At 73.4% G+C, this 42196-nt stretch carries 29 protein-coding genes and 1 rRNA gene; 21 read left to right on the top strand and 9 right to left on the bottom strand.

Annotation, left to right across the window (positions count from 1 at the left end):
• Both rrf and ACZ5WK_RS37110 read left to right on the top strand, forming a co-directional pair.
• Window positions 1–87, top strand: a 5S ribosomal RNA gene (gene rrf / locus ACZ5WK_RS37115); the annotation flags it as partial.
• A 95-nt stretch (window positions 88–182) separates the two neighbouring features.
• The gene (locus tag ACZ5WK_RS37110; RefSeq protein ID WP_465554451.1) at window positions 183–1031 is read left to right on the top strand and encodes a phosphatase PAP2 family protein; all 849 of its coding nucleotides are present in this window, start codon (window positions 183–185) and stop codon (window positions 1029–1031) included.
• Between the two features lie 117 nt (window positions 1032–1148).
• Here ACZ5WK_RS37110 and ACZ5WK_RS37105 read toward each other — a convergent pair whose 3' ends face one another.
• Window positions 1149–1712 (bottom strand): acetate uptake transporter, encoded by a 564-nt coding sequence (locus ACZ5WK_RS37105; RefSeq protein WP_465554449.1) that lies wholly within the window; start codon window positions 1710–1712, stop codon window positions 1149–1151.
• A gap of 363 nt (window positions 1713–2075) precedes the next feature.
• Window positions 2076–4637 (bottom strand): SpoIIE family protein phosphatase, encoded by a 2562-nt coding sequence (locus ACZ5WK_RS37100; RefSeq protein WP_465554447.1) that lies wholly within the window; start codon window positions 4635–4637, stop codon window positions 2076–2078.
• 573 nt (window positions 4638–5210) lie between these two features.
• On the opposite strand from ACZ5WK_RS37100, the gene ACZ5WK_RS37095 reads away from it, so the two are divergent.
• The 9 genes from ACZ5WK_RS37095 to ACZ5WK_RS37055 all read left to right on the top strand — a co-directional run bounded on the left by ACZ5WK_RS37095 (window position 5211) and on the right by ACZ5WK_RS37055 (window position 18502).
• Entirely contained in the window at window positions 5211–9725 is a 4515-nt protein-coding gene (locus tag ACZ5WK_RS37095; protein ID WP_465554459.1) for a HAMP domain-containing protein, read from the top strand.
• A gap of 320 nt (window positions 9726–10045) precedes the next feature.
• Entirely contained in the window at window positions 10046–10681 is a 636-nt protein-coding gene (locus tag ACZ5WK_RS37090) for a response regulator (RefSeq protein ID WP_465554445.1), read from the top strand.
• A gap of 124 nt (window positions 10682–10805) precedes the next feature.
• Window positions 10806–13526, top strand: a complete 2721-nt coding sequence (locus ACZ5WK_RS37085; protein WP_465554443.1) for a DNA translocase FtsK — start codon at window positions 10806–10808, stop codon at window positions 13524–13526.
• Window positions 13527–13790: 264 nt separating this feature from the next.
• A complete protein-coding gene (locus ACZ5WK_RS37080) occupies window positions 13791–14654 on the top strand; it encodes a helix-turn-helix domain-containing protein (protein ID WP_465554441.1) in 864 nt (287 codons plus the stop codon).
• 107 nt (window positions 14655–14761) lie between these two features.
• A complete protein-coding gene (rimO, locus tag ACZ5WK_RS37075; protein ID WP_396323820.1) occupies window positions 14762–16246 on the top strand; it encodes a 30S ribosomal protein S12 methylthiotransferase RimO in 1485 nt (494 codons plus the stop codon).
• Window positions 16243–16881, top strand: coding sequence for a CDP-diacylglycerol--glycerol-3-phosphate 3-phosphatidyltransferase (pgsA, locus tag ACZ5WK_RS37070; protein ID WP_465554439.1), 639 nt, complete (start codon window positions 16243–16245; stop codon window positions 16879–16881). The genes rimO and pgsA overlap by 4 nt, the downstream gene beginning before the upstream one ends.
• Before the next feature lie 26 nt (window positions 16882–16907).
• Window positions 16908–17444: a CinA family protein gene (locus tag ACZ5WK_RS37065; RefSeq protein ID WP_465554457.1), complete on the top strand. Its 537-nt coding sequence runs from the start codon at window positions 16908–16910 to the stop codon at window positions 17442–17444.
• A gap of 350 nt (window positions 17445–17794) precedes the next feature.
• Complete coding sequence (locus tag ACZ5WK_RS37060) at window positions 17795–18163, top strand: helix-turn-helix domain-containing protein (RefSeq protein WP_148642736.1); 369 nt, start codon at window positions 17795–17797, stop codon at window positions 18161–18163.
• A gap of 54 nt (window positions 18164–18217) precedes the next feature.
• Window positions 18218–18502, top strand: coding sequence for a hypothetical protein (locus ACZ5WK_RS37055; RefSeq protein WP_465554436.1), 285 nt, complete (start codon window positions 18218–18220; stop codon window positions 18500–18502).
• Window positions 18503–18648: 146 nt separating this feature from the next.
• Here ACZ5WK_RS37055 and ACZ5WK_RS37050 read toward each other — a convergent pair whose 3' ends face one another.
• A complete protein-coding gene (locus ACZ5WK_RS37050; RefSeq protein ID WP_465554434.1) occupies window positions 18649–23433 on the bottom strand; it encodes an ATP-dependent helicase in 4785 nt (1594 codons plus the stop codon).
• A 216-nt stretch (window positions 23434–23649) separates the two neighbouring features.
• Between ACZ5WK_RS37050 and ACZ5WK_RS37045 the strand changes: the two genes are divergently transcribed.
• The 7 genes from ACZ5WK_RS37045 (at window position 23650) to rny (ending at window position 31402) form a co-directional block, all read left to right on the top strand.
• Window positions 23650–25233 (top strand): S8 family serine peptidase, encoded by a 1584-nt coding sequence (locus tag ACZ5WK_RS37045; protein WP_465554432.1) that lies wholly within the window; start codon window positions 23650–23652, stop codon window positions 25231–25233.
• A gap of 43 nt (window positions 25234–25276) precedes the next feature.
• Window positions 25277–25831 carry a GNAT family N-acetyltransferase gene (locus ACZ5WK_RS37040; protein ID WP_465554430.1) on the top strand — a complete coding sequence of 185 codons (555 nt, stop codon included), beginning with the start codon at window positions 25277–25279 and terminating at the stop codon, window positions 25829–25831.
• A 33-nt stretch (window positions 25832–25864) separates the two neighbouring features.
• Window positions 25865–26059, top strand: a complete 195-nt coding sequence (locus tag ACZ5WK_RS37035; RefSeq protein WP_396323813.1) for a DUF3046 domain-containing protein — start codon at window positions 25865–25867, stop codon at window positions 26057–26059.
• 198 nt (window positions 26060–26257) lie between these two features.
• Complete coding sequence (locus ACZ5WK_RS37030; protein WP_465554455.1) at window positions 26258–27523, top strand: AI-2E family transporter; 1266 nt, start codon at window positions 26258–26260, stop codon at window positions 27521–27523.
• 154 nt (window positions 27524–27677) lie between these two features.
• Complete coding sequence (gene recA / locus ACZ5WK_RS37025) at window positions 27678–28793, top strand: recombinase RecA (RefSeq protein WP_405361477.1); 1116 nt, start codon at window positions 27678–27680, stop codon at window positions 28791–28793.
• A gap of 7 nt (window positions 28794–28800) precedes the next feature.
• Window positions 28801–29760: a recombination regulator RecX gene (gene recX / locus ACZ5WK_RS37020; protein ID WP_465554427.1), complete on the top strand. Its 960-nt coding sequence runs from the start codon at window positions 28801–28803 to the stop codon at window positions 29758–29760.
• Window positions 29761–29947: 187 nt separating this feature from the next.
• Window positions 29948–31402, top strand: a complete 1455-nt coding sequence (gene rny, locus ACZ5WK_RS37015; protein ID WP_465554425.1) for a ribonuclease Y — start codon at window positions 29948–29950, stop codon at window positions 31400–31402.
• Here the strand turns inward: rny and ACZ5WK_RS37010 are convergent.
• The 5 genes from ACZ5WK_RS37010 to ACZ5WK_RS36990 all read right to left on the bottom strand — a co-directional run bounded on the left by ACZ5WK_RS37010 (window position 31383) and on the right by ACZ5WK_RS36990 (window position 36747).
• Window positions 31383–33119 (bottom strand): FAD-dependent monooxygenase, encoded by a 1737-nt coding sequence (locus ACZ5WK_RS37010; protein WP_465554423.1) that lies wholly within the window; start codon window positions 33117–33119, stop codon window positions 31383–31385. The two genes, rny and ACZ5WK_RS37010, sit on opposite strands and share 20 nt — an antisense overlap.
• A gap of 146 nt (window positions 33120–33265) precedes the next feature.
• Window positions 33266–34117 (bottom strand): amino acid ABC transporter permease, encoded by an 852-nt coding sequence (locus tag ACZ5WK_RS37005; RefSeq protein WP_465554421.1) that lies wholly within the window; start codon window positions 34115–34117, stop codon window positions 33266–33268.
• 73 nt (window positions 34118–34190) lie between these two features.
• Window positions 34191–34841 (bottom strand): amino acid ABC transporter permease, encoded by a 651-nt coding sequence (locus tag ACZ5WK_RS37000; RefSeq protein ID WP_396323806.1) that lies wholly within the window; start codon window positions 34839–34841, stop codon window positions 34191–34193.
• A gap of 50 nt (window positions 34842–34891) precedes the next feature.
• Window positions 34892–35794: a glutamate ABC transporter substrate-binding protein gene (locus tag ACZ5WK_RS36995; RefSeq protein ID WP_465554419.1), complete on the bottom strand. Its 903-nt coding sequence runs from the start codon at window positions 35792–35794 to the stop codon at window positions 34892–34894.
• Between the two features lie 179 nt (window positions 35795–35973).
• Window positions 35974–36747, bottom strand: coding sequence for an amino acid ABC transporter ATP-binding protein (locus tag ACZ5WK_RS36990; protein WP_465554417.1), 774 nt, complete (start codon window positions 36745–36747; stop codon window positions 35974–35976).
• Window positions 36748–37134: 387 nt separating this feature from the next.
• On the opposite strand from ACZ5WK_RS36990, the gene ACZ5WK_RS36985 reads away from it, so the two are divergent.
• Both ACZ5WK_RS36985 and ACZ5WK_RS36980 read left to right on the top strand, forming a co-directional pair.
• A complete protein-coding gene (locus tag ACZ5WK_RS36985) occupies window positions 37135–37887 on the top strand; it encodes a response regulator transcription factor (RefSeq protein ID WP_465554415.1) in 753 nt (250 codons plus the stop codon).
• A 6-nt stretch (window positions 37888–37893) separates the two neighbouring features.
• Complete coding sequence (locus tag ACZ5WK_RS36980) at window positions 37894–39336, top strand: sensor histidine kinase (RefSeq protein WP_465554414.1); 1443 nt, start codon at window positions 37894–37896, stop codon at window positions 39334–39336.
• A 114-nt stretch (window positions 39337–39450) separates the two neighbouring features.
• On the opposite strand, the gene ACZ5WK_RS36975 is transcribed toward ACZ5WK_RS36980, so the two are convergent.
• A complete protein-coding gene (locus tag ACZ5WK_RS36975; protein WP_396323801.1) occupies window positions 39451–40470 on the bottom strand; it encodes a TAXI family TRAP transporter solute-binding subunit in 1020 nt (339 codons plus the stop codon).
• A gap of 116 nt (window positions 40471–40586) precedes the next feature.
• On the opposite strand from ACZ5WK_RS36975, the gene miaB reads away from it, so the two are divergent.
• The gene (miaB, locus tag ACZ5WK_RS36970; RefSeq protein WP_396323800.1) at window positions 40587–42089 is read left to right on the top strand and encodes a tRNA (N6-isopentenyl adenosine(37)-C2)-methylthiotransferase MiaB; all 1503 of its coding nucleotides are present in this window, start codon (window positions 40587–40589) and stop codon (window positions 42087–42089) included.
• Window positions 42090–42196 lie beyond the last annotated feature (107 nt).

Raw genomic sequence — 42196 nt, 5'->3', positions numbered from 1 at the left:
GGTTACATTCCGAACCCGGAAGCTAAGCCTCACAGCGCCGATGGTACTGCAGGGGGGACCCTGTGGGAGAGTAGGACGCCGCCGAACAATCATTCCAAAAAGACCCCCTTCCGGACGGAAGGGGGTCTTTTTGCGTTAACGTCTCTGCCAGCACACCCCGGCTTGGCGGAAGGCGCGAACCGTTGCAGAACCTGACCCTTACCTGGCAGTCCGCCGGGGGCACCGCGGTCGCTCTTTACGGGGGTTCGTACGCGGCGTCCAGGTGGCGGCGCGGCCCGTTGCCGGCGTTGCTGCGGGAGGCCGGCACGCTGCTGGCGCTGTTCGCGCTCTGGCAGCTGGTCGGGCACCTGTCCCTGATGAGCACCGAGCACGCGCTGGACCGGGCGAGCTGGATCCACCGGACGGAGCTGGCGGTCGGGTTGCCGGACGAGGCGTCCTGGCAGGCGGCGGTGACGCCGTACCCGGTGGTGGTGAAGGCGGCGAACTACTATTACGCCGCGATGCACTTCGCCGTGATGATCGCCGTCCTCGCCTGGGTCTTCGTGCGGCACCGCGAGCGGTACGCGTGGGTGCGGAACACCGTGGTGATCACGACGGCGGTCTGCCTCGCCGTGCAGTTCATCCCGGTGGCGCCGCCCCGGATGCTGCCGCAGAGCGGCTTCGTCGACGTGGCCGCGGAGTACGGGCAGTCGGTCTACGGGGGCGCGGTCGGCGGGGTGGTGGTCGCCGCGCAGCTCTCGGCGATGCCGTCGGTACACGTGGCCTGGTGCGTGCTGGCCGCGGTGGCGGTGATCAGGGCGTCGACGAGTTCGCTCCGCTGGCTGGTGGTGCTGCACCCGGTGCTGACCGTCGCGGTCGTGGTGGTCACGGCCAACCACTTCTGGGCGGACGGTCTGGTCGCCGTCGCGATCCTGCTCTTCGCCTACGCCGCCCAGGCGGCCTTCGCCCGCCGGCGGGTCCGTCGGGCGGTCCGGACCGGGCCGGCAGCGGCCGATGTGCCGGCCGGGGAGCGGGCGGGCACCCGCGGTTAGCCGGACGGACACGCACGTGGGCCGGCCTCCCCGCGGGGGGAGGCCGGCCCACGTGCGTTGCGGCGTCGGTCCTGCCTGCCCGGACCTTGCGTTCCCGGACGTTGCCCTGACCCGCCCCTACTTGACCGGCAGTACGGCCCGGCCCCATGCGCTGTTGGTCAGCGAGGCGGTGGCCCAGTACCAGGCGACGAGCCCGGAGGCCGCGGCGACCCAGCCGGCGAACTTGGCGAGGCCGCCGGAGGTGTTGAAGGTGGCGAAGGCGGAGAGCACCAGCGAGACGGTCAGCAGACCGTAGACGGCGCGGCTGAACAGGCCTGCGTTCCAGCTGGCGGCGGTGAGGGTGAGGGCGAGCAGGGCCCACAGCAGCAGGAACAGACCTGCCGCGTTCTTGCCGGCCCCGCCGGCTGCCGACCAGGTGGCCCAGAAGGCGCCGAGGCCGGTGAAGGCGGTGCCGGTGAAGCCCTCGCCGCTGCGGAGCTGCCAGAGGCCGGCGATGAACAGGGTGATGCCGCCGAGGAGGTGGGCGAGATGTGCCGAGTCCCCGACCCCGGTGCCGCTGAGGATGCCGGTGGAGAGAAGACCGTAGGCGAGGAGAGTCAGGCCGAGGGCGAGGTAACCGAGGTTACCCGCGTCGGCACCGGTGGAACGGGCTTGCTGTGCCCCGGAAGCTTCGTTGCTCACCGGAGGCTCCTTTCACTCTGGGCGCGCGCGCAGGGCGCGGTCGACCGCACGAGGGATGTTCGATGAGGTGGATGCGCGCGACCGCGCCGAGGGCGCACGGCTGGAGCGTGCGACGGCTGCGGTCAGAATGACGGTCCAGCGGCGGAACCGCTGGTCGTGTCCCCTCCGGGGGATTCCCCGGTGAGATCGGTGTACCCGGCCGAACGAGCTTGTACCCTTGTGAATCGCACAATTTGTGGCGCCGTCAGCTGCGGAACGCTCACGGTCGGCCTCCACGCCATCCCCGTACGGGCAGCAGTGCTCATCCCGGACGCATCGGTGGGCAGCTCACGGGCGCCGGCGCCCGGCCCGGCGCGACAGTGCTCAGCCCACGCGCTGGGACGGCACCCGCAGGGTCAGGATCGCCATGTCGTCGGACGGCGGCTCCGGGGCGAACCGTTCGACCGCCCGCTGCACCCGCAGGGCCACCGCGCCCGCCGTCAGCCCGGTGCAGCCGGTGAGCACCTCGGCGAGGCCGTCGTCGCCCAGCATCCGCAGGCCCTCCCGGCGTTCGGTCACGCCGTCGGTGACGCAGAGCAGGACCTCGCCGGGGGCGAGCACCAAGTGCTCGGCGGTGAGGTCGAGTTCGTCCATCACTCCGAGCAGCGGCTGCGGGGTGGCGGCCCGGTCGACCCGGCCGTCGGTGCGCAGGCGCAGCGGCAGCGGGTGGCCGGCGCAGACCAGCGACAGTTCGGTGCTGCCGTCCGGGCGGGGCGTCAGCTCGCCGTACAGGAGGGTGAGGAAGCGGCTGCGCGAACCCTCGTCCAGGATGGCCGCGTTGAGCCGGCTGAGGACCTGCGGGGCGTCCAGGCCCTCGCGGGCGAGCAGGCGCAGCGAGTGCCGGGCGAGACCGGTGACGGAGGCCGCCTCGGGGCCGGTGCCGCAGACGTCGCCGATGGCGAAGCCGTAGGTGCCCTCGCGGATGGTGAAGAGGTCGTAGAAGTCGCCGCCGACCTCGTTTCCCTCGCCGGCGGCCTGGTAGTAGACGTCCACCTCGACGCCGGGGATCTCGGGCAGGTCCGGCGGCAGCAGGCTGCGCTGGAGGGCCTGGCTGGTGGCGGTGCGCTCGGAGTAGAGGCGGGAGTTGTCGAGCGCGAGGGCCGCCCGGCGGGAGAGGTCCTCGGCGAGCTCCAGGATCTCCTGGCGGAACCGGACGCCGGCCGGGACGCCGAGGGCGAGCAGGCCGATGACGCGGTTGCGGGCGGTGAGCGGCAGGACGACGGTCTCGCCGAGCAGGCCGGAGAGTTCGGGGCTGTCGGTCAGCCCGCCGGCCCGGGCGGTGTCGGCCGGGCCGGCCCAGAAGCGGACGCCGTGGGTGGGGCCCGACTCCGGGGCCGGGGTCTTGTCGAGCAGGGCGCGCAGCGGGTCGATGCGGTCCTCGTCCTCGTGCAGGACGAAGGCGAGCGAGGCCGCGGCGCCGTGGTCGCCGTTGGTGTAGACGGCGCACCAGGAGGCGAGGGTGGGGACTGCCATCTGGGCCATCAGGGCGAGCGTCTGCTCGTGCTCCAGGGTGCCGGCCAGCAGGTCGGAGGCCTCGACGAGGAAGGAGAGCGAGCCGCGCCGCAGCCGGTCCAGCTCGGAGAGTCTGGTGCTCTCGACGGCGAGCGCGACGCGGTCGGCGGCGAACTGCAGGCGCAGCGCGTCCTCGTTGTCGTACCGGCCGGGTGCAGCGGCGGCGATGCCGAGCGAACCGATCAGCCGGCCCTCGACCTTGAGCGGGACGGTGAGCAGGGAGCGCAGGCCGCTGCCGGTGAGCAGGGCGAGGCCGGTCGGGCGGGTGGCGAGGTCCTCGTGGACGGAGGGCAGCCGGGCGGAGTCGTAGCGGTTGCCGGTCTCGACGGGGAAGCGGCTGTGCCGGCGGTGGCCGGTGGTGAGGCCAGTGGCGGCGCGGACCTCGAACTCGGACTCGTCCTCGGTGGTGAGCAGGACGTAGGCGGCGTCGGCGTCGAGCAGGTCGCGGGCGCGTTCGACGGTGCGCTGCAGCAGGGTGTCGAGGTCGTCCGCGGAGGTGGGGCCGGCGAGCAGGTCGAGCCGGCCGGCGGCCTGGTCGGCCTTGTCGCCGGGCAGCGCGCGGGCGGGGGAACGGAGTACCGCCCGGTCGGTGTCCAGGACGAGCAGACAGAGGGTGGACGGGGTGCCGTCGGTGTCGCGGATGCGGACCTGCAGGCCGTACACCTCTACGGTGCCGCCCTCGGCGTGGCGCAGGCCGTAGCTGCCCTCCCAGCGGGCCAGCCGCAGTGTCGCGGCCAGGCCGAGGCCGGTGCCGGGGCCCTGCGGCCAGACGGCGAGGTCGGCCCAGGGGCGGCCGAGGACGGCGTCGGCGGGGTGCCGGAAGAGTGCCTCGGCGTCGGGGTTCCAGGCGAGGACGCAGCCGTCGTCGTCGAGTTGGACCACGGCGACGTGCACCGGGCCGGTGCTGCTGGGCAGTTCGCCGCCCGGTGTGGCGGGGACGGCGTAGCGGGTGCCGGCGACGTGGGCGGGCAGGGCGAGGCGGAACCAGACGGTCTTGCGGCCGGCCGAGTACTCGACGCCCCAGCGTTCGGCCAGGGCGGAGCACATCAACAGGCCGCGGCCGCCCTCGCCGTCGGGGTCGGCGTAGCGCTCGGAGGCGGTGACGGGGACGTCGGCGAAGGACGGCAGGCCGCGTTCGGGGTGGTGGTCGGTGACCTCGATCCGGACGGTTCCGTCCTCGCGCAGGCAGCAGACCTCGGCGGCGGTGCCGGCGTGCACGACGGCGTTGGTGACGAGTTCGCTGACCAGCACGACGGCGTCGTCGACGACTTCGGGCAGGCCCCAGCCCAGCAGGGCGTCCCGGACGAAGGAGCGGGCGGCGCCGGCCGACCGGCCGACGGGTTCGAAGGTGGCGGCTGCGCGCGCGGTGACCACGTTGCCACTTCTCCTCTGCTCTGGCCCTGGCTGTCCGGGTGCGGCGCCGACATCCCCGTGCGCGCCGGCGGGGTGAGCGGCGGCGCTGGGTCGGGTCGTGGCCCGGTGCAGCGCTCCACCCTACTTTCCGGTTGGTTCCCCGTGGGGGCGGGGCGTCGAAACAGGCACCTGAGGGTGATTCTGCCCACCTGTTTCCACCGGGTCGGCACCAACCGAGCGCAACCGGCCGTATACCCGCCGCAAGTCCTGCCAGACTGGGGGGTCCGCGGCGGCCGGTCGGAGCAGTACGGTCGTGTGGGTTCCGGTGGGCCACGAGGTCCGCGGGGACGCAGTTGCGCCGGGCCGGTGTCCGGTTCCGGGCCCCGGACGGGGCGCGGCCGGTCACCGGACAGTTCACGATCTGGGAGGGGCCCGTTGAGTTCGGCCACCAAGGACGCAACCGGTACGACGCCGCCCGCCCAGCGTGGTGCGCGGTCCGGGGCCGCGCCGCGGAGCGCGGCCGGCCGGCGAGCGAACCACAACCGGGGAGCCGAGCCGGCCGAGCTGCGCAAGCTGCTGGCCGCGCTGACCGCGATGCGGGACGGAAACTTCCGCCGCCGGCTGACGGTGCCGGGCGACGGGCCGCTGGCCGAGATCGCCGCGGTGTTCAACGAGGTTGCCGAGCGCAACCAGCACCTGACCGGAGAACTGGCACGGGTGCGGCGGGCGGTGGGCCGTGAGGGCCGGCTGAACGAGCGGCTGGAGACCGGCGCCGGCGAGGGCGCCTGGATGGCCGCCGTCGACAACTGCAACGCGCTGATCGACGACCTGGCCCGGCCGATGGCCGAGGTGGGCCGGGTGCTGGCCTCGATCGCCGAGGGCGACCTCGACCAGAAGATGGAGCTGCGCTCGCTCCACAGCAACGGGGTGAGCCACCCCCTGCGCGGCGAGTACCTGAAGATCGGCCGGACGGTCAACGGACTGGTGGACCAGCTCTCCGAGTTCACCGACGAGGTGACCAGGGTCGCGATCGAGGTCGGCACCGAGGGCAAGCTCGGCGGCCAGGCCAAGGTGCGCAGCGTCTCGGGCAGTTGGAAGGACCTGGCGGACTCGGTCAACACCATGGCCGGCCGGCTGACCGCGCAGGTGCGCAACATCGCCCAGGTGACGACGGCGGTGGCCAAGGGCGATCTGTCGCGCAAGGTCACGGTCGAGGTGGCCGGCGAGATGCTGGAGCTGAAGAACACCGTCAACACGATGGTGGACCAGCTCAACGGCTTCGCCGCGCAGGTGACCAGGGTGGCCCGGGACGTGGGCACCGAGGGCCGCCTCGGCGGTCAGGCGCAGGTGCCGGGCGTCGCCGGGGTCTGGCGGGACCTGACCGACTCGGTCAACTTCATGGCCGACAACCTGACCGGCCAGGTGCGCAACATCGCCCAGGTGACGACGGCGGTGGCGCGCGGGGATCTCTCGCAGAAGATCGAGGTGGACGCGCGGGGCGAGATCCTGGAGCTGAAGAACACCATCAACACGATGGTGGACCAGCTCTCCGGGTTCGCCGAGCAGGTGACCCGGGTGGCCCGCCAGGTCGGCACCGAGGGGCGGCTGGGGGGCCAGGCGCAGGTGCCCGGCGCGGCCGGTGTGTGGCGTGATCTGACCGACAACGTCAACTTCATGGCGAACAACCTGACCGATCAGGTGCGCAACATCGCCCAGGTGACGACGGCGGTCGCCAAGGGCGACCTGTCGCAGAAGATCCAGGTGGACGCGCGGGGCGAGATCCTGGAGCTGAAGAACACCATCAACACGATGGTGGACCAGCTGGGGGCCTTCGCCGACGAGGTGACCAGGGTCGCCCGCGACGTCGGCACCGAGGGCATCCTCGGCGGCCAGGCGAGCGTGCCGGGGGTCTCCGGCACCTGGAAGGACCTGACCAACAGCGTCAACCTGATGGCCAACAACCTGACCAGCCAGGTCCGCAACATCGCCGAGGTGACCACGGCGGTCGCGCGCGGCGACGTCTCCAAGAAGATCACCGTCGACGCCCGCGGCGAGATCCTGGAGCTGGTCACCACCGTCAACACCATGGTCGACCAGCTGTCGGCGTTCGCCGACGAGGTGACCCGGGTGGCCCGCGAGGTGGGCACCGAGGGCATCCTGGGCGGCCAGGCCCGGGTGCGCGGGGTGTCGGGCATCTGGAAGGACCTGACCGACAACGTCAACTTCATGGCGTCCAACCTGACCAGCCAGGTCCGCAACATCGCCGAGGTCGCCACCGCGGTGGCCCGCGGCGACCTCTCCAAGAAGATCGACATCGAGGCGCAGGGCGAGGTCGCGGCGCTGGCCGGCACCCTGAACACGATGGTCGACCAGCTCTCCGCCTTCGCCGTGGAGGTGACCAGGGTCGCCCGCGAGGTCGGCACCGACGGCATCCTGGGCGGCCAGGCCGGGGTGCCGGGCGTGGCCGGCATCTGGAAGGACCTGACCGACAACGTCAACCTGATGGCCAACAACCTGACCGGCCAGGTCCGCAACATCGCGCTGGTGATCACGGCGGTGGCCCGCGGCGACCTCTCGCAGAAGATCGACGTGGACGCGCGGGGCGAGATCCTGGAGCTCAAGACCAGCATCAACACCATGGTCGACCAGCTGTCGGCGTTCGCCGACGAGGTGACCCGGGTGGCCCGCGAGGTGGGCACCGACGGGCGGCTCGGCGGTCAGGCCCGCGTCCCCGGCGTGGACGGCACCTGGCAGGACCTCACCGAGTCGGTGAACGAGCTGGCCAACAACCTGACCCGGCAGGTGCGTGCGATCGCGCAGGTCGCCACCGCCGTGACCAGGGGCGACCTGAGCCTGCGGATCGACGTGGACGCCGCCGGCGAGCTCGACGAGCTCAAGGACAACATCAACCAGATGATCGCCAACCTGCGCGAGACCACCCGCACCAACCAGGAACAGGACTGGCTGAAGACCAACCTGGCCCGGATCTCCGGCCTGCTGCAGGGCCGCCGGGACCTGGAGGCGGTCGCGTCGCTGATCATGACCGAGCTGACGCCGGTGGTCTCCGCCCAGCACGGCGCCTTCTTCCTCGCCCAGCCGGCCGGCCGCACCGCCGAGCTGATCACCGAGGACGACGACGAGAACGACACCGTGCTGCGGCTGATCGGCAGCTACGGCTACCAGCGGCGGGCGATGCCGACCATCTTCCGGCCCGGCGAGTCGCTGATCGGCCAGGCGGCGGTGGAGAAGCGGGCGATCATCCTCAAGGAGGCGCCGCCCGGATACCTCAAGATCGCCTCGGGCCTCGGCGAGGCCTCGCCGGCCCACATCGTGGTGCTGCCGGTGCTGTTCGAAGGCCGGCTGCTGGGCGTGATCGAGCTGGCCACGTTCAGCTCCTTCACCACCGTCGCGCTGGACTTCCTCAACCAGATCGCCGACCTGATCGGCGTCACCGTCAACACCATCAGCGTCAACACCAAGACCGAGGGCCTGCTGCTGGAGTCCCAGCGGCTGACCGCCGAACTCTCGATGCGGTCCGCCGAGTTGGAGGCGCGCCAGGAGGAACTGGAGCGGACCAACGAGGAGTTGCAGGAGAAGGCCTCGCAGCTCGCCCAGCAGAACCGTGACATCGAGATCAAGAACAGCGAGATCGAGGAGGCCCGGCAGGTCCTGGAGGAGCGCGCCGAGCAGCTCGCCCTCGCCTCCCGGTACAAGAGCGAGTTCCTCGCCAACATGTCGCACGAGCTGCGCACCCCGCTCAACTCGCTGCTGATCCTGGCCAAGCTGCTCTCGGACAACAACGAGGGCAACCTCTCGCCCAAGCAGGTCGAGTTCGCCGACACCATCCACGGCGCCGGTTCCGACCTGCTCCAGCTGATCAACGACATCCTCGACCTCTCCAAGGTCGAGGCGGGCAAGATGGACGTCCGACCGGCCAGAATCGCCCTCGTCCAGCTGGTCGACTACGTGGAGGCCACCTTCCAGCCGGTCGCGCTGGACAAGAGCCTCGACTTCGCCGTCCGGGTCTCGCCCGCGCTGCCGGTCACCCTGCACACCGACGAGCAGCGGCTCCAGCAGGTGCTGCGCAACCTGATCTCCAACGCGGTCAAGTTCACCGACGCGGGGGCGGTCGACTTCTCGATCAGCCCGGCCGGCACCGACGTCCCGCAGCACGTCCGGGAACGGCTGCTGGAGGCCGGCGCGATCCAGGGCCCGGACGACGAGCTGATCGCCTTCTCCGTCTCCGACACCGGCATCGGCATCCCCGGCAACAAGCTGCGGGAGATCTTCGAGGCGTTCAAGCAGGCCGACGGCACCACCAGCCGCAAGTACGGCGGCACCGGCCTCGGGCTCTCGATCAGCCGGGAGATCGCCCGCCTGCTCGGCGGCGAGATCCACGCCGAGAGCGAGCTGGGCAGGGGCTCCACCTTCACCCTCTACCTGCCGCTGCGCACCGAGGGCGCGGACACCCCGGGCGGTGTGCCGTTGCCGGCCCCGAACACCCCGGCGGTGCGCGCCGCCGTCGGCGTGACGCCGGCCGGCACGCCCGTCCCGGTCGGCGAGAACCCGGCCGACCACTGGGCCCAGGAGGTCCGCGAACTCGCCGAGGAGCGCCGCCGGGGCGCCGTCGAACGCCGCCGTGCCGCCGCCCTGGAGACCTCCGCCGAGGGCCGCCCGCCGGCCGTCGGCCCCGTCGCCCGCCCGGGCGGGCGGGTGGACGCCCGCTTCGACGGCCAGCAGGTGCTGATCGTGGACGACGACGTCCGCAACGTCTTCGCGCTCACCAGCGTCCTGGAGCAGCACGGCCTGACCGTCCTCTACGCGGAGAACGGCCGCGAGGGCATCGAGATGCTGGAGCAGCACGAGAACGTCGCGCTGGTCCTGATGGACATCATGATGCCGGAGATGGACGGCTACGCGACCACCGAGGCGATCCGCCGGATGCCCCAGTTCGCCGGCCTGCCGATCATCGCGCTGACCGCCAAGGCGATGAAGGGCGACCGGGAGAAGTCCCTGGAGGCCGGGGCCACCGACCACATCACCAAGCCGGTCGAGACCGACCACCTGCTGACGGTGATGCACGAGTGGCTGACGGTCCGGAAGGGATAGCCGCCACCGGACCCCGCCGGACCGGGACGACCGGCGGGGGCGCGCAGCGGCCGGCCCGCTCCGGCGTTCACGCCCGCGGGCGGGCCGTTTGCTGGCGGGGAGGGGCGGGAACCGGGTAGGGTCACCGATCGTTGCGAACAGTGACCGGACGGCGACTCGCTGCTGAGCGTGCGCCGGGGCACTGGGTGCACACTGCTGCGGATCACATCCTGACGGAGCGGTGTGCCGGGCGAGGGGGTGCGGCTAGCATGACCGGGGTAATGGTGGGCAGTACGCGGGTGCCTTCCCCAGGCAGGCAGGCAACAGGAGGGCGGGCCGTAATGCAGAAGGCGAAGATCCTCCTGGTCGACGACCGGCCGGAGAACCTTCTGGCGCTGGAGGCGATCCTCTCCGCGCTGGACCAGACGCTGGTGCGCGCGGCCTCCGGCGAGGAGGCGCTCAAGGCGCTGCTCACCGACGACTTCGCGGTGATCCTGCTCGACGTCCAGATGCCCGGCATGGACGGCTTCGAGACGGCCGCGCACATCAAACGGCGCGAGCGCACCCGGGACATCCCGATCATCTTCCTGACCGCGATCAACCACGGGCCGCACCACACCTTCCGCGGCTACGCGGCCGGCGCGGTGGACTACATCTCCAAGCCCTTCGACCCGTGGGTGCTGCGCGCCAAGGTGTCGGTCTTCGTCGACCTCTACATGAAGAACTGCCAGCTCAGGGAGCAGGCCGCACTGCTGCGCCTGCAACTGGAGGCGGGCGGTGAGCAGCAGGCCATCGGCGGTGCGCTGCTGGGCGAGCTGTCGGCGCGGCTGGCGTCGGTGGAGGAGCAGGCCGAGGCACTGGCCAAGCAGCTGGACGGCGCCGAGGACGGCGGGGTCGCCGCCACCGCGGCGCACCTGGAACGGAAGCTGGCGGGCCTGCGCAGGGCGCTGGACGCGCTGCGCCCCGGCGTGGAGTAGCCGGCCGCCCGTCTGCCCCGTCCGGGTGAAACCGGATCAGCGTGACGGTGTGTCTGCGACACGTCCGGGCACCTCGTACCGAGCGCGTGGGCACAGTCGGCGTGCCCCGGTAGGCTGCTGAGCCATGGCCACACGTACGCCCGGAAGCGCGGCACGCAGTTCGAGTCCGGGACCGTCCAAGAAGGCCGCGGCGAAGGCTCCGGCCAAGCCGCCCGCGAAGAAGACGGCCGCCAAGAAGGCCGCCCCGGCGAGGAAGGCCCCGGCCAAGCCCGCTCCGGCGCCGCCGCCCCCGCCGAGGCCGATACTCTTCCGCGCCGTCCTGGCCGTCTGGCTCGGCCTCGCGCACGCGGTCGGAGCGGTCTTCCGCGGCTTCGGCGACGGCGCCAAGAACCTGGATCCGGCCCACCGCAAGGACGGCGTCGGCCTGCTGCTGCTCGCGCTGGCGCTGGTCACCGCGGCCGGCACCTGGTTCAGCCCGCAGGGCTGGCTCGGCGAGGCGGCCACCAACGTGGTCTCCGGGCTGTTCGGCCGCCTCGACGTGCTGGTGCCGTTCCTGCTGGCGGCGGTCGGGATCCGGCTGATGCGCCACCCGGAGCTGCCGGAGGCCAACGGGCGGATCATGATCGGCCTCAGCGCGCTGGTGGTCGGTGTCCTCGGCCTGGTCCACATCGGCTGCGGCGCGCCCATGATGGGCAGCGGCGCGACCCGGATAAGGGCGGCCGGCGGCATCGTCGGCTGGGCCGTGTCGACCCCGATGATGGCCGCCGCCGGACCGCCGCTCGCGGTGCCGCTCCTGCTGCTGCTGGCCTTCTTCGGCCTGCTGGTGACCACCGCCACCCCGGTCAACCGGATCCCCGAGCGGCTGCGCGCGGCCGGGGTGCGGCTCGGCGTGGTCGAGCCCGGCCCGGAGGACCGGTTCACCGAAGGGCGCACGCCGGAGCGCGAGCACTCCACCGAGCCGCCGGAGGACGCCGACCCGTCGGCGCTGCCCTTCACCGTGGACACCGACGGCGACACCCCGCAGGACGAGGTGGCCGCCCGCCGGCGCCGCCGCCGGCGCAAGCAGCAGGACGACCCGGAGGCGGCCTCCGGGACGCCGGACGGGGACCCGTTCGCCAAGGATCCGTTCGTCAAGGACCTGGAGGACCCGTACGCCACCCGGGACCTCGCCGCGGGCGCCGCCGCCGACCTGGACGGCGCCCTGGTCTACGGCGTGCCCGCCTCCTCCGCGGTGGCGGACATGATGCACCAGGTGCAGGACCGCACCGCCCCGCCGGAGGAGCCCGCCGTCCCCGCCGCCCGCAGCGCCGCTGCCGGCCCGGGAGCACCCGAGGAGCACGCCCCGGCGCCGGTGCGGATGGAGCAGCTCCAGCTCTCCGAGGGCATCACCTACGCGCTGCCCCCGCTCGACCTGCTGGAGCGCGGCGGCCCGGCCAAGGCACGCAGTGCCCTCAACGACGAGGTGGTGGCGCAGCTCACCAGCACCTTCGGCGAGTTCAAGGTGGACGCCCGGGTCACCGGATTCACCCGCGGCCCGACGGTCACCCGGTACGAGGTCGAGCTGGGCCCTGCCGTGAAGGTGGAGCGGATCACCGCGCTCGGCAAGAACATCGCGTACGCGGTGGCCAGCCCGGACGTCCGGATCATCAGCCCGATCCCGGGCAAGTCCGCGGTCGGCATCGAGATCCCCAACCGGGACCGCGAGATGGTCAACCTCGGCGACCTGCTGCGTTCGCGCACGGCCGCGGAGGACACCCACCCGATGGTCGTCGGCATGGGCAAGGACGTCGAGGGCCACACCGTGATGGCCAACCTCGCCAAGATGCCGCACATCCTGGTGGCCGGCGCGACCGGCGCGGGCAAGTCGTCCTGCATCAACTGCCTGATCACCTCCGTACTGGCCCGGGCCACCCCGGACGAGGTCCGGATGGTCCTGGTCGACCCGAAGCGGGTCGAGCTGACCGCGTACGAGGGCATCCCGCACCTGATCACGCCGATCATCACCAACCCCAAGAAGGCCGCCGAGGCCCTCCAGTGGGTGGTGCGCGAGATGGACCTGCGCTACGACGACCTCGCCGCGTACGGGTTCCGGCACGTGGACGACTTCAACGCGGCGGTGAAGGCCGGCAGGGTCACCCCGCCGCTCGGCAGCGAGCGCGAGCTGAAGCCGTACCCGTACCTGCTGGTGATCGTCGACGAGCTGGCCGACCTGATGATGGTCGCCCCGCGCGACGTCGAGGACTCGGTGGTCCGGATCACCCAGCTCGCCCGGGCCGCCGGCATCCACCTGGTACTGGCGACCCAGAGGCCCTCGGTGGACGTGGTCACCGGTCTGATCAAGGCCAACGTGCCCTCCCGGCTGGCGTTCGCGACCTCGGCGATGGCCGACTCGCGGGTCATCCTGGACCAGCCGGGCGCCGAGAAGCTGATCGGCAAGGGTGACGCGCTCTTCCTGCCGATGGGTGCGAGCAAGGCGATCCGGATGCAGGGCGCGTTCGTCACCGAGGCGGAGATCGCCGCGATCGTCCAGCACTGCAAGGACCAGCTGACGGCCGTCTACCGGGACGACGTCACGGTCGGCGGCGGGCCGAAGAAGGAGATCGACGAGGAGATCGGCGACGACCTGGACCTGCTGATCCAGGCCGCGGAGCTGGTCGTCTCCACCCAGTTCGGCTCGACCTCGATGCTCCAGCGCAAGCTCCGGGTCGGCTTCGCCAAGGCCGGCCGGCTGATGGACCTGATGGAGTCGCGCGGGATCGTCGGCCCGAGCGAGGGCTCCAAGGCCCGCGACGTGCTGGTGAAACCGGACGAGCTGGACGGTGTGATCGTCGGCATCCGCGGCTGACCGGTCGGTGCCTCCGGCGGGTGTTCACCCGTTCGGAGGAGGGTAGGCGCGAGGTGCGGAACCGAACGTACGCACACGGCGTCACAGGGCGGAAAGGGACGGCCTCGGTGAACGGCGGCCCCCGCCCTGACAACCGGTCAGTGGCCGGTAGGGACCTGGTTCGGGCGGGTGTGCGCATTCGGGCCTGTTCCGCTTGAGAAACGATCCGCCCCCGCCCCTAGACTGTTCCCCAGCAGGTGGCCATCCGCTCGAAAGGCGTGCCCCGTGACCATCGGCAAGTCCCCCGACCGCGAGAACGCCCCGTCGTCCGCCCAGCCTTCCGGCGGCGCGGAGCAGGCGGCCGATGCCGTGAGCATCGGCCGGGTGCTGTCCGCTGCCCGGATCGACGCCGGACTCACGGTGGACCAGGTCAGTACCGCCACCCGCGTGCGGGTGCCGATCGTGCATGCCATCGAGGAGGACGACTTCGCCCGCTGTGGCGGCGACTTCTACGCCCGTGGCCACATCCGCTCGATCGCCCGGGCGGTCGGCGTGGACGGCGAGGCGCTGGTGGCGCGGTACGACGCCGCGCACGGCGGCGCCCCGGCCACCAAGCGTCCGACCCAGCTGATCGACAGCGGGCCGATCAAGGTCCCCGGCCGCGGCCGGCCGAACTGGACGGCCGCGATGGTCGCCGCGATCTTCGCGGTGGTCGTCCTGATCGGTTTCAACCTGGTCAGCGGCAAGACCGGTGGCTCGACCACCGGCTCGGCCAGCGCGCCGCTGCCCAGCGGCTCCGGCACCGGCTCGGTCGCCCCGGCGCCCTCGCCGAGCGTGCAGCCGCCCGCCCCGGCGCCCAGCGTCGCGGCGATCGCGGCCGCCCCGGCCGACAAGGTGACCGTGAAGCTGGTCGCCGAGAAGGACACCAGCTGGGTCTCGGCGCTGGACGGCAGCGGCAAGTCGCTGTTCCAGAACAACATCGAGGAGGGTCAGGACCAGACCTTCACCGACCCCAAGCAGATCAAGCTGGTGATCGGCAACGCCGGTGCCGTGCACGTGTACGTCAACGGCAAGGACCTCGGCCCGGCGGGCAAGAACGGCCAGGTGGTGCACGTCACGTACACCCCCGGAGACCCGCAGGCGGGCTGACCACGAGCGGGCTCCGGCCCGGCGAAGGTCCGGTGAAGATCCGGTAATCCGGGGCGCGCGGCCTCCGGGGCGAACGGCCCCGGCGGCCGCGCGTTAATCTTGGCCCTATGCCTGAACGCCGTACTGTCGCCCTTGTCACGCTCGGATGCGCCCGCAACGAGGTGGACTCCGAGGAACTCGCCGGGCGACTGGAGGCCGACGGCTGGTTGCTGGTCGACGACGCCGCCGACGCCGACGTCGCCGTCGTCAACACCTGCGGCTTCGTCGAGGCCGCCAAGAAGGACTCGGTCGACGCCCTCCTGGAGGCCAACGACCTCAAGGGGCACGGCCGCACCCAGGCCGTCGTCGCGGTCGGCTGCATGGCCGAGCGGTACGGCAAGGAGCTGGCGGACGCCCTGCCCGAGGCGGACGGCGTGCTCGGCTTCGACGACTACTCCGACATCTCCGACCGCCTCCAGACCATCCTGTCCGGGGGCCACCACGCCCCGCACATCCCGCGCGACCGCCGTAAGCTGCTGCCGCTGAGCCCGGTCGAGCGCCAGGCCGCCGCCGCCGAGGTCGCCCTGCCGGGCCACGGCGCCGCCGAGACCGTGCCGGAGGACCTCCCCGAGGGCCTCGCCCCCGCCTCCGGGCCGCGCACCCTGCGCAAGCGGCTGGACGACAGCCCGGTGGCCTCGGTGAAGCTCGCCTCCGGCTGCGACCGGCGATGTTCCTTCTGCGCCATCCCGGCCTTCCGCGGCTCGTTCATCTCGCGCCGCCCCTCCGACGTGCTCCAGGAGGCCCAGTGGCTGGCCTCGCAGGGCGTCCGCGAGGTGGTGCTGGTCAGCGAGAACAACACCTCGTACGGCAAGGACCTCGGCGACATCCGCCTGCTGGAGACGCTGCTCGGTGAGATCTCCGCGATCGAGGGCGTCGAGCGGGTCCGGGTCTCCTACCTCCAGCCGGCCGAGATGCGGCCCGGGCTGATCGACGCGATGACCGGCACCACCGACGTGGTGCCCTACTTCGACCTCTCGTTCCAGCACTCGGCGCCCGCGGTGCTACGCCGGATGCGCCGCTTCGGCTCCACCGACCAGTTCCTCGAGCTGCTCGGGACCATCCGTGGCAAGGCCCCGCAGGCCGGCGCCCGCTCCAACTTCATCGTCGGCTTCCCCGGCGAGACCGAGGAGGACTTCGCCGAGCTGGAGCGCTTCATCACCCACGCCGGCCTGGACGCGATCGGCGTCTTCGGCTACTCCGACGAGGACGGCACCGAGGCCGCGACCTACGACGGCAAGCTGCCCGAGGACGTGGTGGCGGACCGGCTGGCCCGGCTCAGCCGGCTCGCCGAGGAGATGACCGCCCAGCGGGCCGAGCAGCGGATCGGCACCGAGGTCGAGGTGCTCATCGAGTCGGTGGAGGGCGACCTCGTCGAGGGCCGCGCCGCCCACCAGGCTCCCGAGACGGACGGCCTCACCACGCTCACGGGCGTGGAGAACCCCGAGATCGGCCAGTTCCACCGGGCCCGGGTCGTCGCCAGCGAGGGCGTCGACCTGGTCGCCGAGGCGCTGGAGCAGGTGCGGGTCGGCCAGGCCCCGGGAGCCGGGGAATGACCAAGGGGCCCGGCGCCCCGGCCGCGGCCCACCCGGGCAGACCGGCGGCCGCGGTGCCGCCGGCGCCGGGGATCTGGAACATCGCCAACATGCTCACGATGCTCCGGCTGCTGCTGGTGCCGGTCTTCGTGGCGCTGCTCTTCGCCGACGGCGGGCACGACCCCAAGTGGCGCGCGGTGGCCTGGGCCTCGTTCGCGGTCGCGATGATCACCGACCTGTTCGACGGCGAGCTGGCCCGGCGCAAGGGCCTGGTCACCGACTTCGGCAAGATCGCCGACCCGATCGCCGACAAGGCGATCATGGGCGCGGCGCTGATCGGGCTCTCCGTACTGGGCGACCTGCCCTGGTGGGTCACGGTGATCATCCTGGCCCGCGAGCTCGGCATCACCGTGATGCGGTTCTGGGTGATCCGGTACGGGGTCATCCCGGCCAGCCGGGGCGGCAAGCTGAAGACGCTCACCCAGGGCATCGCGGTCGGCATGTACGTCCTGGTGCTGACCGGCTGGCTCGCCACCGGGCGGGCCGTGCTGATGGGGCTGGCGGTGCTGCTGACCGTCGGCACCGCGCTGGACTACATCGGGCAGGCGCTGCGGCTGCGCCGCGAGGGGATCGCGGCGGAGCGCGCGGGCCGGTGACGGGGGAGCACGGGGTGGACGGCCGGATGGAGCGCGGGGCGGACAACGCGGCGGACGCCGGGGCGGCTGCCCCGGCGGACTACGTGCTGGCGGTGAAGGCGCACGCCGCGCTGCGCGGGGAGGGCAGCACGGTGGCGGTGGCGGAGTCGCTCACCGGCGGGCTGCTGGCGGCGGCGCTGGTGGACGTCCCCGGGGCGTCCGCGACCTTCCGAGGGTCGGTCACCGCGTACGCGACCGAGCTGAAGGCGTCGGTGCTGGGCGTCGACGAGGGCCTGCTGGCCGTTCACGGGCCGGTCCACCCGGTGGTGGCACGGCAGATGGCCGAGGGCGTGCGCCGGCTGCTGGGCGCCACCTACGGGGTGGCCACGACCGGGGTGGCGGGACCGGACCCGCAGGACGGGCAGCCGGTGGGCACGGTACACCTCGCGGTCGCCGGTCCGGGGGGAAGTCTGGTCAGTTCGCCCCGGCTGTCGGGGGAGCGTGCCACAATCCGTCACGGGGCGGTGACCGCCGCCCTGGAGCTGCTCGTCGGGCGGCTTCCGTCCGGTGCGCCCACGCACTGACCCGTCGCTGACCCACCGTGGAGGCGTCACAGAGGCTTCGCCCGACAAGATCTCCACCGAACCGAGATCTCCCGAACTGGCGTACGGGTATGGCGTAGCTGGAGGATCGTGTTACATCCAAGGGCCTGGTTGGGCAGAAACCAGGTGGCGAACGAGTGGCTTGGCGGTGCCCGGGCGCCGCACGGGGGGTACGAAGAGGTGCCCGCCGACCCGGGTGCGACACCAAAACAGGGGAGGGGACAGCCTTGCAGCCCAGAGTGAACACGACCATGGTCCCCGCACGCGAAGCGGGCAAGGCGGTACGGTGGGGGCGTGACATCTCGATCCGCAGTCCGAGGAGGGAGGCACCGATGATCCTGCTCCGTCGCCTACTGGGCGATGTACTGCGTCGGCAGCGCCAGCGCCAGGGCCGCACACTCCGCGAGGTGTCGGCGGCCGCCAGGGTTTCGCTCGGTTACCTCTCCGAGGTCGAGCGGGGTCAGAAGGAGGCCTCTTCGGAGCTGCTCTCCGCGATCTGTGACGCACTCGACGTCCGTATGTCCGAGGTCATGCGCGAGGTCAGTGACGAACTCTCGCTCGCCGAACTTGCGGCGATGGCCACCCTCTCCGAAGGTGAACTGCTGAGGCCGGTGCTCGAACCGGTACCGCTGCCCGCCCCCGGCACCGACCGGGCGAACCTCTCGCCCAAGGCTGCCGCGATGGACGTGGTCGCCGCCTGACCTGGCCTCGACGCCCGGGCGCCTGGTGCCCGGGGCGAGCGAAGGAGGGCGGTCGTGCAAAGAGCTGTGACGGCGTACGCCGAAGCCCGAATACGGCTGGGGCGGCTGATGCCCCGGCCTTTGCGTGCAGGCCTGGTGGTGCTCGCGGGCGGGCTCGGCTGGTGGGTTCTGGTGGTCCAGGGACAACTGGCCGACGGTGCCGCACTGGGGCTCCTCGCGGCCGGCGGCTGGGGGCTCGGGCTGATCCCGGTCCATGCCGACCGGTGGTCCACCGGGCCGTTGCCACGCCGGACGGGTGTGCCGGCGGCCCGGGTGGAGGCGGAGCCTCCGATCGGGTGATGTGACCGGATGGCGTCCGGGGTGATCCCTTCCGTGATCTCCCGGGCGCCAGGAGTACTGCGGTGCGAAGGCCGCGAGGTGGGTTCCCGCCTCGCGGCCTTCGTCGTGCCCGGCCGTCTCCCGGGGCCGTCTCCCAGGGCAGCCGGTCAGGGCCGCAGCCGCAGTCCGCGCGGGGTGGCGTGGAAGCCCGCCTCCTCCAGGGCGGCGCCGAGCGCCGAACCGAGGGCGGGCTCGCCGTTGGCCCGTTCGACCGTGACGCTGCCGAGCGCGCCCCCGCGGACGGCCGAGGCGAGGGCCGAGGCGGCCAGTGCGCGGGTGCCCTCGTCCTCCGGCCAGGCCAGCAGGGACTTGCCGCCCCGCTCGATGTAGAGGGCCAGCTCGCCGTCGACCAGGACCACCAGGGCGCCCGCCTTGCGGCCCGGCCGGTGTGCCTTGGCGGCCCGGCTCTCCGTGGCCCCCTCCGGCCCTGCTGCCCGGTCCGCCCCGCCGGTGTCACCGGCCGGGGCGCCGGGTGGCTCGGGCCACGGCAGTGCGGCGCCGTAGGCGTTGGCCGGGTCGGCGGCGGCCAGCACCAGCACCTGCGGCGGCTCGGCCGCGGGGCCCGCACCCCACTCGGTGGCCCGGGCCCGCTCCAGCCGGCCGTTGACCGACCGCAGCCGGTCCGCGGCGCCCTCCATGGCGAACTGGGCACCGCCCAGCCCCTCCACGAAGTACCCGCGGCGGGCCCGGCCGCGCTCCTCCATCGCGGCCAGGACCCGGTACACCCCGGCGAACCCGCCCGGGACCCGCTCGGCGACCACCGTGCCGCGGGTGAGCAGGCCGTGCCGGTCCAGCAGGCTCTGCGCCCGGGCGGTGGCGCGGACCGTCGGGTCGGTGTCGAAGGGCGGCAGCAGCGACCAGCGCCCGGCCACCGTCGGCGGGCCGCTGCGCAGGGCCCCGCCGATCCGGCCGAACGGGCGGCCGGCGCCGCCGTAGCGGCCGCGGGGGGTGGCCCGGGGCGCGCGGTGGGCGGTCGCGCCGGCCGTCCGGCCCGAGCCGAGCAGGGCCCGGAGCGGGGCCAGGGTGTCGTTGCTGACGTACCCGGCCCAGACCAAGTCCCAGAGGGCCTCGACGAGCTCGGGCTCGGGGGTGTCCGGGAGGTGCGCGACGAGCTGGCGGAAGAAGAGCCCGTAGCCGCCCGCCAGCGCCTCCATCAGCGCGGTGTGCACGGGGGTGACGGCCGGCGGGACCGGCTCGGGGCGCAGCAGATGGGCCGTCTCGGCGAGGTGCAGGCTGATCCAGCCGTCCTTGCCGGGCAGGGCGCCGGCACCGGACCAGCCGATCTCGCCGGCCGCCATCAGCTCGTCCAGCAGGTTGGGGGAGTAGTCGGAGAGCCGGGCCGGGAGGATCAGCTTCTCCAGCGCCGACGCGGGCAGGGCGGTGCCCTGGAGCTGCTCGACCACCCGGAGCAGGCCGTCGGGGCCGCGCAGCCGGTGGCCGGCCAGGTGCTGCCACTGGGGGAGGAAGGCGGCCAGGGCGCGCGGCGGGACGGCCTCGACCTCCTGGCGCAGGGCGGCGAGCGAGCGGCGTCGCAGCCGGCGGAGCACCTCGGCGTCGCACCACTCGACGGTGGCGGTGTGGCCCTCGACCGGCCGGAACTCGCCCTGGACGAGCCGGCCCGCGGCGGTGAGCCGGTGCAGGGTGCCGGTGACCACGGCGGTGCCGAGGCCGAATCGGGCGGCGGCCTCGGCGGCGGTGAAGGGGCCGTGGGTGCGGGCGTGCCGGGCGAGGAGGTCGCCCAGGGGGTCCTTGACCGGCTCGGTGAAGGCCTCGGGGACGCCGACCGGCAGCGGGGTGCCGAGGGCGTCGCGCAGGCGCCCGGCGTCCTCGATGGCGGCCCAGCGCTGCTCGCCGGCGATCCGTACGGCGATCACCCGGCGGGCGGCCTCCAGCTCCAGGGCCCAGAGCGGTTCGGCGCCGCGGGCGCCGAGCTCGGCCTCGGTGAGCGGGCCGAGCAGGCGCAGCGCGTCGGCGACGCCCTCGGCGTCCTTGATCCGGCGCTCGGGGGTGAGGCGCTGGAGCTCGGCCTCCAGCTCGGCGAGGACCTGCGGGTCGAGCAGCTCGCGCAGCTCGGCCTGGCCGAGGAGTTCGGAGAGCAGCCGGGAGTCGAGCGAGAGGGCGGCGGCGCGGCGCTCGGCGAGCGGGGAGTCGCCCTCGTAGAGGAACTGGGCGACGTAGCCGAAGAGCAGCGAGCGGGCGAAGGGGGACGGCTCGGGGGTGGTGACCTCGACCAGGCGGACGGCGCGGGATTCGAGATCCCCCATCAGCTCGACCAGGCCGGGCACGTCGAAGACGTCCTGGAGGCACTCCCGGACGGCCTCCAGCACGATCGGGAAGGAGCCGTACTCGGAGGCGACTTCGAGGAGTTGGGCGGCGCGCTGGCGCTGCTGCCAGAGCGGGGTGCGCCGGCCGGGGCTGCGGCGGGGGAGCAGCAGGGCGCGGCCGGCGCACTCGCGGAAGCGGGAGGCGAACAGGGCGGAGCCGCCGACCTGGTCGGTGACGAGCTGTTCGATCTCGCCCGGGTCGAACAGGGCGGCGTCGGCGCCGACCGGGGCGTCGTCGGTGACGGGCTTGTCGGAGGGGCCGCCGAAGTCGAAGTCGGTGGCCAGCAGGTCGGCGTCGGGCAGGCGGAGCACGATGCCGTCGTCGGCGTGCATGACCTGCGGGTCGAGGCCGTGCTTCTCGCGCAGCCGGGCGGCGAGCGCGAGCGCCCAGGGGGCGTGCACCTGGGCGCCGAACGGCGAGTGGATGACGATCCGCCAGTCGCCCAGCTCGTCCCGGAAGCGCTCGACCACGATGGTGCGGTCGTCCGGGAGGTGGCCGCAGGCGGCGCGCTGCTCGGCGAGGTAGTCGAGCAGGTTGCCGGCCGCCCAGTCGTCCAGGCCGGCCTGCTTGAGCCGGGCGGTGGCGGCCGCGGGCTCCATGCCGCCCAGCTCGCGGGTGAACGCGCCGAGGGCGCGGCCGAGTTCGAGCGGGCGGCCGAGGGTGTCGCCCTTCCAGAACGGGAGCCGGCCGGGGATGCCGGGGGCGGGGGTGACCAGCACCTGGTCGTGGGTGATCTCCTCGATCCGCCAGGAGGTGGTGCCGAGGGTGAAGACGTCCCCCACCCGGGACTCGTAGACCATCTCCTCGTCCAGCTCCCCGACCCGGCCGCCGCCCTTCCTGCCGGTCTTCGCATCGGACGCGGCGCTGCCCGCGATGAAGACGCCGAACAGGCCGCGGTCGGGGATGGTGCCGCCGGAGGTCACGGCGAGCCGCTGGGCGCCGGGGCGGCCGGTGACGGTGCCGGCCACCCGGTCCCAGACCAGGCGGGGGCGCAGCTCGGCGAAGGCGTCCGAGGGGTAGCGGCCGGCCAGCATGTCGAGCACGGCGTCGAAGGCGGACTGCGGCAGGGTGGCGAACGGCGCGGCCCGGCGGACCAGGGCGATCAGGTCGTCCACCGGCCAGGTGTCCAGCGCCGTCATCGCGACCAGCTGCTGGGCCAGCACGTCCAGCGGGTTGCGCGGGATGCGCAGCGCCTCGATCCGGCCGGCCCTCATCCGTTCGGTGACCACGGCGGACTGGACGAGGTCACCCCGGTACTTGGGGAAGAAGACGCCGGTGGAGACGGCGCCGACCTGGTGGCCGGCCCGGCCGACCCGCTGGAGTCCGGAGGCGACCGAGGGCGGGGACTCGACCTGGACGACCAGCTCGACGGCGCCCATGTCGATGCCCAGCTCCAGGCTGGAGGTGGCGACCACGGCGGGCAGCCGGCCTGCCTTCAGCTCCTCCTCGACCAGGGCGCGCTGCTCCTTGGAGACCGAGCCGTGGTGGGCGCGGGCGATGACCGGCGGGGCGCCCTTGGCGACGCCGGACTCGGCCATCACCTGGGCCGGGGAGTGTGCTTCGGGCAGCCGCTCACCGGTGGCGCGCTCGACGGCGATCTCGTTGAGCCGGTTGCAGAGCCGCTCGGCGAGGCGGCGGGAGTTGGCGAAGACGATGGTCGAGCGGTGGGCCTGGACCAGGTCGACGATCCGCTCCTCGACGTGTGGCCAGATCGAGGCGCCCCCGGCCTGGGGGCCGGGAGGTGACCCCGGCCGGGCCGGGTCGCTGTCGGCGGCGCCGCCGACGCCGGGGGCGGGCGGGAGGTCGTCCAGGTCGGGGACGGGGACGACGACCGAGAGGTCGAACTCCTTGGCGGCGGCCGGCTGGACGACGGTGGCGCCGCGCCGGGGGCTGAGGAAACGGGCCACCTCCTCGACCGGGCGGACGGTGGCGGAGAGGCCGATCCGGCGGGCCGGGTGCTCCAGCAGCTCGTCCAGCCGCTCCAGCGAGAGCGCGAGGTGGGCGCCGCGCTTGGTCCCCGCGACGGCGTGCACCTCGTCCAGGATCACCGTGTCGATGCCGCGCAGCGCCTCGCGGGAGGCGGAGGTGAGCAGCAGGAAGAGCGACTCGGGGGTGGTGATCAGGATGTCCGGCGGGTGGGTGGCGAAGCGGCGGCGGTCGGCGGCCGGGGTGTCGCCGGAGCGGATACCGACCTGGACGTCCGGCTCGGGCAGGCCGAGGCGGACGGAGGCCTGGCGCAGGCCGGCCAGCGGGGCGCGGAGGTTGCGCTCGACGTCGACGGCGAGGGCCTTGAGCGGCGAGATGTAGAGGACGCGGCAGCGGCGCTTCGGCTCGGTGGGCACCGGGGTGCTGCTGAGGCGGTCCAGGGCGGAGAGGAAGGCGGCCAGCGTCTTGCCGGAGCCGGTGGGGGCGACCACCAGGACGTCCGTCTCCTGCCCGATGGCGTGCCAGGCCTCCGCCTGGGCGGTGGTGGGCGCGTGGAAGGCGCCCGTGAACCAGGCCCGGGTGGCCGGGGCGAATCCGGCCAGCGGGTCGGCGGGCGGCTGGGGGTGGGTCTGCGGCGCCATGCCCCCATGGTGCCGGGTGGCACCGACAACGGGCGGGCCGGCGGGCGATGGGCGGCCGGGACGCCGGCCGGGTGCCACCCGTGCAGCTAAAAAAGGCAAAGAGGACAATCGACTCATATGGTGATGATTCAGACCCAGGGCTCTTCCATGACAACCAGCCCCCCGTGACCACCGGAGCTCCCGCGACCGACCGGGACCGACGAGCGGAGACGTGCCATGGCGCAGGCGCACCCGTCCGGCTGTGGTCCCGCCCAGACCGGCCCGCACCGGGCCCGCGGCCCCCTCCGGGCACTGCTCGCCATGCTCCTCACCGCACTGGTGGTCGGCGGCGCCGTCCCGTACGTGGCCGGGCCCGGCCGCTCCTACCTCAGCTACCTGGTGCTGGCCGAGCAGGAGGACGCCGCCGGGGCCGCCAGGGCAGGCGCCGAGGCGCGCGCCGCCGGCGGGCAGGTCGTCCAGGAGTACCCGCAGATCGGGGCGGTGCTCGCGTACGCCCCCGGCGGTTTCGCCGACAAGGTCCGTACCCGCCCCGGGGTGGCCGCGGTCGGCGCCACCCGGACCGCGCCGGTGCCCGGCCCGCCCCGGCCGCTGGACGGCGCCGGGGACTTCGGCGCGGGGACGGGCGCCGACCGGACCGACGGCGGCCGCAGCACCGACGGCGGCCTCGGCGCGGGCGGCCGCCGCAGCGCCGACGGCGCCGACGACGAGACCGCGACCGTGGCCGACCCGGGCGAGCGCGACGCCTGGAACCTCGCCATGCTCGGTGCCTCGGGCGACCCGGCCGGCGACACTTCGGCCACCCTGCTGCGCAGCCCCTCCGCCGGCCCCGGCGCGCCCTCCGCCGACGCGCTGCGCAAGGTGCTGGTCGCGGTGCTCGACTCCGGCGTCGACGACAGCCACCCGGACCTGCGCGCCGCCGTCGACCCGAAGAGCTCCGCCTCCTGCGCCGACGGCCGCCCCGACGCCCGGACCGGCGCCTGGCGGCCCGACCTCGGTGTCGGCGAGAGCGGCCACGGCACCCACGTCGCCGGGATCGTCGGTGCCGCCCGGGACGGCCACGGCGTCAGCGGCGTGGCACCCGGCGTCCGGATCGCCGCCGTCCGACTGCTCGGCCCGCTCGGCCAGTACTACGCGGAGAACATCGTCTGCGGCATGCTCTGGGCCGCCGACCACGGCGCCAAGGCGATCAACAACAGCTACTTCGCCGACCCGTGGAAGTACAACTGCCCGCAGGACCCCGACCAGGCCGCGCTGACCGCGGCCGTGGACCGCGCGGTCGGCTACGCCCGGCGGCAGGGCGCGGTGGTGGTGGCCTCGGCCGGCAACGACGGGCAGGACCTCGGCGCCGCCCGCACCGACGAGCGCAGCCCCAACGACCGCACCTCCGGCCCGGCGCAGTCCCGCTACCTCGGCACCGAGTGCGTCCGGCTGCCAGGCGAGCTGCCCGGCGTGGTCACGGTGACCGCCGTCAACCGGGACGGCAGCCCGTCGGCGTACTCCAACTACGGGCGCGGCAAGGTCTCGCTGGCCGCCCCCGGCGGGGACCCGGACGCCGGCACGCACGGCGCGATCGTCTCCGACTGGCCCGGCGGGCAGTACGCCGCGCTGGCCGGCACCTCGATGGCCGCGGCGCACGTCACCGGCGCGGTCGCGGTGGCCGCCGCGCTCCACCCGGACTGGGGCTCCGACCGGCTCGCCGCCCTGCTGGCCGCCACCGCGGCGGCCGCCTGCCCGCCCGGGCCGCTCGGCTGCGGCGACCGCCAGTACTACGGCGCCGGGGCGCTCGCGCTGCCGCACTGAAAACCCGGTGACGGGCGCGGCCGGGGCGGGGCAGGATCGGACCATGACCGTCCACCTCGCCACCGAGCGGCTGGTACTGCGCCGCTTCACCGCCGCCGACGCCGACCGCCTGGTGGAGCTCGACGGCGACCCCGAGGTGATGCGCTACCTCACCGGCGGCCGCCCCACCCCGCGCGACGTGGTCGAGGGCACCCTGCTGCCGCTCTACCTCTCGCACTACGAGCGGTACGGCGACCTCGGCTGGTGGGCGGCCGAGGAGCGGGCCGGCGGGGCCTTCCTGGGGTGGTTCGAGTTCCGCCCGACGAATCGGGCGGACCGGGGCGAGGTCGAGCTCGGGTACCGGCTGCGCCGGGCGGCCTGGGGGCACGGCTACGCCACCGAGGGCGCGCGGGCGCTGGTCCGCCACGGCTTCACCGGGCTCGGCGTGCGCCGGGTGGTGGCGTACACGATGGCGGTCAACGGCGGCTCGCGGCGGGTGATGGAGAAGACCGGCCTCCGCTACGTCCGCACCTTCCACGAGGACTACCCGGAGCCCGTCCCCGGTACCGAACTGGGCGAGGTCGAGTACGCGCTGGAGGCGGCCGACTGGCGGCCTTAGGGCCTCCGGCGGCGGTCCGGGATACTGGTGCGCATGAGGCTGACGGAGTTCTGGCGGCGGATGTACGCGCACTTCGGCGAGGTGTACGCGGAGTCCTTCGCCACCGACCACGTGATGACCGAGCTGGGCGGGCGGACGGTGCGTCAGGCCCTGGAGGCGGGCTGGGAGGCCAAGGACGTCTGGCGGGTGGTCTGCGACACCCAGGGCGTGTCGGCGCAGTTGCGCTGAGCGGGCGCCCGGCGCCCGGTGCTCGGACGGGCGTCGGGCATGGGACAGACTGTCCGAGTGACAAGCAGCGCAGAACCGAAGAATTCGGACAGGTCGGCGCGGGCCGTCGACGAGGCCGCGGGACCGCCGCCCGCATCCGCATCCCCATCCGCACCGGAGCCGGCCCGGGGAGTGGCCGACGGGCTCTGGGGCACCGGGATGCCGCGCTGGCTTCCCCGGGCGATGGTGCTGGCACTGCTCATGGTCGGGCTGTTCCAGCTCGCCGACTGGGCCTTCCACCAGCTGATCGACCTCTTCGTGATGCTGCTGGTGGCCTTCTTCCTCTCGCTGGCGCTGGAGCCGGCCGTCGACCGGATGGCGGCCCGCGGGGTGCGCCGGGGCGTCGGCACCTTCCTGGTCTTCGTCGCGGTGGCGGTCGCGGTGGCGGGCTTCCTGGCCGCGCTCGGCACCCTGCTGGTCGACCAGGTGGCGAAGATCGCGGTGGACCTGCCGCACCTGCTCGACAACCTGATCAACTGGGCCAACCGGACCTTCCACCAGGACCTCTCGCTGGACGAGCTGCAGAAGAAGCTGCTCAAGGACTCCGGCGCCATCGAGACCTACGCCCAGCAGGCCGCCGACAACGTCTGGGGCGTCTCCTCCACCCTGATCGGCGGGCTCTTCCAGGCCTTCACGGTCGGCCTCTTCACCTTCTACTTCACCGCCGACGGCCCCCGGGTGCGCCGGACGGTCTGCTCGCTGCTGCCGCCCGCCAAGCAGGGCGAGGTGTTGCGGGCCTGGGAGATCGCGCTGGCCAAGACCGGCGGCTACCTCTACTCCCGGGCGCTGCTCGCGGTGGCGTCGGCGCTCGCGCACTGGGTGATGTTCGCGCTGCTCGACCTGCCGTACTCGGCGGCGCTGGCGGTCTGGGTCGGCGTCATGTCGCAGTTCGTGCCCACCATCGGGACGTACCTGGCGGGCGCGCTGCCGGTGCTGGTCGCGCTCACGGTGGAGCCGGTGGACGCGCTCTGGGTGCTGGTGTTCGTGGTGGTCTACCAGCAGGTCGAGAACTACCTGCTGCACCCGCGGATCACCGCGAAGACGGTGGACGTGCACCCGGCGGTGGCGTTCGGCGCGGTGATCGCGGGCGCGGCGCTGCTCGGGGCGGTGGGCGCGCTGATCGCCATCCCGGCGGCGGCCACCCTGCAGGGCTTCGTCGGGACGTACGTGCGCCGGTACGAGGTGGCCACCGATCCGCGGATCGACCGGGGGGCGCAGCGGCGTGCCCGGCGGGAGCTGCGCCGGGAGGCGGCGCGGCGGCTGCGGCGGATGGTCGGGGCGGGGTCCGGGCCGGGAGGCGGTCAGGGCGACGGCTGGAGTGACCGTGGGAACGAAGGCCGGAACGCGGCTCGGAGCGACGATCAGGGGGCTGACCAGCGGTCCGAGGCGGACCGGGGCTCGGAGGGCAGGGGCGGGGAGCGGTAGTTCGAATGGGTGAGGCTTGAATCGAACAGATGTTCTTTGTACTCTCCGGCGAGGAGTTTTCCACAGGCAGAGCCCGGTCAGGGCCGTTTGTCAGTGGGACGCGCTAGCGTCGAGGACGATGAAGCGCACAGCACAGAACCCGAGGGTGGAAGCCATGGCAGGTACGGACCGCGAGAAGGCCCTTGAGACCGCACTCGCTCAGATCGAGCGGCAGTTCGGCAAGGGCTCGGTGATGCGCCTGGGCGAGAAGGCCAACGAGCCGATCGACGTGATCTCCACCGGATCCACCGCACTGGACGTCGCCCTCGGGGTCGGCGGCATCCCGCGTGGCCGGGTGGTCGAGATCTACGGCCCCGAGTCCTCCGGCAAGACCACGCTGACCCTGCACCTGGCGGCCAACGCCCAGCGGGCCGGCGGCACGGTCGCCTTCGTCGACGCGGAGCACGCGCTCGACCCGGAGTACGCCAAGAAGCTCGGCGTGGACACCGACGCCCTGCTGGTCAGCCAGCCGGACACCGGTGAGCAGGCCCTGGAGATCACCGACATGCTGATCCGCTCCGGCGCGATCGACCTGGTGATCATCGACTCCGTCGCGGCCCTGGTCCCGCGCGCGGAGATCGAGGGCGAGATGGGTGACTCGCACGTCGGTCTGCAGGCCCGGCTGATGAGCCAGGCGCTGCGCAAGATCGCCGGTGCGCTGAACCAGTCGAACACCACCGCGGTGTTCATCAACCAGCTCCGCGAGAAGATCGGCGTCATGTTCGGCTCGCCGGAGACCACGACCGGTGGCCGGGCGCTGAAGTTCTACGCCTCCGTCCGTCTGGACATCCGCCGGATCGAGACCCTGAAGGACGGCACCGAGGCGGTCGGCAACCGCACCCGGGTCAAGGTCGTCAAGAACAAGGTCGCGGCGCCGTTCAAGCAGGCCGAGTTCGACATCCTCTACGGCGTGGGCATCAGCCGCGAGGGCGGCCTGATCGACATGGGTGTCGAGCACGGGTTCATCCGCAAGTCGGGTGCCTGGTACACCTACGAGGGCGACCAGCTGGGCCAGGGCAAGGAGAACGCCCGCAACTTCCTGAAGGACAACCCGCAGCTGGCCGACGAGATCGAGAAGAAGATCAAGAGCAAGCTGGGCATCGGTCCGAAGACGGAGGAGCCGGCCGTCGAGGCCGAGGCGCCGACCGCCGACGGCGCTGCCAAGCCGATCACCGCGACCGCCGCCAAGACGGCCGCGGCGAAGAAGACGGCGGCGGCCGCCAAGGCCTGAGCCGTTGATGCAGCACGACATGGTGGGCGGCGGCCCGGCGGGCCCGGAGGATGACGACGACTACGGTCCGCCGGACTGGTTCGCCGCGGTGGCGGAGTCGGAGCCGGTACGGGTCCCGCGGCGGGCATCGGGACTGAGCCTGGCGTCGGGCCCGGGAGAGCCGGACGGCGGGCTCGGCCTGGTGTCCGCGTCCGAGCTGCCCACCGGGCGGCGCCGGCGTCGTTCGGCGCTGGTGCAGGAGGAGCCCCCCGGCCATCGCGCCGGGGGAGGGGCGGCCGGTCACGGGGGTGCGGCCGCCCCTGCCTCCCCTGCCGCAGGGGCGCGCGGCCGTCGGGCCCGCGGCCGGGGCCGGACGGACGACACGGCGTCGGAGGCTCAGGGCGGCGAGGGCCCGGCGGAGAAGCCGCGCCGGGCGGCGCGTGCGGGCAGGGCGGAGGAATCGGCCGATCCCGAGGCCCGCGCCCGGGACATCTGCCTGCGGCTGCTCACCGGAGCGGCCAAGAGCCGCAAGCAGCTCGCCGACGCCCTGCGCAAGCGGGAGATTCCGGACGAGGTCGCCGAGCAGGTGCTGACCCGGCTGGAGGAGGTCGGGCTGATCGACGACGCGGCCTTCGCGCGGGCCTGGGTGGAGTCCCGGCACGCCGTCCGGGGGCTCTCCCGGCGGGCGCTGGCCCAGGAGCTGCGGACCAAGGGCGTGGCCGGCGAGCTGGTCGAGCAGGCCGTCGCACAGCTCGACCACGACGACGAGACCGAGGCGGCCCGGGCGCTGGTCGAGCGCAAGCTCCGGGCGACCCGCGGGCTGGAGCGGCAGGCCCGGATGCGCCGGCTGGTCGGCGTGCTGGCCCGGCGCGGCTACTCCGAGGGCCTGGCCTTCCGGGTGGTCCGCGAGGCACTGGACGAGGAGGCTTCGGGGGCGGGCCCGGAGGAAGAGGACGTGGACGGAGCACCCGCTGACGGGTGGGAGTGACGGCGGTGTGGTGTGGGAGTTGGCCAACTCCCAGTCCAGTCTTGACCGTTTCGTAACCTGCGCTTAGCCTCGCACTCAGTGCGGGAGTGCGTCGATCACGCCTCGGCCGCGCCTCGGGCAGCCATGCCCGGGCCCGGTCGTGGTTGGTCCCGGACGGCGTGCCGTGCAGGGACGGGGAGTGGCCAGGATGAGGATCGCGCTGAGCACCGGAACGGTCGCCTCCCTGCTCTCGGCGGTGGTGCTGATCGCCGTCGTGGCGTCGGCCTGGCTGATGGTCAGACGCCTCCGGAGCGCCCAGCGGCGCGCCATGGCCGAGACCGAGCGGGCCCGGCGGTGGGCCGAGGAGCAGGCCGAGCAGCTGCGGGCCGAACTCGACCGGCGCGAGGAACGGTTGACCGAGGAGCTGCGCCGGCTCCGGGCCCGGGAGGGCGAACTCGCCGAGCGTTCGGCCGCGTTGGAGCAGGCCCGGGGCGAGGCTGCCGAGCTGGTGCGGCGCCGGTCGGCGGCGCTGGAGCGGGCCGCCGGGCTCTCGGCCGGGCAGGCCCGGGCCCAGCTCGTCCGGGAGGTCGAGGCGCAGGCCCGGCGCGAGGCGGCCGTGACCGTCCGGGAGATCGAGCGGGCGGCCAAGGAGGAGGGCGAGGAGCGCGCCCGGGGGATCGTCGCCGGGGCCGTCCAGCGGCTGGCGGCCGAGCAGACCGCCGAGACGGCGGTGTCGGTGTTCCGACTGCCGAACGAGGAGATGAAGGGCCGGATCATCGGCCGCGAGGGCCGCAACATCCGCGCCTTCGAGGCGGTCACCGGCGTCAATCTGATCATCGACGACACCCCGGCCTCGGTGCAGCTCTCCTGCTTCGACCCGGTCCGCCGGGAGACCGCCCGGCTGACCCTGGAGCAGCTGGTCGAGGACGGCCGGATCCACCCGATGCGGATCGAGCACCTCCACGAGCGCAGCCGCGAGGAGGTCGGGCGGCGCTGCGTCCGGGCCGGAGAGGACGCACTGCTGGCGGTGCGGGTCGGCGCGATGCACCCGGAGCTGGTCCGCACCCTCGGCACGCTGCGCTACCGGGCCTCGTACGGGCAGAACGTGCTCGGGCACCTGGTGGAGTCGGCGCACCTGGCCGGGATGATGGCCGCCGAGCTCGGGGTGGACCCGGAGCCGGTGCGCCGCTCGGCCCTGCTGCACGACATCGGCAAGGCGATGACGCACGAGGCCGAGGGCAGCCATGCCGCGATCGGCGCGGAGTTCGCCCGGCGGCACGGCGAGTCCGCGGACGTGGTGCACGCGATCGCGGCCCACCACGGGGAGGTGGAGCCGCGGACGGTCGAGGCGGTGCTGACCCAGGCCGCCGACGCCTGCTCGGGCGGCCGGCCGGGCGCACGCAAGGAGTCGCTGGAGGTTTACGTGCGCCGGCTGGAGCGGCTGGAGGAGATCGCCCGGGCACACGACGGGGTGGCCAAGGTGTACGCGATGCAGGCCGGCCGCGAGGTGCGGGTGATGGTGCGGCCGGAGGAGGTGGACGACCTCGGGGCGCAGGTGATCGCCCGTGAGGTCGCCAAGCAGGTGGCGGAGGAGCTGACCTACCCGGGGCAGATCCGGGTCACGGTGGTCCGGGAGAGCCGGGTCACCGAGGTGGCCCGCTAGGCGAGTCCACCGGCGAGTCCACCGGCTCGCCGGCGGGCGCTGCGGACTCCGCGCCGCCGGTCAGCGGCTGCGGCCCGCCCCGGGCCCCGTCCGCCAGCGCCTGGAGGTCCTCGGCGGCCGCGCCCTGGGTGACGCCGACCAGGTGGCCGTCGGGCCGGATCAGCAGCACGGTGTGCGGCCCGGCGCCCGGGTACTCCTCGGTGACCAGCACCTCGGCCGGCACCGGCAGCGCCGCTGAGACCTCGGCCAGCCGGGGCATCAGCCCGGCGCCCAGCCAGTGCTCGGCGGACCAGACCGTGGTGCCGGGGGCGACCAGCAGCAACAGGAAGGTCGAGCCGAGCCGGGCGTGCAGCTGGTCCGGCGTTCCGTCGGTGGCGAGCACCGGCAGGTCCGGGACGAGCACGCCGGGGGAGGTGGCGGGCAGCAGTTCGCTGAGCGAGGTGCTGCCGCGCGCGCCGCGCTGGACGGGCACCCGCCCGGGGACGCCGGAGGGGGCGGCCGGGTAGGCGGGGGCGCCGCCGAAGCGTCCGGTGCCGAGCTGGCCGTCGGCGAGCAGCGGCGCGTGCTTGCGGAACGAGCCGCTGATCAGCGAGCGGCGGGTGGCCTGCCAGCCGCGCAGCGGGCGCAGCAGCGGCATGGCCTGGTCGACGGCGCGCAGCCGGGCGCCGACCGCGCCGCGCCGCTCGGACTCGTAGCCGTCGAGCAGCGAGCCGCCGGGCTGGGGGCCGCCGGAGTGGAGGTGCCAGGCGAGGGCGAGCCGCCAGGCGAGGTTGTCGGCGTCGCGGAGCCCGTCGGTGAGGTTCTGCATGCCGAGGGCGCCGTGCAGGTGGGCGGCGTCGCCGGCGAGGAAGCAGCGGCCGCTGCGGAACCGGGCGGCGAGGCGCTGCTGGGCGGTGTGGTCGGCGGCGGCGAGCAGCTCGTACCGGGGGAGTTCGCCGCACCAGCCGGTGAGCGTGGCGGTGACCCGGGTGAGCAGGGTGTCGCCGGTGACGATGCCGGGCCAGGTGGCGTGCGGGTCGACCGGTTCGGTGGGCGCGGGTCTGCCCGGGGGCAGCCGCCAGTCGAGGCGCCAGACGCCGTCCGGCAGCGGGCGGGCGGAGGCCTCGCGGTCGCCGCGCCACGGCGGCTCGCGGTGCAGCCGGGCCTCGGTGAAGGGCAGGTCGACCCGGACGGTGGCGATGGCGTTGCGGTCGACGGCCGGCCGCCCGGGGAAGCGGATCTTCAGCAGCTTGCGGACGGTGGAGCGGGCGCCGTCGCAGCCGACCAGGTGGCTGCCGCGCCACCAGGTCTCGGTGCTGTCCCGGGGATTGCGGGTGTGGACGCTGACGCCGTCGCGGTCCTGTTCGAGCCGGGTGACCCGGCTCAGCGGGACCAGCCGGACCAGCGGGGTGCCGGTGAGTGCGTCGCGCAGGCCGCGCTGGAGCCGGTGCTGGGGCAGGTGCAGGACGGGGGTGTCGGCGAGGTCGATCCGGAGCACCTCCTGGCGGCGGCGCCAGATGGCGAAGGCGTCCCACTGGGCGGCGTCCGAGACGGCCCTCGGGTAGCCGATCCGGGTCAGGAAGGCGGCGGTGTCGGCCCCGAGGACGACGCTGCGCGGGCCCTCGGGGCAGAGCCCGGAACCCTCGTCGAGGACTATGGTCGGCACCTCGTGCCGGGCCAGCGCGAGGGCCAGGGCCAGGCCGACCGGCCCGGCCCCGACCACGATCACCGGGTCCATGCCGGGACCTCCGGGCGCGGGCCGGCCGGTGCGGTGCCGTCCGGGACCTCCGGGCATGGGCAGGCCGACGGGGTGGCGTCATATGCCGCGAGGATGGTCCCGGATGGTGTCACGAAGAGCAATGCAACAGTTCACCTGCGTGTCCGTCAAGCAGCAGCCGATGTGCGCCGGTTCGCGCCGCGACGGCCGCGTGCTTCGATCCACCGGGCGAGCGCCGTGAGCAGCAGGCACATCGCGATGTAGATGGGCCCGATCACCAGCACCACGGGGATGTAGGGGAAGCCCGCCGCGTTGATCGGCTGACTGGCGATCGCCTTACCGACGAACAGCAGCTCGTGGTAGGTGATGATGAAGCCGAGTGAGGTGTCCTTCAGGGTCACGACCAGCTGGCCGATCATCGTCGGCAGCATCGAGCGGACCGCCTGCGGCACCAGGATGGTGGTCATCACCTGGGTCTTGCGCAGGCCGAGCGCGTAGGCCGCCTCGCCCTGGCCGCGCGGGACGGCGTTGACGCCGCTGCGGATGATCTCGGCCTGGACGGACCCGTTGTAGAGGGTGAGGCCGAGCACCAGCGCCCACATCGGCTGCTTGGCGAAGAACGCGTAGTAGAGCGCGACGATCAGGATGAGCAGCGGCATCGCCCGGAAGAACTGGACGAAGGAGACGGCCGCCCAGCGCACCGGCTTGTGGTCGGAGAGCTGTCCGGCGGCCAGCAGCGCGCCCAGGGCGAGCGAGAATAGCGCCGCCAGCCCGAAGGCCTCCAGGGTGGACACCAGGCCGTCGACGATCCGCTGCTGGACGGCGGTGTACTGGAACACGTCCCAGAGCTGGGCGTCGAACTGGCCGTTGTCGGCGAGGGCCGAGAAGGCGTACCAGAGCAGCCCGGCGATCGCGACCAGCGACAGCACGCCGAACAGCCGGTAGCGGGAGCGGGCCCGCGGGCCGGGTGCGTCGTAGAGGACGCTGGCCGTCGACGGGCGGCTGAAGAGGGAGCTCATGCGTCCACCTCGCTTCGCCCGGCAGGGGCGTGCGCCGACGCGCACATCTCCGTCATTCGCTCGCTTTGCTCACTCATCGGGCCACCGCCAGTCGGTCTTCCAGGAAGCGGAACAGCACGGCGACTGCGGCGCTGATCACCAGGTAGGCGCAGGCCACCCAGAAGAAGATCGCGAAGATCGAGTAGCCGCGCTCGGAGAACGTCTGCTGCACGCTGTACAGCTCGGCGACGCTGAACGCGCCGGCGATCGCCGAGTTCCTCGGCAGCGCGATGAAGACGCTGCTCATCGGGGCCAGCACCGTCCGGGCGGCCTGCGGCAGGACTATCTGGGTGAGCGTCTGGCCGAAGGTCATGCCGAGGCTGCGGGCCGCCTCGGCCTGGCCGAGCGGCACGGTGTTGATGCCCGAGCGCAGCACCTCGCAGACGAAGGACGCGGTGTAGCTGCCCAGCGCCAGCACCGCGAAGGTGAGGTGGCTGAAGTGCACGCCGAGCGGCGGGAGCCCGAACGTCACGGCGAAGAAGAGCACGGTCAGCGGGGTGTTGCGGAAGAGCGTCACCCAGCCGGTGCCGAAGGCGCGAAGCACCGGGACGGGGGAGACCCGGAAGGCCGCCAGCAGGGTGCCCAGCAGCAGGGCGAGCAGTGCGCTGAGCGCGCTCAGCTCGATCGTCTGCAGGAAGCCGTCGCGGAACAGCGCGAAGTTGCCGTCCTCGAACAGGAAACCCATCCGGCGGCCCTCCTCTCAGGAGTGGTCAGGAACGTTGGTCAACGGGCGGATCAGTACCGCTCCAGGGCTGGCGGCGTGGGCGCGGCCGAGCCGGAGAGGCCGAGGGTGGCGTCGTACGCCTTCTTCCAGTCGCCGTTGTCCTGGTGGGCCTTGAGGGCGTCGCTGATCGCGGCCCGCAGCGCCGCGTCGTCCTTGTTCAGGCCGACGCCGTAGTTCTCGGTGGTGAACGGCTTGCCGACCACCTTGAGCTTGGGCGCGTACTTGGAGGCGTAGCCCTTGAGGATGGCGTCGTCGGTGGTGACGGCGTCGACCTCGCCGGACATCAGCTTCTCGACGCAGGCCGAGTAGGTGTCGAACTGGGTGATCTTCGGCGAGTACTGCTGGATGTTCTTGATCGAGGTGGAGCCGGTGGCGGTGCAGACGTTCTTGCCGTTGACCGACTCCGGGCCGGTGATGGCGGTGTTGTCCGACTTCACCAGCAGGTCCTGGCCGGCGATGTAGTACGGGCCGGCGAAGGAGACCGACTTCTTGCGCTCGTCGTTGATGCTGTAGGTGCCGACGTAGAAGTCGATCTGGCCCTTGGAGATGGCAGGCTCGCGCTGCGAGGAGACCAGGGTCACCCACTTGATCTGCTGCGGGCTGAAGCCGAGGTCGGCGGCGATCATCTTGGCGATCTCGATGTCGAAGCCGCTGCGGTCGCCGCTGGCGACGTCCTCGAAGCCGAGGTTCGGCTGGTCGGCCTTGGCGCCGATGATCAGCTGGCCGCGCTTCCTGGCCTCGGTGAACACCTGCGAGTCCACCTTCGGGTCGGTCTTGACCGTGTAGGTGGGCAGCTTCGGGGCGTTGCTGGCGCCGGCGGCGGTGTCACCGGGCGTGCCGTCCTTGCCACAGGCGGCGGTGGCGGTCAGCGCGATGGCGCAGAGCGCGACGGCGAGGGTGCGACGGGTCTTCATGAGGGTAGCTCTCCTCGGGCTGGGCCACGGGTCGACCGGGCTCTGGCGACAGGACGTTGGCCGGGGTCGGCGGGGTCGGGCGGCGGCGCCCTTGCCACTGCCGACGGGTGCCGGCCCGGTAGGTCGGGAAGACCCGGAAGCTCCGGGACGTCCGGGAAGGCCGGGAAGGCCGGGGACGGTCAGTGGTGCAGGATCTTGGAGAGGAAGTCCTTCGCGCGGTCGCTGCGCGGCGCGGTGAAGAAGGCCTCGGGGGTGTTCTGCTCGACGATCCGGCCGTCCGCCATGAAGAGCACGCGGTTGGCGGCGGAGCGGGCGAAGCCCATCTCGTGGGTGACGACGACCATCGTCATGCCGTCGGCGGCCAGCTGGCGCATGACCTCCAGCACCTCGTTGATCATCTCCGGGTCGAGCGCCGAGGTGGGCTCGTCGAAGAGCATCACCTTCGGGTTCATCGCCAGTGCCCGGGCGATCGCGACGCGCTGCTGCTGCCCGCCGGAGAGCTGGGCCGGGAACTTCGCAGCCTGCGCGCCGACACCGACGCGCTCCAGCAGCTCCTTGGCGGTGGCCACGGCCTTCTCGCGGGCGATCCCGCGGACCTTGACCTGGCCGAGCACCACGTTCTCCAGCACCGTCTTGTGCGCGAACAGGTTGAAGCTCTGGAACACCATGCCGACCTCGGCCCGCAGCCGGGCCAGCTCACGGCCCTCGGCGGGCAGCGGGCGGCCGTCGATGGTGATCGTGCCGGAGTCGATGGTCTCCAGCCGGTTGATCGTCCGGCAGAGCGTCGACTTGCCCGAGCCGGAGGGGCCGATCAGGACCACCACCTCGCCCTGCTTGATCTCCAGGTCGATGTCCTGGAGCACGTGCAGGGCGCCGAAGTGCTTGTTCACCCCGCTCATCACCACCAGGGGGGCGGCTGCGGCGCTGGAGTCCTTGGTGAGGCTCTCGGTCATCGCGCCTGCTCCCTGGTATCGGCCCGAGAGCTGAACTCCCTTGGGCGGCAATGGTGATAGGAAAGCCGGGGGCCGAGGCCGGCGGAGCCGCGGCCCCCGGTGGGGTGACCATAGGAGCGCTGGCGATGTCACGTCAGCCGATCTGAGCGGAACTTGAGGATCACGATCCGGCCACACGCCGGGCGCGGGCCGTTCACGAGTCCCGGACGGGGGCACGGTGACAGCGGGCACCCGCCCCGCCGCACGGCGTCCCGCAGGGGTCCGGGACATGGCCGAGCCTGGCGTCCGGCGCTCCGCTGGCCCATACTGCGCAGAACCGGGACCTGCCCGGTGGGGGCCCGTGAACATCACGTGACACCCCGGGAACCGTCCGGGAGAGGAGGAACGATGCGACTGCTGCTCGTCGAGGACGACGAACGCGTGGCCGCCGCGCTGGTCGCGGTGCTCGGGCGTCACGGCTTCCAGGTCAGGCACGCCCGCAGCGGGCACGAGGCGCTCGACGCGCTGGTGCCGGACGGCAACGAGCCGTACCGGGTGGTCCTGCTCGACCTGGGGCTGCCCGACCGGGACGGCTTCGAGGTCTGCAGCCGGATACGGGCCGGCAGCGGCGTACCCGTGATCATGGTGACCGCACGCGCCGACATCCGCTCCCGGATCCACGGCCTCAACCTGGGCGCCGACGACTACGTCACCAAGCCGTACGACATGGGCGAGCTGCTCGCCCGGATCCACGCCGTGGCCCGGCGCGGCGCCGCGCCCGCCGCCGTCGCGGCGCCCGCACCCGACACCGTGCCGCAGCAGCGGGGGCCGCTGGAGTCGCGCGGCATCCGGATCGACCGCGAGCGCCGCCGGGTCAGCGTCGACGGCCGGGACGTGCCGCTCACCCGCAAGGAGTTCGACCTGCTGGCGCTGCTCGCCCAGAGCCCCGGCGTGGTCTACCGCCGCGAGCAGATCTTCAGCGAGGTCTGGCGCAGCGGCTGGGAGGGCAACGGCCGCACCCTGGAGGTGCACATCGGCTCGCTGCGCACCAAGCTGGCCCTGCCCGGCCTGGTCGAGGCCGTCCGGGGCGTCGGCTACCGGCTGATCCCCGAGTCCCCGGCCACCGCCGCGGACGCTCCCCAGGCCCCCGCGGAGCACTGACCGTTCGTGCGTACCCGCCTGCTCGGCATTCTGCTCGCGCTGATGCTCTGCGTCCTGGCCGCCCTCGGGCTGCCGCTCGCCGCGGCGGTCGCGGCCGCCGAGCAGACCCGGGTGGTGGTCGACCGGCTCGACGACGCGGCCAGGTTCGCCCAGGACCTGCCCACCTCGGGCGTCTCCGCCCTGGACTCCGCCCTCAAGGGCGACCTGGAGCCCGCGCCGGGCGACCTCAGCCGCCGCCGCGCGCTGGACGCCGAGGTGGCGCGCTACCACGACCTGTACGGCGTCCGGCTCGGAATCTTCCAGCGGGACGGCGTCCCGATAGCCACGGCCCCGGCGGACTGGCGGGTGCCGGTCGCCGGCTGGGGCGAGCAGGCCTTCCAGGAGGCGCTGGACGGGCGGCGCAGCCACAACCCGCCGCAGGTCTGGCCGTGGACCTCCGACCGGACGCTGACCATCGCCACACCGGTGGTCCGGGACGGCGACGTGGTCGCGGTGGTGCTCAGCGAGTCCCCGACCGGCGCACTGCGCACCCGGATACTGCACCGCTGGCTGGTGATCGGGGCCGGTGAGGCCGCCGCCATGATCGTCGCGGTGCTGCTCGCCGTCCGTCTCACCGAGTGGGTGCTGCGCCCCGTCCGGACCCTGGACCGGGCCACCCACGACATCGCCACCGGCCGGATGAACGCCCGGGTGGCGCCCGGCGGCGGCCCGCCCGAACTCCAGCGCCTGGCCCGATCGTTCAACGAGATGGCCGACCACGTGGTGCTCGCCCTGGACCAGCAGAAGGCCTTCGTCGCGGACGCCTCGCACCAGCTGCGCAACCCGCTGGCGGCGCTGCTGCTGCGGGTCGAGGTGCTGGGCCTGGAGCTGCCCGAGGGCCACGACGAGGAACTCGGCAGGGTCCGCGAGGAGGGCGTCCGGCTCGCCCGGGTGCTGGACGACCTGCTCGGGCTGGCCACCGCCGAACACGCCCGCCCGGAGCCCGAGCCGACCGACCTGGTCGCGCTCACCCTGGCCCGGGCGGACGCCTGGCGGCCGGTGGCGGAGCAGCGCGGGATCGAGCTCGGCTGGGAGGGCCCGGCGCTGGCACTCGGCATGGCGGACCCGATCGGCTTCGGCAGCGCGCTGGACGCGGTGATCGACAACGCGCTCAAGTTCGGCCCGGCCGGCACCCGGGTGCGGGTGCTGGTCGCGGTGCGGCGCAGCGAGGTCGCGGTGACCGTCTCGGACGCCGGGCCCGGCCTCACCGAGGAGGAGGCGGCCCGGGCCGGCGACCGGTTCTGGCGCAGCGCGCGGCACCAGAACGTGGACGGCTCCGGCCTCGGCCTCTCCATCGCCCGCACCCTGCTCCAGGCCGCCGGCGGCTCGCTCACCTTCGCGCCGGTCCGGCCGACCGGTCTCGCGGTGACCCTGGCGGTGCCGAGGGCGGAGAAGACCCGCAGGACCTAGGCACAGGGCCTCCACCGAGCGGCGGTGGCGCCTCTGGGGCTTCGCCGAGCCGGTGGGTGGCACCTCCGGGGCTTCACATCACCTCTGCGGCTTCACGAGCCGGTGGTGGCACCTCTAGGGCTTCACCGAGCGGTAGTAGCGCGCCGCGCCCTCGTGCAGCGGGAGCGGGTTGGTGTAGACGGCGGTGCGCAGGTCGACCAGCTGGGCGGCGTGCACCTCGGAGCCGATCTGGTCGCGGCTGTCTATCACCGCCCGGGTCATGCCCTGGACCAGGTCGGTGTCCACGTCGTCCCGGGTGATCAGCAGGTTGGGCACGGCCACGGTGGCGACGGCGTCCTTGGGCTCCGCGTTCGGGTAGGTGCCCTTGGGCATGGTGGCCGCCCGGTAGGCGTCGGTACCGCCGCCCTCGACCCGGTGGACGGCCTCGGCGAGGTCGCCGAGCGGCACGATCCTGATCTTGAACTGTTCGGAGAGCCCGGTGAGCGCGCCGGTCGGCAGCCCGCCGGACCAGAAGAAGGCGTCGAGCTTGCCCTCGCGCAGCCGCTCGGCGGCGTCGCCGACGCCGAGCATGGCCGGCCGGATGTCGTGGTCCGGGTCGAGTCCGGCCGAGGAGAGCAGCCGCCGGGTCACCAGGTTCACCCCGGACAGGGGCTGGCCGACGCCGACCCGCAGGCCCTTCAGGTCGGCCGTCCGGTGCACCGGCGAGGAGGCGGGCACGACCAGCTGGAGGTAGTCGTCGTAGAGCCGGGCGATCGCCCGCAGCCGGTCCCTGCCCGGCCCGGAGTACTGGGCGACCGCGTCGGCGGTGGCGATCGCGAAGTCGTCCTGGCCGCTGGTCACCCGGGCCAGGTTGTCGATCGAGCCCTCCGAGTTGTCCAGCTGCAGCCGCACCCCCGGCATCGCCTTGGCGACGTGGGTCTCCAGCAGCTGCCCGTACCGGTCGTACACCCCGCCCCGCACGCCGGTCGCGAAGCCCACCGCCCCGCGCGGGTAGTCCGGGGTACGGCCGGCCGAGAGCCACCAGCCGCCGAGGGCGGCCACCACCAGCACGAGGGCCAGCACCGCCCGCCAGAGCGGGCTGCGCGCCGCCGCGCGGAGGGTTGCGCCGACTCGGGGCGCGGAGCTGGGGGCCATGCAGGGATAGTGCCAGGCGCACGCAGCGAACGGGAGGGGCGGCCGCGCGGCGGCGGCCGCGGACGGGTGGGGACCGGTGGGGAAAACCGATTCGCGGCTGCCCGTACCCTGGTCTGGTGAGCGGTGAGAGCGGATTGAAGAGCTACAAGGTCGTGACCTACGGCTGTCAGATGAACGTCCACGACTCCGAGCGGCTGTCGGGCCTGCTGGAGGACGCCGGATACGTGAAGGCCGGGCAGGACGGCGACCCGGACCTGGTCGTGTTCAACACCTGCGCGGTGCGCGAGAACGCCGACAACAAGCTGTACGGCAACCTCGGGCAGCTGGCGCCGGTCAAGAGCCGCCACAAGGGCATGCAGATCGCCGTCGGCGGCTGCCTGGCCCAGAAGGACCGCGACACCATCGTCAAGAAGGCCCCCTGGGTCGACGTGGTGTTCGGCACCCACAACATCGGGCACCTGCCCGCGCTGCTGGAGCGTGCCGCGGTCGAGCGCAGGGCCCAGGTCGAGATCCTGGAGTCGCTGGAGACCTTCCCCTCCACCCTGCCCACCCGCCGCGAGTCCGCGTACGCCGCGTGGGTGGCCATCTCGGTCGGCTGCAACAACACCTGCACCTTCTGCATCGTCCCCGCGCTGCGGGGCAAGGAGGAGGACCGCCGCCCCGGCGACGTCCTCGCCGAGATCGAGGCGCTGGTCGACGAGGGCGTCATCGAGGTCACCCTGCTCGGCCAGAACGTCAACGCCTACGGCTCCGACCTGGGCGACCGCGAGGCCTTCTCCAAGCTGCTGCGCGCCGCCGGGCAGATCGAGGGCCTGGAGCGGATCCGCTTCACCTCGCCGCACCCGCGCGACTTCACCGACGACGTGATCGCCGCGATGGCCGAGACCCCGAACGTGATGCACCAGCTGCACATGCCGCTGCAGTCCGGCTCGGACACCGTGCTCAAGGCGATGCGCCGTTCGTACCGGCAGGAGCGCTTCCTCGGCATCATCCGGAAGGTGCGGGAGGCGATGCCGGACGCCGCGATCTCCACCGACATCATCGTGGGCTTCCCCGGCGAGACCGAGGAGGACTTCGAGCAGACCATGCACGCGGTCCGCGAGGCCCGCTTCACCAACGCCTTCACCTTCCAGTACTCCAAGCGCCCCGGGACCCCGGCCGCCGAGATGGAGGACCAGGTGCCGAAGGCCGTCGTGCAGGCCCGCTACGACCGGCTGATCGCGCTCCAGGAGGAGATCTCCTGGGAGGAGAACAAGAAGCAGGTCGGCCGCACCCTGGAGATCCTGGTCGCCGAGGGCGAGGGCAAGAAGGACGACAGGACCGACCGGCTCTCCGGCCGCGCCCCCGACAACCGGCTGGTCCACTTCACGCGGCCGTCGGAGCCCGTCCGCCCCGGCGACATGGTCACCGTGGAGATCACCTACGCCGCCCCGCACCACCTGCTGGCCGAGGGCCCGGCGCTCGCCGTGCGCCGCACCCGGGCCGGCGACGCCTGGGAGAAGCGCCAGGCCAAGCCGGCGGCCGGCGCCCCGACCGGGGTCATGCTCGGCCTGCCGACCGTCGGCGCCCCGGCGGCGCTGCCGCTGGCCGCCCCGGCGGGCGGCTGCTGCGGCGACTGACCGCTGCTCGTGGCGGGGGGGGGGGGGGGGGGGGGGGGGGGGGCGGGGGGGGGGGGGGGGGGGGGGGGGGGGGGGGAGGAGGGGGGGGGGGGAGGGGGATCACCATG

The sequence above is a fragment of the Kitasatospora sp. NPDC032757 genome (genome assembly GCF_055579305.1).
This window is presented reverse-complemented; position numbering and strand designations above follow the sequence as displayed.

What these genes read in the sequence shown, in the direction of transcription:
- ACZ5WK_RS36985 (WP_465554415.1), top strand. Translation starts at nt 37,135, where the DNA reads ATGCGACTGCTGCTCGTCGAGGACGACGAACGCGTGGCCGCCGCGCTG.
- ACZ5WK_RS36990 (WP_465554417.1), bottom strand. Translation starts at nt 36,747, where the DNA reads ATGACCGAGAGCCTCACCAAGGACTCCAGCGCCGCAGCCGCCCCCCTG.
- ACZ5WK_RS36975 (WP_396323801.1), bottom strand. Translation starts at nt 40,470, where the DNA reads ATGGCCCCCAGCTCCGCGCCCCGAGTCGGCGCAACCCTCCGCGCGGCG.
- ACZ5WK_RS37030 (WP_465554455.1), top strand. Translation starts at nt 26,258, where the DNA reads ATGCCGCGCTGGCTTCCCCGGGCGATGGTGCTGGCACTGCTCATGGTC.
- ACZ5WK_RS37085 (WP_465554443.1), top strand. Translation starts at nt 10,806, where the DNA reads ATGGCCACACGTACGCCCGGAAGCGCGGCACGCAGTTCGAGTCCGGGA.
- rimO (WP_396323820.1), top strand. Translation starts at nt 14,762, where the DNA reads ATGCCTGAACGCCGTACTGTCGCCCTTGTCACGCTCGGATGCGCCCGC.
- ACZ5WK_RS37040 (WP_465554430.1), top strand. Translation starts at nt 25,277, where the DNA reads ATGACCGTCCACCTCGCCACCGAGCGGCTGGTACTGCGCCGCTTCACC.
- ACZ5WK_RS36995 (WP_465554419.1), bottom strand. Translation starts at nt 35,794, where the DNA reads ATGAAGACCCGTCGCACCCTCGCCGTCGCGCTCTGCGCCATCGCGCTG.
- ACZ5WK_RS37090 (WP_465554445.1), top strand. Translation starts at nt 10,046, where the DNA reads ATGCAGAAGGCGAAGATCCTCCTGGTCGACGACCGGCCGGAGAACCTT.
- ACZ5WK_RS37060 (WP_148642736.1), top strand. Translation starts at nt 17,795, where the DNA reads ATGATCCTGCTCCGTCGCCTACTGGGCGATGTACTGCGTCGGCAGCGC.
- recX (WP_465554427.1), top strand. Translation starts at nt 28,801, where the DNA reads ATGCAGCACGACATGGTGGGCGGCGGCCCGGCGGGCCCGGAGGATGAC.
- ACZ5WK_RS37005 (WP_465554421.1), bottom strand. Translation starts at nt 34,117, where the DNA reads ATGAGCTCCCTCTTCAGCCGCCCGTCGACGGCCAGCGTCCTCTACGAC.
- ACZ5WK_RS37050 (WP_465554434.1), bottom strand. Translation starts at nt 23,433, where the DNA reads ATGGCGCCGCAGACCCACCCCCAGCCGCCCGCCGACCCGCTGGCCGGA.
- pgsA (WP_465554439.1), top strand. Translation starts at nt 16,243, where the DNA reads ATGACCAAGGGGCCCGGCGCCCCGGCCGCGGCCCACCCGGGCAGACCG.
- rny (WP_465554425.1), top strand. Translation starts at nt 29,948, where the DNA reads ATGAGGATCGCGCTGAGCACCGGAACGGTCGCCTCCCTGCTCTCGGCG.
- ACZ5WK_RS37095 (WP_465554459.1), top strand. Translation starts at nt 5,211, where the DNA reads ATGCGGGACGGAAACTTCCGCCGCCGGCTGACGGTGCCGGGCGACGGG.
- ACZ5WK_RS37035 (WP_396323813.1), top strand. Translation starts at nt 25,865, where the DNA reads ATGAGGCTGACGGAGTTCTGGCGGCGGATGTACGCGCACTTCGGCGAG.
- ACZ5WK_RS37010 (WP_465554423.1), bottom strand. Translation starts at nt 33,119, where the DNA reads ATGGACCCGGTGATCGTGGTCGGGGCCGGGCCGGTCGGCCTGGCCCTG.
- ACZ5WK_RS37065 (WP_465554457.1), top strand. Translation starts at nt 16,908, where the DNA reads ATGGAGCGCGGGGCGGACAACGCGGCGGACGCCGGGGCGGCTGCCCCG.
- recA (WP_405361477.1), top strand. Translation starts at nt 27,678, where the DNA reads ATGGCAGGTACGGACCGCGAGAAGGCCCTTGAGACCGCACTCGCTCAG.
- ACZ5WK_RS37000 (WP_396323806.1), bottom strand. Translation starts at nt 34,841, where the DNA reads ATGGGTTTCCTGTTCGAGGACGGCAACTTCGCGCTGTTCCGCGACGGC.
- ACZ5WK_RS37045 (WP_465554432.1), top strand. Translation starts at nt 23,650, where the DNA reads ATGGCGCAGGCGCACCCGTCCGGCTGTGGTCCCGCCCAGACCGGCCCG.